Raw genomic sequence first — 55,115 nt, 5'->3', positions numbered from 1 at the left:
GTGGGGCAAAAAATATGCCTGGATTGCCGCGTGGATTTACCTCTGGGCGCTGGTGGTGACGATTACGTCTATCGTTGAATACACCTCGACCTTCGTGGCTTCGCTCTTCCATTACGGCGATACGCCGTTTGCGATGCTGCTGACTTCTGTGGTGCTGCTCACCATCATGATGGGCGTGAACATATCCGGGACGAAAAACCTGGCGAGGGTCGCCCGCTTCGGCTTTTGGTGCGAAATCATCAGCGTGATTGCGCTCGGTATTTACCTGCTGATTTTCCACCGCAATCAGCCATTCTCCGTGGTGTTTGACGCTATGGGTGCGCTGGCGAAAGACGGCAGCTACGGCACGGCGTTTATGTCAGCGTCGCTGATGGGCCTGTTTATGTTCTTCGGCTTTGAAGCCTGCGGCAACGTGGCGGAGGAGGTCAAAAATCCAGGGCGTAAGATCCCGGTGGCGATGATCCTCAGCATTGTCTTCGGGGCGATCTCTGCGGTGATCTCTATCCTGGGTTATCTGCTGTCATCTCCGGATCTGATGAATATCGTGAACGGTAAAATAGCCGATCCGATCCCGGCCATTTTAAATGATGCGCTGGGCGAGAAGGGCGCAACCGTGTTTATCGTGATTGCCATCGTGGCGATGCTCTCCTGCATTCTGTCTCTTCAGGCCGCGCTGAGCCGCCTGATCTTCTCGTTCTCCCGCGACAAAATGCTGCCGGGCAGCGAGTGGATGGCGAAAATCTCGAAGCACAGCGTGCCGGACAACGCGATGCTGATAAGCTGCCTGCTGCCGATGGTGATTTGCGTCTGGGTGTACTTCCAGCCGGATAACCTTGCCCGCATCACCGCGTTCGCCGTGATAGGGATTTATGTCTCCTTCCAGATGGTAATTCTGGCCGCACTGCGCCAGCGGCTCAAAGGCTGGAAGCCTGCGGGAGAATGGACGCTGGGGGCGTGGGGTATGCTGGTGAACGTGTTGGCGCTGGCCTACGGCATTGGCGGCATCTGGCTGCTGGCCCAGCCTGCCGATAGCGCAACCTTTATTGACCGCTGGACGGTGTTGATTGGCCTGGCGTTGGTCATCGGCTCAGGGCTGGTTTATATGTCGATTGCCAGGCCGTTCGGTCACTCTGACGCGCCTGAAAATGACGCCATTGAATACGCCAAACGGCTAAATCTTTCTCGCGAGTATTAATAAAAAGGGCCTTATGGCCCTTTTTTTCTGTATGCTTTTGTCCACATTATTTAAGGGGCTTATGCCCCTTTTTTAATCAGCTCATATAACGTGCAGTATTCCGTGTTATAGACTTCAACCGCCTCGGCGGTATTCAGTAATTCACCGACGCGGTATTTAGGATAAGAAGAGAAAATAATCCTCTTATCTAAATTAGTCAGCACAACTTTGTGGTTATTGAACAGCGGAAGTAATTCTTCCTCAACTTCGCTGACCAGCACATCAATTGCCGCCACGCCGATGAAACGCTGATGAAAATAAACCGGCATTGCCGACGTTAAGGTATAAGACGTATTACAAACGTAGTCGACATAAGGGCCGTGAATATAGGCCTGGCCGTTTTCCTGAGCATCTTTAAACCACTCAAAGGTCCTGAAATCCAGCCGCTGTTGGGTGGCCTGGTCCAGGTCGAGATTCACCTTTTTCACGCCGTCGGCTTTTTTGTACCACCATTCCAGCAACCAGTACTCTTTTTCCTCCGTGCTGCCAGCAATGTGGCTGGCAAAGCCAGAGCCTGAGCAGTAAGGCGTCTCGTTCAGCGTCTCTTTGATCTGTTCCTGAATGGCGCGTTTTACCGCGGGATCCAGCAGCAGCTTATGATCGTCGCCGTGAAACGCCGCCAGCGTGGACTCAACCTGCCCGGCCAGCGCTACGGTTGCCTTAATGGTGGTGGAAATAATGTCGTCAATCTTACGGGTAAAAGGGATGAGGCTTGCAGGTACATTCATGGCGATGCCCGTGTTGTTGTGTCGGTTTTATTTATATTTTAATTTTCTTTCAATGAGATAGAAGGTGAAAGTGTCGATTAGCTGCGTGGCAAGCCGCACCGCCTCCTGCTCGTGATGCGTTTCCAGCGCGGCGATCAATTCGGTATAAACATCAATCACTTCCCGATGAATCGCTTCATCACGGTAAAGAATGGCCACCAGCGAAGCCCACTCGGCCTGCAGCAACAGCTCCTGGTTGGCGAGCCTTGCTGACTGCGAACTGGCGGAAAGAGCCAGCAGGCAGCGCATATCCGCCTGGGTTTTTAGCTCTGGCGTGCTGGCAGATTTCAGCGCTTCAACAAACTCCCGCAGCCGGGTGATATCCGCGCTGGTCATGCGCCTGGAGGCAAGCTTTGCGCTGTGGCTAATTATGGCGCAATGCATTTCGCCGAGGTCTGAAATATAGTCTGAGCTGATGGCCTTAAAAGGGTAAAGCGGGGTCTGAAATTCGCCGCTATTTTCGCAAACAAAGCTGCCGCCATTTCGCCCACGAACGGTGTGGATTAAATTATTCGCCCGCAGTGTATTTAGGGCTTCGCGTATTGTTATGTGGGAAACGCCCATCATTTTGGCAAGGTCGGCCTCATTAGGAAGCTGTTCATTTGCCTCGAGCAAACCAGTAATAATTGCATTTGAAAGCCGCTGCACAATTTGATCGGATCGACTTGCCTGTCCTATAGGTGCGAATATTACTGCGTGAGTAATCATAGTGCTCTCTGATTAAAATTCCCTGAATCAACGGTTATTGATAGCACAGCCCGGGCCTTTAAGAAAGGCATCGACGGACTACCAGAAACGGCGGTTTTCACGTCTTGCACGGCGTTGTCATGTAAAAACATTGTTAAATTGTGGGGTTGATCATGTTGCTATCAAGCGCGGATTGAAAAGTCGCCAATCAAAAGATATTACATAATATTGTTTATGTTTAATTTGAGGAGAAGGCGATGCAAACCCTGAAGCATTTTATCAACGGGCAATATGTGGCGGGCCAGCCAGCCACGCTGTTTGATCTGGTCAGCCCGGTCAACGGCGAGGTTTATGCTCAGTCGCCTGACGGCGGCGCGGAAGAAGTTAATCAGGCTTACGCGGCGGCAAAAGCGGCGTTTGCCGTTTGGAAACATTCCCTGCCGTCCGAGCGGCAGCGCGCCTTGCTCAAGCTTGCCGACGAAATTGAACGTAACGCTGCGCGTATTGTGGAGGTGCAAAGCCAGGAAACGGGTCAGCTGAAACACTTTATCGAGCGCGATGAAATCGCCGCCTCCTGCGACGCTATCCGCTTCTTCGCTGGCGCGGCTCGCTGCCTTGAAGGGAAAGCCTCCGGGGAATATGCGGCCGGGTTTACCTCCACTATTCGCCGTGAGCCGCTGGGGATCGTCGGGCAGGTCACGCCGTGGAACTACCCGTTTATGATGGCGGTGTGGAAAATCGCCCCCGCGCTTGCGGCGGGCAATACCGTGGTGCTTAAGCCGAGCGATACCACGCCCATCAGCACCCTGATACTCGCCGAAATCGCCGCGCCTTTATTCCCGCAGGGCGCATTCAACGTGGTGCTGGGCAAGGCCAATACCGGCTCGCTGGTGGTGTCCAATCCGGAGGCTTCACTGGTATCGATTACCGGCTCCGTTCGCGCCGGGCTGCAGGTTGCCGCCTCCGCTGCCGCCAACCTGACCAAAGCGCACCTTGAATTAGGCGGCAAAGCGCCGGTGGTGGTGTTTGCCGATGCGGACATGAACAAAGCGGTGGAGGTGATTACCGCCGCAGGCTTCTCGAATGCCGGGCAGGACTGCACCGCGGCCACGCGCATTATCGTGGAAGCCTCTGCCTATGACGCCTTCCTCGAAAAGCTGATTCAGAAAACCAAATCCATCACCTTCGGCGAACCGGATGACAGCCAGGCCCTGTACGGCGCGCTGAATAGCCGCAACCAGCTGGAGCAGGTGACGGGCTTTATTGAGCGGCTTCCGGCTCATGCAAAAATCGAAACGGGCGGTAAAAAGGGCGCAGGCCCCGGCTTCTACTTTGAGCCGACGATTATTTCCGGCCTGAAGCAGCGCGACGAGGCCATTCAACACGAGGTCTTTGGCCCGGTGATGACCATCCAGTCTTTCAGCAGCGAAGAAGAGGCGCTCAGCAGAGCCAATGATGTGGAATATGGCCTGGCGGCAAGCGTCTGGACCAGCAGCCACAGCCGGGCGCAGCGCTTCAGCACCCGCCTCGATTTTGGCACCGTGTGGATCAACAACCACATCCCGCTGTGTGCGGAAATGCCCCACGGCGGCTTTAAAAAATCCGGCTACGGCAAAGATCTCTCCTCCTATTCGCTCGACGAATACACCCGTATCAAACACATCATGTGCGATATCACTGAATAAGGATCCCGGCGATGAAAATAGTCAATGCTGCTGCGCTGTCTCTGGTTCTGTTCTCAACGCTGGCGCTGGCGGACAGCTCTCCGCTTTCTGTCGTGAAAAATTATATGGCCGCGTGGAATGCCCACAAAGCCGGGCAGGCGGCGGAATACCTTGCCAGCGACATGGTGTATTACGACGCTGCCGTCGGCACGCCGGTTGAAGGGAAAGAAAAAGCCGAGAAAGAGGTGATTGGCGCGTTTATTAAAGCGGTGCCGGACCTGCACTGGCAGATGACCAGCGAGCCGGTTTACAACAAAGACACTATCGCTTTCCGCTGGACGTTCAGCGGCACCAACAGCGGTGAATGGAGCGGCAGCCCGGCGACGAACAACCCGATCAAGTTTGAAGGCGTGAGCTTCATCAAAGTCAGCCACGGCAAAATCAGCTGGCAGGGCGACTACTACGACTCGAAGAAACTCGACGAAGAGTTGAAGCCGCGCCAATAGCTGACAGCGCGCCGCTGCCGGTCGGCCTGCGGCGTTCAGGCCCCCCGTTACCAGAAATGACACCAGCGTTAACAGGCTTATCGCGTAGCGAAGCGGCAGGGAGTTTGTTATCATTTGGTGAATAATATGTCTAAAAGACTGATAAAAAAGGTTATCTATGTCTATTACCCGACGTGACTTTCTTAACGGGATGGCAATTGCAATTGTCTCTGGTTTAACGCCTCTGGAACTGGTGAGGGCCACCGGCAAAGCGCCCGGCAGCGCCGTTATCAATGCAGATTACTATCCGCCGAGCCTGACAGGCCTGCGCGGCAACCACCCCGGCTCGTTCGAAATGGCACATGCCCTTGGCCGTGAGCACGAAAAATTCGACTTCGGTAAGTTGCCAATAGAAGAAGAGTACGATCTGGTGATTGTCGGCGGCGGGATCAGCGGCCTGGCGGCAGCCTGCTTCTGGCGCGAAAAAATGGGGAAGGAGGCAAAAATCCTTATCCTCGATAACCATGACGACTTCGGCGGGCACGCCAAGCGCAACCAGTTTAACGTCGGCGGCAAAACCCTGCTTGGCTACGGTGGCAGCGAGTCTTTCCAGTCGCCCAACAGCAACTTTAGCCCGGTCGTTCACGGCCTGATGGACTCCCTGGGCGTTAGCATCACGCGCATGAAGAGCAGCTTTGACGCCACCTTTTACCCGAACCAGAACCTGAGCCGCGGCGTGTTCTTCGACAAAAAGAACTTCGGCGAAACCAAAATCGTCAGCGGAGATCCTGGCCGCGCGGTGTCGGACGACATTCCGCCGGACAGGCTGAATGGCCGCAGCATCGAAGCCTTTATCAACGACTTCCCGCTGAGTGAAGCAGACCGCAAGGCGCTGCTGGATCTTCACGTCAACCCCGCCGATTACCTGCAAGGCATGACGGTCGAGCAGAAAACCGAATGGCTGGATAATCACAGCTACCATGAATTCCTCGAGAAGAAAGTCGGCTTAAGCAAAATGGCGCTGATGTACTTCCAGCAGCGCACCAACGACTTCTTTGCCATCGGCATTGAAGGCGTAAGCTGCAGCGACGCACGCGCCTGTGCGCTGCCGGGCATGGAGGCGATGGGTTTACCGCCGCTGGATGGCGAGGCGCTGGCCGACCTTGAAGAGCCTTACACCTATCACTTCCCGGACGGCAACGCCGGGCTGACGCGGCTGATGGTTCGCAAGCTGATCCCTGAAGCGCTGCCGGGCAGCACGATGGAAGATTCCGTCACCGCCAGGCTGCACTATGAGCTGCTGGACAGGCCGGAAAACGGCACCCGCATTCGCCTCAACAGCAGCGTGATTAATGCCGCCAATGCTGATAACGCCGTGGTGGTGAGCTACATCAACAACCAGAGCGGCAAGCTGCACCGCGTGAAGAGCCGCAACGCTATCATGGCGGGCTACAACATGATGATCCCGTATATCGTGCCGGAGACGCCGGAGCAGCAAAAAGAAGATCTGCGCCTCAACGTCAAAGCGCCGCTGGTCTACACCAACGTGGTGGTCAACAACTGGCGTGCTTTCAAAAACACCGGCGTGCATGAATTCTATTCCCCGGCGGCGCCGTACAGCCGCGTGAAGCTCGACTATCCGGTAAGTATGGGCGATTACCATCACCCGCAGACGCCGGATGACCCGATGTGTATTCACATGGTTTACGTCCCGACTTATCCGGGCAGCAACATGTCTCCGCGCGAGCAGTTCCGCCGGGGGCGTGCGTTCCTGCTCGGCTCCACTTTTGAAGCCCATGAGCAGATGATTCGCTCTCAGCTGCAGGAGATGCTGGGCCACACCGGTTTTGACCACGAGCGCGATATCGCGGCGATTACGGTCAACCGCTGGGCGCACGGCTATGCCTATTACGCTAACTCCCTGAGCGATGATATGGAAAAGATGCCCGAGATTATCAACCGTGCCCGCCAGCCGATAGGCCGCATCACGATTGCTAACTCTGACTCCGACTGGAGTGCTTATGCTCATGCGGCGATTGACCAGGCATGGCGTGCGGTAAACGAACTTGTGGCGATGGGGTAACCAAAAAATGAAACGTATTTTAGCGGCTATCTCAATCCTCTTTTCTGCCAGCGGCTATGCTGCCGTTTCCCACGGCGAGTACGTGGCGCGTGCGTCAGACTGTGTCGCCTGCCACACCGTAGACGGCGGCCAGGCGATGGCCGGAGGCAAAAAGTTTTCCACGCCGGTGGGGGATATCTACTCCACCAACATCACGCCGGACAAAACTCACGGTATCGGGGATTACAGCTACGAAGATTTCGAGAAGGCGGTTCGCCAGGGCATTGCCAAAGATGGCCACGCCCTTTACCCGGCGATGCCGTATCCTTCCTACGCCAAAATGACCGATGAGGACGTGAAGGCGCTGTACGACTACTTTATGAAGGACGTCGCCCCGGCGGCGACCGCCAATAAAGAGAACGACATTCCGCTACTGCTGTCTGCCCGCTGGCCTCTGCGCGTGTGGAACGGCCTGTTCGTGGATGACGTAAAATCCGGTGGGGTGGTGGTTGAAGCCCGCGGGGATAACGCCGAGAAAATCAAACGCGGTGCTTATCTGGTACAGGGTCCGGGCCACTGCGGTGCTTGCCATACGCCGCGCGGTATGGCGATGCAGGAAAAGGGCTATGATGATTCCAGCCCGGAATTTCTGAGCGGGGCAATGATCGACGGCTGGTATGCGCCTTCTCTGCGCGGCATGAATATGTCGACGCAGGAAGTGAAAGATCTGCTGAGCAAAGGCAGAAGCCAGCATCACGCCATTGCCGGGCCGATGGGCGAAGTGGTGACTCAAAGCACCCAGTACCTGACGGATGCAGACCTGGAAGCTATCGCGCTGTATATCGCCAACTTCAAGCCGCAAAAACCCGTGGCCATGCCGGTGAATGCTGCCGTGCTTGCTCAGCCGTCCGAGGGTAAAACCCTCTACATGCGCTATTGCTCAACGTGCCACAGCCCGGACGGGAAGGGCACCGACTTTAACGTTCCTTCGCTGGTGGGCAACTCGACGGTGATGGCAAAAGATCCGTCGTCGCTGATCCGCGTGATCGCCGACGGGGCGCATACGCCGCAAACCCAGGGCACAATTCCGTTCATGATGCCGGGCTACAAAGGCGTGTTGTCGGATAAAGAGATGACCGATGTGGTGAACTACGTGCGTGGTTCCTGGGGCAACGGCGCGCCTGCGGCGACCGAAGCTGAGGTGAAGAAAATTACCGGCGAGGGCAAATAGCGCCGTCAGATAAGCCGTAAACAGGGGCCTTTATGGCCCCAGTTTTGCGGCGGATGAAGTTGAATTCTATTTCTTTTCAGGCTGCGTCATGGGGGCGAAAGGTTGCATCACCGCGACCTGCGAGCAGCCCTTCAATCGAGATATCTTCGTTTAGAGCATCCCAGTGAATACCACGGGCGCTTAATTCATAGTCGGCGCGCTGCGCCTGATTTGCATTGAGCAACTTTGGAAACCATTCCAGCGGCACGCCCAACGTGCGTCCATCGCTCAGTTCAACCCACATTTTTTGATCATCAAAGCTCAGGTGTTTAGCTGAAATAGCCATGCCATGCCTCTGTAAATAATTTGCGATGCTGTTTAACGTAACCTTCCAGCTCGGTAATTTGTCTGGAACTGAAACCATCATTACGTGCAAGCGTAACGAAAGGGCGTAACCAGAATTTAGCTTCAGCCTCAGAGCTTCGGACATGAATGTGATCCGGCTCGAGGGGATTTCCTTCATTCGAATAGAAGAAGAAACTATACCCTTTAATTCTTAGTATGACAGGCATAAGTAAGCGCTCCATGCTCAGGCTTCACGTTTTTCAGAATGTGAAAAAATTATCCCTTCCTCAAATGAGTAGAGCAATTATTAGACTGAATGGGCTGTCATAATTGAGCAATGCCTCGGTAAATTCGCTATCATCCGCCTCCACTCTCCAGCCGGGCAGCCTGATGTCTACGATTATTGATACTTTTATTGCCCCGCCTTGCTTTGATGAGATAGACGTTCTTTATCAGGACGAGCATTTGGCGTTAATCAATAAACCCAGCGGGCTGCTGAGCCTTTCGGGAAAAAATCCGCAGAATCTCGACTCGGTACATCACCGGCTGGTGAAAATATTCCCCGGCTGCACGCTGGTGCATCGCCTGGATTTCGGCACGTCCGGGCTGATGGTGATTGCGTTGAATAAGGCGATTAATGCTTTGCTCTGCCTGCAGTTCAGCCAGCGTTCGGTTGCCAAGGTGTATACCGCGCTGCTTTGCGGGCATCTGGAGAATGATGAAGGGATAATAGACGCGGCGATTGCCAAAGATCCGGCGCTGTTTCCGCTGATGTCGATTTGCGCCGTAAGTGGCAAACCTGCTCGTTCACGTTACCGGGTTATCGAGCGGTTTTATCGGGAACTGGAAAGTGGCACCCGGCAGCCGTTAACGAGGGTGCAGCTTGCGCCTGAAACCGGACGCACCCATCAATTACGCATACACGCTCAATATCTGGGGCACCCGATCCTGGGCTGCGATCTGTATGGCGGGCTGGCGTTGCCGGGCACCGAACGAGCGCCACGGCTGATGCTGCATGCCAGCGAACTGCATTTTGTTCACCCCGTCAGCGGTGAGCTGATGGCTGCCCGTTGCGACAGCCCGTTCTGACGGGGAAACGCTTCGCGGCAGAAATTACTCGTTGCCCCACTGGTTCAGGAACTCGGCGATTTCGTCAATACGCTGTTCGGCAAGGCCAGCCTCAACGGCCATTTCGCCCTGCGCTTCCTCGCTGATTTCCTCGTTGTTCATTAGGCGAGTGACCAGCAGCTGGAAATAGCGCGCCACGGCATCACGCTCATCCTCAGCAACCGGCTTTGCCGATTCCGTCGAGTACTCGTCTGCGATGTCGTAATATTTCAGGTCGATTTCGTTGTTCATGGTTATCTCTGGGTTTGTTAGCCTGGCCGCGATAATAGCATTTTTGCCCGGAATTCGGCGCGTTAAGGCGTAACGGAAATACTCGCGGATAAGCCTGCCACTAACTCAACGCCTGCCGGTAGCCTGTCGATACGAATACGTACCGGCACCCGCTGCGCCAGACGCACCCAGCTAAAGGTGGGGTTGACGTCCGGCAGGCCAAGGTCGCCCGTTTCATCATTGCTGTCGCCGATGCCGTGGCCGATGCTTTCGACATGGCCGGGTATCACCGTGTCAAAGCCCATCAGCGCTATCTGCGCGCTGTTCCCCGCGCGAATATGCCGCAGCTTCGTCTCCTCAAAATAACCAACAATCCAGAAGCTTTTTGCATCAATGATGGCGACTTTTGTCACGCCTGCGGTGGCGTAGTCGCCGGGGCTGAGCCTGAGATGCGTCACGTAACCCGCAACCGGTGATTTTACGGTGGCATGAGACAAATTGAGCTGAGCCAGCTCCAGCGCGGCCAGCGCGCCCTGGTAGTTGGCGACGGCCACGTTTGCCGCACTGCGGGTTTGCTGTAAATCTTCCTTAGAAATCACGCTCTGAAGCTGCGTGCGCCGCGCGGCAGAATCCTGACGCATCAGCATTTCGTGACGCTTTACTTCAACCTCAGACTGGGCGCTACTGACGGCGAGCTTCAGCCAGCGCGGATCGATGACATAGAGAATATCGCCGCGGTTCACCCACTGATTGTCTTTCACGACCACGCTGCTGACCGGGCCAGAAACGTCCGGCGCAATTTGCACCACGTCGGCGCGAACGCGGCCATCCCTCGTCCAGGGGATTTGTGATTCATGCTTCCACATCGCAAAAGCGATAATCAGGGCCGCGGCGGTCGCGATGAGCGTCAGCGCGTAGCGGCCTGTCAGAGCAAAAAACGATTTCATACGATATACCTCTGGGCGTTAAGCCCCTGCAGCAGCAGGAATACGGTGAAAATATAAGTGGCGAAATCAATCAGTGGCCGACAGGGAAGTCGGCGGTAAACCCCGCTGAGCATCAGCAGCGAAAGCAGAAAAAGGGTGCAGAGTAACGCGACCAGCGCGATGACCAGCAGGGCGGGGAAATAAACGCCGCCAATATTCACATCACCGATCATCGGCTCGCTCCTTACCTGAGATATTCAACGCACAATGCAAATCTATTAGCCCGTAAATAAGCCGCCGGGTTAGCTCATCCGTCGCCGGAGAATGAGCGTTTATCAGCGAAAAAATATCCGTTTGTATTTTTCGGACGTCCGTTTCTTTGGCCAACAGGTTAAGCACCTCATGAACTTGTGCGGCGGTTTCCCGGTTGAGGTGAGCCAGCAACTGCCGCAGATGCAGCGCGGCTAGGCCCGTGCGCAGGTAGTGCAGCATTTGGTTAAGTATTTGCTCTGCGGACTGTTCGCTTCGCTGTAGGCGCGGCAGCAGCAGGGCCGTTCTGTCGATCATCAGGTTTGTCCAGGACACTTCATCCGGGGTAAAAGTGGCTTTTGCGCTGCGTTTGACATCACGGCGGCACAGTTTAAGCAGGCGATTGATTGCCGCGTCGGCCTGCACGGTTTGCAGCAGGCCCATGCCGAATACGGCAAAGCCGATAGCAATGAATAAAGCGATGGCGGTGTTAAGCGCCACGGCGAAGTCACCCCCGTAGTGGGGCCCCAGCCCGGATAAAATGGGGAGCGTTAGCGTGATGCCCATAGCCATAAACGTCGTCGGAGGCCTGGCCTGCAGCGATCCCGCCAGCAAATAGACAGGTGAGAGCGCGGCGGCCAGCACGCTGAACGTGGTGATTTGCGGCAAAATGGCAAAGCTGTAGAGCAGGCTTATCGCCACGCCATACAGAGAACCAAGAATGTATTTAACGAGATGAGGCGCAGGCGTGTCGAAGCTGCCAAACAACGTGCAGCAGACTCCGATGACCGACACCGCGGTCGCGCCGTCCGGCCAGGCCGAATAAATCCACACCAGGCACCCGGCTAACACCAGAGTGAAAGCACCCAGTGCGGTCTTTGCGGCTGCCGGGCCGTCTCGATGAAACACATAGCCTTTGGCTGGCGGCTCGTCTGCCAGCATCTGAGGTGGCTGTGCGATCGTCTGATACAACCTCTCGCACTGCAGCAGAAGAGTGATGGCTTCATAAAGGTAGGTGGCAAAACTCGCCTGCAGCATGTCCTCTGGCTGAAGCGCTGCTGCAGATAACATTTTCGCTAACGCCGAGCTTTGTTTTTCCAGCGCTTCACCCGTGATTTCAGACTCACCGTTTAGCCAGCTTCGGACGTCATCCTCCAGCCGCAGCAACTGAGTATTCAGCGCGTTTATCATCTGCCGGCGTTCGCTCAGTTCACTGTTCACCACTAACAGGCGAGCAAGCCTATCGTGCAGTTTTTTTCTGGCCTGGCCGACGGGAATAGAAAGAGCAAAATCAAAGGGAACATGGTGGTTGAGGTTCTGCAAAAGCTGAAGCGGCAGGGCCATATGCAGGTGTTTTGAGCCTGAAGATGGCCCATCGACCAGCGAAGCTGCCACGGACTGTCGCGCCAGACGCAGCGTTTCTGAGACTTTGGCGTTAAACAGCCCGGCGATTCGCTTTGGCAAAACATAGCGATGGACGAGGCTCGCACAGAGTATTCCCAGCGAAATTTCCTGCACGCGAGTGATTGCTGTATCGAAAATTGAACCGGGATCGTGCAGGGCAGGGAAGCCTATCAGGCTCGCCGTGTAGCCCGCCAGCACAAAGGCGTAGGCGCGGGGCGTGCGCTCAAGCAGTGAGAAATAAAGGCACAGGGCGATCCAGCCGCTGAGTACTACGCTGCACAGAACAGGCATATTCACAAACGCTGGCACGATCAAAACGGTCGCCGAGGCACCGACCACCGTGCCCGCCAGGCGATAAACCCCTTTGCTCAGCGAGGCACCCACCGTTGTTTGCGAAACGATATAGACGGTGACGATGGCCCAGGAAGGTGTCCCCAGCCCGATAGACAAAGCGAGGTAATACGCCAGCATGGCAGCCGCGAAGCTTTTGGCTGCATAAAGCAGGGCGTTAGCGTCATTCAGCAGACTAGGGGCCACATGCTTTCCCCACAAAGGGGGAAGGTGGCAGGCGTTTATTTTGTTCATGGCGGCCATTATTGCCGCGTTACAGCTATCGCTAAATATCCTATTCTGTCAAAAAATCCCTAAATGTTGCCAATTAGCATGAAGCCACTGCCCGCTACGAGCCTGTACGATCCTGATGCCGCGCAAGGCCCGGCGATAGCGCGCCGCCTCGATTTTGTTGATTACGCAGAGGAGGTGCCGGTTCACGTCCACCGGAAGGGGCAGCTCATTATTGCGCTTTATGGGGCGGTGGTTTGCCGGGCGGAAAATGAGATATGGATAGTGCCGCCCGATTGCGGGGTCTGGATCCCTGCCGGTGTGCCCCACAGCGCCAAGGCGACCTGGAACGCACATCTGGATTATTTGTTCATAGAGCCGGGAGCCGTTGCTCTGCCGGCGAAATGCTGCACTTTAGCGATTTCCCCGCTGATCAAAGCCCTGGTTGGGCGCTTAACCTGCGAGAGCGAGGAATATGCCCCCGACAGCCACGCGGCGCGGCTCGCAAGAGTGACGCTCGATGAATTAGCGACCATGCCGCAGCAGAATTTCAGCCTGCCCGTTTCGGCTAATCCCAAAATACGTGTAATGGCCGACGCGCTGGTTAGCCAGCCTGAGGACCGAAGCACCTTAAAAGCATGGGCAAAACGGCTGGCGCTCAGCGAACGCTCCCTGGCCCGGCTGATGGTGCATGAGACGGGGCTGACTTTTGGGCGCTGGCGGCAACAGCTCCATTTAATTATTGCGCTTAAGGAGCTGGCCAGCGGCGTAGCCGTGCAAAACGTGGCGGCGCAGTTGGGATATGAATCCGTGAATGCCTTTATCACCATGTTCAAAAAGACCATGAACAGCACGCCAGCCCAGTATTTTGCGGAGCGAAAAGCCGGAGATAAATGAGCTGTGTTCGAAGAGTAATGACCCTCAGATAAGCATTTTGCAATACACACAGGAGAAGGGCCGCGTGGCAAGAATGAAAAAAAGGATCGTCGTTGTGGGGGCCGGGATCGTCGGGGTTTCAATCGCATGGCATCTTGCCCGGCTTGAATTTGACGTCACCATTATTGAAAAAAATGAGCCCGCTATGTTGCTCAGGGCATATTGCTCAATTTCTGCTGCATGAAATCGATGAGCGCTCTTGTTTTAGCGGGTAAATAACGGCGGTCTGAATAAAGGGCGAACATTTGCAATGGGGCTGCCGATTGTTCGAACTTCACTTCTATTAATCGCCCATCGCTGATATAGGGTTGGCAGGCTTGTTTCGCCAGAATGGCAAATCCGACACCTGCTATTGCCGCTCGCCCGGCCATCTCCCCGCTGTTAACCCGGTAATGCCCATTAACCTTAATTGTCTCGAATTCCCCCTTGGTATTTACGAACTGCCAGGGAGCACCTTTCAGCGCACTTACCGTTGTAATGCAGGGTAATGCTTCAAATTGCTGAATATGAGTCGGTGTGCCATAACGCTGAATGATGGAGGGGGCGGCAACAATGGTGCAAGGGATAGTTATCAGATGACGGGCTATATAGTCACCGTTATCCATCTGACCACGGGTAATAATCACCGCTAAATCCAGGTCGTCGCGCAGGGATTCGAGGCCTGACAAATTTGTGACACAGCCGATCTCCAATGCCGGGTACAGACAGGCGAAATCGGCAATAATAGACCCCAACAATGCAGGGCCTATTTCATTGGGAATACAGATGCGTAATGGCCCCTTGAGCTGCATTTGCCGTAGCGTTAATTCTGTCTCAGTTTGCTCCAGTGCCTCCAGTAATGGCTTCGCTCGGGTATAGAGCAGGTGCCCCGCTTGGGTGAGCTTCATGTGCCGCGTGCTGCGCTCAATGAGCTGAAGGTTCAGTTTTTCTTCTAGCTGAGAAATACAACGACTCACATTTGAGGCTGGCATCTCAAGGACTTTCGCTGCCCCAACAAAACTTTCTCTTTCAACCACCGCGGTGAACACTTTCAGGGTATTAAAATCAAGAGCCGGACGCATCAATAATCCCATATTTGATAATAATGAATGTCATTTCTACCATATAATATATGCCGTTGATAGCAGTTAAACTCAGGACATCTTATCTCCATAGGTTGCTTGCTATGCCACGGGCCACAAAGACGTTTAGTTATCAATCTCTCATGCGGATAGCCATTGTCATGGCTTTTATCCAGTTCACAAATGCGCTGGAGTATATGGCGTTAACCCCTGTTTTTGCTTTTATGGCCGACGGGTTTTCGGTTCCGGTCTCATTTTCTGGCTATGTGTCGGGTATGTACACGCTGGGAGCTGTCCTCTCAGGAATTGCTGCTTTTTATATGATCGACCGGTTCAATAAAAAACGATTTCTGGTCACGAATATGGTGCTGCTGGGAGCATTCACATTTTTGATCACGCTCACTCGTCATTTTGACACTCTACTCGCACTGCGATTTTGCGCAGGGTTGGTTGGGGGGACGACAATGGGGGTGGGGACAAGTATTTTGATAAATTATGCCCCGGCTAACTTGCGTGGAAAAATGCTGGCAACGGTGATTGCCTCATTTTCGATGGTGAGTATCGTCGGCATGCCAGCGGTATTATTTTTGTGCACGCATTATGGCTGGCACACGGCATTATGGTTAATCAGTGCCCTTTGCCTGCTGTCTTTACCGCTGATAGTCTTTATTATTCCTAAGGATACGGTTTCACCTGGCGCGAAGAGGAAGCTATCTCTTGATTCTCAAACCTTATTTTTTGCCTCTTGCCCTGCAATAGTACAATTTAGCCCAATGCTGATTATTCCCATTCTGGTTCCATTAATGACACAGCATCTGGGAGCACAACAAAATATATTACCCTTATTGTTCTTAAGTGGAGGGGTGGCTGGTTATCTGTCTACAAAAATAACAGGTATTCTTACATCGCGTTTATCTGCAATGACGTTGGCAACAATTTCAACGCTGCTTTTTGTAGCAAGCTTACTTATTCCTGCGACGGGCTATCATAATGCAGTTCTATTTATAACCTTATTTCTTGGGGCCTCCTATAGCCGACTTGTTTCCGCTTCGTCGGTTGTGGTTCAGTATCCTGAGGATGACCAACGAGCCGGCTTTTCTTCACTACAGGCTGCAATGATGTCCTTGATAACAACACTCGCCTTCTTCCTGTCTGCCTTATTGCTTCCTGAGCAGGGCATCACAGTGCAAAATATAAACAGACTATTGGTTGTTAGTGCATTAGCCGCCTCTGTATTTCCTATGGTGGTAATAATCCTTCAAAAGAAACTGGCTGAACGTACTTGTCCAGCCTGACAGCTTCATCATTGACTACCGCTACCCATTAAAGAATTTGGAGTAGCGTTAGTTAGGGCACAACCCGCTGGGTTTTTTTAATGGCCCACACTCGCTAAAGCCATAAACCTGATAACCTTTGCTTTTCATGCAGGCATAAATCTTGTCATTGCGGCGAACAATTTCTTTCAGCGTTTCATTTCCCTGTGCCGCATTTAATCCCCAGTTTTTATCATCAAGATTTTCTTTTCGATCGACACCGCAGCTGTAGAGCGCTTCCTTTCGCTCGCGGATGTTCGTCTGCCCCGTCGCATCCACCTTTTGAAAGAGTTGTATCCAGGGGACGTAGTGATAGTTAGACGAATCCATATCCCCCACCACGCAGCCGGTTAAGCTAAGAACGCCTGCCAGTAAAAATGCGGCTCTAAAGTACATGGTTATCCTTTTGATATTTATTAATTTTATCTGGACTGATGTTTGTTTTGTATTTCTCTGCCCTTAGACATAAATGTGCACACTTTTTCAGCTGAGACATCTGGTGTTCAAAATCCACTCACGCTAGATTACTTTTCTGGCTCTCAAAGGTGGGTGACAAAATGAAAGTATTAAGTATCGTCGGTGCAACGCTGTTGGCAACATCCTTCCATGCCGCAGCATTTGTTTCCAATTCTTCTGTTCACCCTGAGCAGACTGCGAATGTGGGCAATAACGCCGCCAATGGGCATGCGATTCCTTCCGAAGCCAATTACGATATCACTAAAATTATCCCTATCGCCGGGTGTAACTGCGCCTTTTGCACCGCACTGCGCGGCGCAAATTTATAGCCTTACTCCGCTTTTATAGGCCGGTTTTCACAACGATAGCGGGCCTGAACCCGCTCGTTAACCTGTCAGTCATACCAGGGTTGCCGATCGCTGGTGGCAATCTCCATGCTGACAATCAGCTCTTCCGGCACGATGCGCGTCAACGACAGCTCCGGCAGGTCGTTAATGTCGAAGAAGCTGATATCGGTTGATTCGTGGCTGAGGGCAAGGCTGCCGCCGGTTTCTTCACACAGGAAGATGAGCTTGTAGACGTGCCAGGGCAGCGGAGGATGGCCGTGCAGATTGCGGTCCCACACGCCCAATAGTTTAGTCACCTTTACTTCCAGTCCCGTTTCTTCCACTACCTCGCGGCAGACGGCAGCGGACGGGGTATCGCCCACATCGGCCCAGCCGCCGGGTAAGCTCCACTTGCCATCTTCCGCTTCTTTGACCATCAGCAATTTGCCGTCGCGAATAATAAAGGCGCGAACGTCGGTTTTTGGCGTGGCGTACCCGGTCTCAAAGACTGGGTTTAAGGTTTCTGAATCAATGTTAAAACGGGAGCGGAGTAGGTCTTCGGCGATCTGGCGGAGGGTTTCGTAGCGTTCTTTGTCAAACACATCTTTGGCGTACGTCAGCCCGGTTTGGGCGATAGCATTGAGTTTCTGAGCGACGGTGTGGATATCGATATCTTTGCTGGCGTCCGGCATTGTTTTCCCCAGTGTCATGCAGAAAGGAGCATTCAGTCAGCAGACAACCGTAGCAGTAAAATCAATGGATTAAAATGCGTGCAGGGCAGGGTAAACGAGACGGTTTCCGGCTAACACCCTCATTTCTGGTATTATATTGCCGTGAATCTTTACGCTATTCTAAGTCCACTTTCGGAAAATGATGAATAACGGACTTACCATGAAACGGACTGCCTCGCTAGTTCTGGGACTCACGCTCACCGCACCCGCTCTCGCCATAAATATGCCCGAACCCGCGCCAGTTAAAAGCATCGAAGTGGTGCCCGGTACGACCGTACGCTTTGGGCCTGGGATCAATACGGCCTATCGCGTGACGACCATGGCTGGGCTGAGCAGCGAAGTCTGGATGTACACCGACTGCCGGACCGACGATAAAACGCTGCTGTTTATTAATGCGCAGGCGAATAAAAGTTTGCGCGTCTACGCGATGAGCTCCATCAGCCGCTACACGCCGGGCACGGCATTTGAGCCGGATGCGGACAGCCCGTTTATGACCACGCCAGGGCTGGATCTCTGTAAGCAGAATGTGCCGGAAGCGAAGTGGGCCGGTGTCCTTTCCACAATTCAGAACGGTGAAAAGCAGTTTGTTGATGTTTCTCATAGCCAGCGTGAAGGGGTGGTGCTGAAAGCCCGGCTGGCGACAGATTTCGACAAAATCTATCACGAAGAAAAATACGGCGCGCCTTACTCGGTCAAAATCGAGGATGTGGTGTTCAACTGCGAAAAAGCAGAAGGAATGACGGCTCGTACTTTCTCGCTGGATAACCAGGGCATGGTAACGGACACCTCAGCCGGGGAAAACAAAGCTCTCACGCCGGAAGCGACGAGCGTGGCAAAAACGCTTTGTGGCGCCAGCGATCTTTCGAGCTACAAAGGCATAGGCACGCTCGTCCTGCGTGACAAAGAGGTGGCTGACACCACGCCGGCGAAGCCGGATTTAGACAATAACACCCCGGCGGCATTGCAGCGGTTTGCCCTTCCGGGGGAGGTGACAAAGGCTATTGATAAGATATTTATCGATCCACAGCAAAAACCGGCTTTCCGCTCGATAAGTTTTACCCAGGGAAGCCCGGAAGGAGACGGCCTTACGCTTAGGGCAAAAGTCGACGTTCAGCCGGACGGCACGACGCTCACCGTGACGAAGATGAGCATCGGCAATGCCGATTTTTATTCCCAGTATCAGCGCTTGTTTAACATGGTGGATGTGAAAAAGTGGGAAACCATGTCCGAAGCGCCGTGGGTTAGCAAAAATCTGGAGAGCAATTTCACGCTCCCGCTGCAACCGGGCAAAACTTATTCCTCACGCAGCCTGGTTAGCAACAAGGATAAGCCTGATACAGAGGAAACCCTGAGTCAGGTCTGCGTGGCCGGTAAAGAATGGCAAAATGCTGCCGATATTCATCCTAACTTCCCTGGCCGCTATCTGGAGTTAATCTGTAAGCAGGATCTCGGTGACGGTAAAGAAGCCAGCGGTGACTACGCCTATTTTGAAGACCTGCGCATGTTTATTCGCTTTGGTTATCAGGAGAAGGGCGAGGCGAAGCGGTTTATCTATAGTGATGTGAAGATAGTGCGGTAGTTTAGCGCCATTTCCAGCATCTCATAATAGGCACAATCGTTTATATAACAATGCCAGGTTTATTATTTTTTTAAATTACTACTTCGCGCACATTAGCTTTATGGGAATTAAATGAGAACCGCGTCACCCAGGGTACAATACCATTAGGAAAGGAATGACCAATGAAGGCAAAAACGTTATTTATCTTATCAATTTTGGCAGTGTCATTTAATGCCGCTGCATTGACTCAATTCAAACCGGCTGTTTTAAATGCTGCTCTTTTGTTTGATCATAATCCAACTACCGGGAACGTAAAGCATAGTGTTCAGTCGATTAAAGATGAGCAGGGAAAACTTCTGGCGATGACGGAGGTTAAGTACGATCGCAGCGGGTGTTTCACTAATATCAACATGGTTGATATGGTCAATGGTCGAATTTTCCATGTAGTCAATAAAGATGGAGTACTAAGCTCTTTTGAAGGTCAGAGTATTACTGGAAAGGTTAATAAGAGCTGCGAAATAACTGATCTTGAGAATGATCAGGGAAAATATACTCTCACTTATAATGTGCACGGTTTGCTTGAAAAAATGGTGGACAAAGACACGGGCAAAGTTGCAACGCTATATGAGTATCGCAATAGCCAATTCCCTGAGCGTATAAGAGATTTCAATGAACCAAGAGACGATCGCTTTTTTTATCCATCAGGAAGCGCGCAATTCATGGACTCGGAGCTAGTATCAAAAAGTCAATACTTCACAGTCAGGGTGAAGCAAAGCTGTACTTATACCGATGAGGGTAATGCAGACAAATGCTCGATGATATCCTCCGTTAAAGATGATTATCATGGTGCAACACAGTTATGGATGACTAGCCACGAAACAGAATATTTCTGATTCTAATAAAAATGGGCGAACCCATACCAGAACTCAGGCGGTTCAGTAATATCTGGCCGCCTGAACTCAATACATCCTTACCACATCAAATCATCAGGCACCACGAAGTCCGCATACGGATCGTCTTCGTCTTTTGCTTCCTGGGTAAGCTCGCTGCTCAACACAATGAAGCTGGCATCACGCTGTTTAATTTTGTCGGCAACGCCTGCCGGGATGATCGCATATTCCCCTTCAGGATTTTTATCCGACATCAGGCGGGCAATGGCCAGGCGGCCGTTAGTCAGCTGAGCCTGAGTGATTTTATCGACGTAAACTTTTTTGATTAAGTTATTGTCCGTGAAGTTATAGCCGATATCGCCTCTGGAAATAACAATGCGGTTCATTTCAATCAGCTGCTTGATCTGCGCTTTATATTCTTTGGCTAAAGTGGCCTGCTTTTGCTGTTCGCTTAGCTCTTTGTCGCGCTCAACCTGAGCCTGCTTGTTGGCTTCAACGGCTTCTCTTGCCTCGCGGGCCTGAACGCGTGATTTCTTCGCGGTGCGCTGCACTTTGGCCACTTTTTTGCTGCTGACGAGGCCAGCTTTGAGCATCTGCTCTTGTAACGTAAGTTTTGTCATGTTCTTTTCGACGGCTGAGGGATCGTTGGTGGGATTATATCCTTAACCGCTTGAACAGTGCCAGGTAACCTGTCGCAAGGTTAGATGCGGTTAAAAAGCACCAAAAATCGCTTAGGTTGCAATAGAGAGGCGGGTGATTCACCCGCCGAAAGACATTAGTGTTTCTCTTCTGCTACCAGCGATTTGTTAAGGTAGATCTCGAATAGATACTGGGTCAGTACCTGAGTCACCTGAGCCGTGTTCTCAACAAACAGCCCGACATTGAAGGCATCTTCCTGAGTGAGTGGATGCTCTTCAGTTTCGCTCAAGTCAAACACTCTGTTACCCACAAACTCTAAACCAAACAGCAAACCACCAATGTGTTTGCGCAGCCACCAGATTGCCTGCGTAGAGGCGTGGTCGTCTAATGTGGAAGGCGAAACAAGCAGATCGCTAAGGGAGTTAACGGCAGTAACGGTTGTTTGGGATGTGTGATTTTCCATGATAGAAATGTCCTTATTAAAGAGGGATTTTTCCACCATCCATAAGACGCCAACCTAATGGTGGTGAACTGATCGCAGATTGGCGTACCGGTAAAGAACGAAACCCGGCGTCCCGAAGGACTCCACGATCAGCTCACCATTATGAGTTGTGCTGATCCCAACAGAATCTCTGAGGGGCGGTTATTATCGTCTTTTACAATCCGAACGCCAATCCGGAACATCCAATTTTGTGGATGTGAAGCAATTATCCTCCTCCCAAACCACTGGATCAATAACCATGTCTTGTGGGTTTGTTGAATTGCGAGGTACTTCGAGGAAAGTTGAAAAGAGTTATGTTCGTTGCATTTTTCAGCTGATCCCTGTCCTCAATAACTCACTGGTGGCCGGACTGGGAGTGATATTTGTAGAAAAATGGAACTGAAAATTTTTTCTTGGATAGAACCTGCAGGTGGGTTCGGTGTAGTGCGATTTTGGTCCTCCTATAGAAAATATTGGCTAGAAGGCACATGTTTTCTATTGATTATACTCATATAATACTAAGCATCACAGGCTTAGCTTTTAGAGGGTTGGAATGGATATCAATTATGTAGTTTCTAAAATGAAAGATATTAATGATCTTATAAACGCAGGGGCATTTGATTCTGCTTATAAAAATGTGAAAAAAATATTGAAAGCTTTAGATTATTTAAATGCTATCAGTTCAAATAAAATAATAATATTATCTAACCTAGCTGGTAATCTTATTGATATTGGAAGCTTTAGTAATAAAAAAAGTATAGCAGAAGAAGGGTTGAGAATATTTATAAATAACAGGAAGGATATTTTAACTATAACAACAGGTTCTTCATACTATTATAACTTGGCAAATGGTATGAGTGCAGTTCTTGATTTTAACCCTTGTGATGATGCAAATATTGACACTTTCATTAAGCTGAATGAGGTTAAAAATAATTACTGGAAATCATATAAGTTCTCAAGAGAAGAAGGTGATGTTCAACCTCAGTTAATGATTAACTTAGGTAATGTATTAAAAAGACAGTATCGTATATCTGAATCAATGGATTATTATGATCAAGCCATAGCTATTGATGGTTCAATTCCACAGGCGTGGGTCAACCGGTCTGAAGCTTTGGAGCTGCTTAATGACTTATCTACCACATATACATTTAAAATGGTGAGAGAAGTTATTCGGGGTTATGAATGTGCAATAAATACAGGAAAATGTATCCCTTCATGGATTACAACTTATCAAAGCAAAGCAAAATAAAATACAACGAAGAGCTATTGGCAGAGTCATGTATAGACAATATTGATGATGTTGGTACAGATGAACGGCTCACACTTGAGGAGTATGAATCGTTATCACACTATCAGAAATTTTGCATAGATAATAATCTAATGCTGTCTGATCATTCTCTATATTGCAATTGCTACGCGTCATCTAAAGATAATATAGTTATTGCAACTACCGAGAAGGGAGTTTATGGGGACTTTATTGTACCAATGGAAATGGTGTTGAATAGACTCAAAGCAGAGTACTCGCTTGCGAGAAAGATGTTTTTTGAATATAAAATTGATGGTGAGTTTTTTGACGATGATTCCGAGGTTTGTTATTCTGAATTGTATAATGGTGAGATTTTATATGAAAATGTTGAGAAATTAAGAATTTCATTTAGAGCGTGCTTTGGTGTTTTGGATAAAATAGCAGTTGCACTATGTAAACTGTTTGACTTAAAACCAGATAGAGGTCATATCTATTTTCATAACTTCTGGCAGGTTCGTGATGAAAAAAGAAAGAATAAAATAAACAAAATAAATAATAAAGGATTGTTCGGTTTGTTTAGTATTGCAATGGATTTGAATGATAATAATGGTGAACTTGCTTTTTTTAGAGAGTGGAGGAATGATTTAGAACATAAGTTATTAGTAATTCATGAAAAAGGAATGCTTGTGGATTTATATAATTCCTATGATTTCTTTGATGACGTAAAATTCGTTGAAAAAGAAGAGTTTGAGCAACATCTGCTGCAGTTCATGAAAATTGTGAAGTCAGCTATTATTCTTTTTATGTTCACAGTACGTATCGAGGGGAAAAGAAATATCCCTGATGATATTTTGACAATTTCAAAAACCATTGAAAGAAAATTATTATAATTTATTCTCATGTGGTTTCTGATATCGTTGATATTCACATTTTGTATTTTTTGGCTAGGGAAAACGAGTCTATGATGATCTTTAATTACTTGTGGATTTTTCAAAGTGCTGATTGCCTAAATAGATAAACGGAACAGGGTGGATAGTGTTCTTTCATTCGTACTTGAGGAGTTTTCCATAAGGCATTATCTAAATCGAACTCAGCCTATACGTAGCTTCTAGCTACTTCACCGCGAGCATGGGTAAAACCCGGTGGGTAAATTTATTTTACTCGTTTTTTACCCGCTAAAGAGTGTGGTTGTCAACGAACGAAGGCGAGCTATTACGAACAGTTATATTTGGTGAACTCTGTGATTATGGGGTTTTTGCGAACAACAGCGGATGGTGGCGAACTGATAAATGGCGTTCCCTGCAGGAATCGAACCTGCAACTAGCCCTTAGGAGGGGCTCGTTATATCCATTTAACTAAGGGAACGCGGCGGGCGTAGTATACCCGCTTTTCGAGGCAGGTTAAGGGGTTGGTGGTCCGTTTGCCTGAATCATGAACAATTTACCCGTCATGTTTTCCGCTCTTCGCTGAATTTCGGCTCTGTTCTTCCTGTTTTCGCTTAGCCTCGGCCTTCTTCTTGTTGCTCATATCGTTGCGGATCTGCGCGTGGCTGATCAGCGCGAAGATAAACGTTCCGCCGCAGATATTCCCGGCCAGGGTGGGCAGGGCGAACGGCCAGAAGAACTCGCTCCAGTGCAGCGTGCCGTTGAATACGAGATAGAGAATTTCAACCGAGCCAACCACGATGTGGGTTAAATCACCCAGCGCGACCAGCCAGGTCATTAGCACGATAACGAAGATTTTTGCCGAGCCTGCGGCGGGGAACATCCACACCATAGTGGCGATGATCCAGCCGGAGATAATGGCGTTGGCAAACATCTCGCCGGGCGGGTTAGCCATCACCTTCATGCCGATGTCGTCGAAGGCCTGGCGGGTGGCTTCGTCAAATATCGGCATATATTCAAAGGCCAGCGCCGCCAGCGCGGTGCCGACGATATTCCCGAACAGCACAATGCCCCACAGCCGCATCAGCAGCCCGAAGTTGCTCATGGTCGGATGCTGCATTACCGGCAGCACGGCGGTAACGGTGTTTTCGGTAAACAGCTGCTGGCGAGCCATGATGACGATGATAAAGCCGAAGGTGTAGCCGAGATTTTCCAGCAGAAAATTGCCGGGGACGCCGACCAGGTTAACGTGAAAAATGCCTTTCGCCAGCAGCGAGGCGCCCATCGATAAACCCGCCGCCACGGCTGACCAGAGCAGCGCCATGCCGTCGCGCTCCAGCTCTTTTTGCCCGTCCTGGCGAATGTGCTCGTGAATGGCCATCGCGCCGGACGGCAGGCGGTCTTCATCCACCTCGATTTGCTTGCCGCTCGATTTCTCATCGCTGTCGACTTCCAGTTCATCGGTTTTGGCTATTTTGTCGGGCTCTATCTTGTCCATCAGGGTGGTTCCAGGTCAGAAAGCGTTCACTTAAGCGTAGCGGTTTTTATCCCATGTTTTTGCCGAATGGGAATAATCGCCCCGGCTTTGATCTGAGTAAGCGGATTAACCCTAATGGAGTAGTCGAAGGCGCCGGGGGCAACCTGAAGAAAACGAGGCGGTATGATATGCTTAGCGTCACCCGAGACAAGGAGCGCCTCCTGATGCTAGAAGCCCGACAACTGACCTGCCAGCGTGATGAACGCACGCTGTTCAACGCGCTGTCGTTTAGCGTTGAGCCGGGAGAAATGGTGCAGCTGGCGGGCAAAAACGGCGCGGGGAAAACCACGCTGCTGCGCATTCTGGCGGGGCTGGCGCAGGCCGATGAGGGCGAGGTTTCCTGGCAAAACCAGCCTTTGCGCCGCCAGCGCGATAACTTCCACGGCGAGCTGCTGTGGATTGGTCATCAGCCGGGCATCAAAACAGTTCTCACGCCTTTTGAAAATCTCACTTTTTTTCATGCCGATGTGGCTGAAGAGCAGCTGTGGGCCGCGCTTGAGAAAACCGGTCTGCTCGGCTTCGAAGATTTACCCGTCAATCAGCTTTCCGCCGGGCAGCAGCGCCGTGCCGCGCTCGCTCGCCTGTGGCTCTCTACGGCAAAGCTGTGGCTGCTCGATGAGCCGTTTACCGCGCTGGATACCGCCGGTATTGCACGCTTAACTCAGCGCTTGCAGCACCACGCCGAAGCGGGCGGAATGGTTATCCTCACCAGCCATCAGCCGCTGAGTTGTGCAGTTCGCCAGATTCATCTGCAGGAAGCCCATTCATGATAAGGCGCATTTTCTGGCGTGAGCTGCAGGTGGTGTTTCGTCGCGGGGCTGAAATCGCTAACCCGCTGTGGTTCTTCCTGATTGTGATTACGCTTTTCCCGCTCGGCATTGGCCCTGAGCCACAGCTGCTGGCACGTATTGCGCCGGGAATTATCTGGGTTGCGGCCCTGCTGGCTTCGCTGATGGCGATGGACAGGCTGTTCCGGGACGACTTTCAGGACGGTTCGCTGGAACAGCTGATGCTGTTGCCGGTGCCTTTGCCGCTGGTGGTGCTGGCGAAAGTGACCGCTCACTGGGTGGTCACCGGGCTGCCGCTGCTGCTGCTTTCGCCGCTGGCAGCCTTGCTGCTGGGGCTGGATTTTTATGGCTGGCAGGTGATGGCCGGCACGTTACTGCTGGGGACGCCGACGCTGAGCTTCCTCGGCGCGCCCGGCGTGGGGCTGACGGTCGGGCTGAAGCGGGGCGGGGTGCTGCTCAGCCTGCTGGTGCTGCCGTTAACCATCCCGCTATTAATTTTTGCCACCGCCGCGATGGATGCCGCCTCGATGCATCTGCCGGTGGAGGGCTATATGGCAATTCTTGGCGCGCTGCTGGCCGGCAGCGCCACGCTAAGCCCGTTCGCTACGGCGGCGGCGCTGCGGGTCAGCGTTGCGTAACTTTATTTTTTGTTTTGTGAGCAAAACCTATGTGGAAAACGTTACATCAGCTTGCTAAACCGGAGCGGCTGTACCACTTCTGTGGCCGTTTGCTGCCCTGGCTGGCTATCCTCAGCGCGGTGTTGCTGGTGGTTGGCTGCGTCTGGGGCTTTGGTATTGCCCCGGCAGACTATCAGCAGGGGCAAAGCTACCGGATCATGTACCTGCACGTCCCGGCCGCCATGTGGTCGATGGGCATCTACGCCAGCATGGCGATTGCCGCCTTTATTGGCCTGGTGTGGCAGATAAAAACTGCCGATCTGGCGGTGATGGCGATGGCACCCGTCGGCGCGGCGTTTACCTTTATTGCGCTGGTCACCGGCTCCGCCTGGGGCAAGCCGATGTGGGGCACCTGGTGGATTTGGGATGCAAGGCTGACTTCCGAACTGGTGCTGCTGTTCCTCTATGTGGGCGCCATTGCGCTGTATAGCGCGTTTGACGATCGCCGCCTTGCGGGCCGTGCCGCCGGGATTCTGGTGCTGGTCGGCGTGGTGAACCTGCCGATTATTCATTTCTCAGTGGAGTGGTGGAACACGCTGCACCAGGGCTCTACCAATATGCAGCAATCCATCGACCCTTCGATGCGCACGCCGCTGCGCTGGACTATTTTCGGCTTCCTTGCGCTGTTTATCACGCTCACCCTGATGCGCCTGCGCAATCTGCTGCTGTTGCAGGAAAGCCGCCGTCCGTGGGTGTTAGCGCTTGCTAACGGCAAAGGAGCAAAATCATGACGTGGGCGTTCACTGACTGGAGCGAGTTCTTCGCCATGGGCGGCTACGCCTTTTACGTCTGGCTGGCGGTGGCCTTCACGCTGCTGCCGCTGCTTGGGCTGATTTTCCATACCCGCTACCAGCATCGTGCCATTCTGCGGGCGATAGCTCGCCAGCAGGCCAGAGAGCAGCGTATCCGCGTCGCTCGCCAGCGCCAGGAGGAAGTTTAAGTGAATCCGCGTCGTAAAAACCGGCTTTATCTGGCCGGGGCGGTACTGGCGGGGCTTGGGCTGACCATCACGCTCGTGCTTTATGCCCTGCGCAGCAATATCGACCTGTTTTATACCCCCGGCGAAATTATCTACGGCAAAGGCGAAAGCCATTTAATGCCAGAAACCGGGCAGCGCCTGAGGATCGGCGGCATGGTGATGCCGGGCAGCGTGAAGCGAGACAGCCAAAGCCTGAAGGTCAGCTTCAAGCTGTATGACGCGCGCGGCGTGGTGGACGTGACCTACGAGGGCATTCTGCCGGATCTGTTCCGCGAGGGGCAGGGCGTGGTGGCGCAGGGCGTGATGGAAGGTGCCACGCTAATCCACGCTAAAGAGGTGCTGGCGAAGCATGACGAAAACTACACGCCGCCGGAAGTGAAAGCGGCGATGGAGCAGAATCACCAGCAGGCCCCGGAAGTGTATAAGGATAACGCCTCATGATGCCGGAAATCGGTGGTTTTCTGCTAAGCCTGGCGCTCGGCTGGTCCCTGCTGCTAAGCATTTACCCGCTCTGGGGCGTGGCGCGCGGCGATAAGCGGCTGATGGCCTCCGCGCGGCCGTTTAGCTGGGCGCTGTTTATTACCCTTTGCGCGTCATTCCTGATCCTGGTTAACGCCTTTGTGGTGAACGACTTCAGCGTGCTGTATGTCGCCAACAACTCCAATACCGAGCTGCCGGTCTGGTATCGCGTGGCGGCCACCTGGGGCGCGCACGAAGGGTCGTTGATGCTGTGGGTGCTGATGATGAGCGGCTGGACGTTTGCCGTGGCTCTCACCGGGCGCAGCATGCCAAAAGAAGATCACGCCCGCGTGCTGGCGGTCATGGGCATGATTAACTTCGGCTTCCTGCTATTTATTATTTTCACCTCCAACCCGTTTATCCGCACGCTGCCGGACTATCCGCTGGAAGGGCGCGACTTAAACCCGCTGCTGCAGGACATAGGCCTGATTGTGCATCCGCCGCTGCTGTATATGGGTTACGTTGGCTTTTCCGTGGCGTTTGCTTTCTCGATTGCGGCCCTGCTGGGCGGCAGGCTGGACAGCGCCTGGGCGCGCTGGACTCGCCCGTGGACGCTGGCGGCATGGGCCTTTTTAACCGTCGGGATCGTGCTTGGCTCGGCGTGGGCCTATTACGAACTGGGCTGGGGCGGCTGGTGGTTCTGGGACCCGGTAGAAAACGCCTCGTTTATGCCGTGGCTGGCGGGCACCGCGCTGATTCACTCGCTTTCGGTCACCGAAAAGCGCGGCAGCTTTAAGGCCTGGACCGTGCTGCTGGCGATTAGCGCCTTCTCACTTTGCCTGCTGGGCACGTTCCTGGTGCGCTCCGGCGTGCTGGTGTCGGTGCACTCTTTTGCCTCCGACCCGGCGCGCGGCATGTTTATTCTGGCTTTCCTGGTTGTCGTTATCGGCGGCTCGCTGCTGCTGTATGCGGTCAAAGGCAGCAAAGTGCGCTCCCGCGTGAGCAACGATCTCTGGTCGCGCGAGTCTTTCCTGCTCGGCAACAACGTCCTGCTGATTGCCGCCATGCTGGTGGTTCTGCTGGGCACGCTGCTGCCGCTGGTGCATAAGCAGCTTGGGCTGGGCAGCATTTCTATCGGCGAACCGTTCTTTAATACGATGTTTACCGCGCTGATGGCGCCGTTTGCGCTGATGCTCGGCATCGGGCCGCTGGTTCGCTGGCGGCGCGACGAGCCGGGCAAGCTGCGCAAGCATCTGCTGGTGGCTGTGGTCGTGACGCTGGTTCTGTCGCTGCTCTTACCGTGGGTGATGCAGGATCGCGTTGAAGCGATGACGGTGGTCGGCCTGCTGATGGCTATCTGGGTCTTTGTGCTGGCTCTGATGGAGGTTTATCAGCGCGCCACGCACCGCCACGGTTTCTGGGATGGATTACGCAAAATTCCAGCCAGCCACTGGGGCATGGTTTCCGCGCATCTTGGCCTGGCGGTGACGGTGGTCGGCATCGCCTTTAGCCAGAGCTACAGCGTGGAACGCGACGTGCGGATGAAGTCCGGCGACAGCATTGATATTCATCAGTATCACTTTGTGTTCCGCGAAGTGCGGGACATCACCGGCCCTAACTATCGCGGCGGCGTGGGCGTTATCGACGTCACCCGTAACGGCAGGCCGGAAGCCACGCTGCACGCTGAAAAACGTTTTTATAACAGCAACCGGGCGATGATGACCGAGGCGGCCATCGACGGCGGTTTCACCCGTGACCTCTATGCCGCGTTGGGCGAGGAGCTGGACGACGGCAGCTGGGCGGTGCGCCTGTATTACAAACCTTTCGTGCGCTGGATTTGGGCGGGCGGGCTGCTGATGGCGCTCGGCGGGCTCTTCTGCCTGTGCGACCCGCGTTATCGTAGCCGTAAAGTTAAGCCGGAGGCCGCCGCATGAAGCGCCGCTATCTGTTTATTCCGCTGGCGCTGTTTCTGCTGCTGGCCTCGTTGCTGCTCTGGCAGCTGGCGCGTAATGCGCAGGGCGAAGCGCCCACCGATCTGGAGTCGGCGCTGATTGGCAAACCGGTGCCGGTGTTTCGCCTGGAATCGCTCGACGAGCCCGGCAAAGAGTGGGGCCGCGAAGTACTGGCGGACGGCAAACCGCTGCTGCTGAACGTCTGGGCGACCTGGTGCCCAACCTGCCGCGCCGAGCATAAGTTTCTCAACGGGCTGGCCGCGCAGGGCGTGCGCGTAGTGGGCATGAACTATAAAGACGATCGCCACAAAGCGATTAACTGGCTGCGCGATCTCGGGAACCCGTACATGCTAAGCCTTTTTGACGGTAACGGCATGCTGGGGCTGGATCTCGGCGTGTACGGCGCGCCGGAAACTTTCCTGATCGACGGCAAAGGGATCATTCGCTATCGCCATGCGGGCGATCTCAACGATCGCGTCTGGCAGCAGGAGTTAAAACCGCTGTGGGAGAAATACAGCCAGGAGGCGGGATCATGATGCGCGCAGTTTTCTTGCTTATCGGCATGCTGTTCAGCCTTCACGTGGCGGCGGCCATCGATACCTTCACCTTTAAAGATGAAGCGCAGGAGCAGCAGTTCCGCCAGTTGACCGAAGAGCTGCGTTGCCCGAAGTGCCAGAACAACAGCATTGCGGATTCCAACGCGATGATTGCCTCTGACATGAAGCTTAAAGTTTACGAGCTGATGCAGCAGGGCAAAAGCAAGCAGCAGATCGTCGATTATATGGTGGAGCGCTACGGGCATTTCGTCACCTACGAGCCGCCGTTGACGCCTGCGACAGTTATCCTCTGGGCGCTGCCCGCGCTGTTTGTGGTCGGCGGTATCGGCGTCATCGTGCTGCGTAGCCGCAGGCGGCAAAAGATTTCTCTGGCGGAGGATAATTCGACGCAGTCTGGCTCGGTAGCCAGGGGAAAAGTCTCGCTGTGGGTCTTTTTACCTGGGGCGCTGATCCTCGTGGCGGTCAGCGCTGGCAGTTATCTGAAAACCTCGGGACTTGGCCAGGTGCAGGCCTGGCGGCAGGCGACGGCCGAGACGCCGGCGTTGTTAAAACGTGTTCTTGACCCGCAGGCCGCGCCGCTGACTATGGAAGAGATGGCGCGTCTTGGGTTAGGATTACGCACGCGATTGCAGCAACAGCCTGATAATCTTGAAGGCTGGATGATGCTTGGGCGCATCGGCATGGTGCTGAATAACGCCACAACGGCTACACAAGCTTTTGCTCATGCGTATAAACTTGCGCCCGCAAACGGCGAGGCAAAGCTGGGCTATGCTGAAGTATTGACCCGCTCCGCCGACGCGCAGGACAACCAGCTGGGTGGCCTCCTGCTCCGCGAAATGCTAAAAGATGACCACACGAATATTCGCGTGCTCAGCCTGCTGGCGTTCAATGCCTTTGAGCGGCAGAACTACCGTGAGGCGATTGGCGCGTGGGAAATCATGCTGAAAGTTTTACCGGCTAACGACCAGCGCCGCGCCGTCATTGAGCGCAGCATCGATCAGGCGAGGGCCCAAACTGAACCGGGCACCACTGAAAGCGCAGATAAACAATAAGAGGGAGACGCTAATGAATTTCCGCCTGACCGGACTTGCTCTGGCAACAACGGTATTAGTGGGATGTGCCAGTTCCGGCAGCCAGGAGCCTCAGGGACGTTCGGATCCGCTGGAAGGCTTCAACCGTTCAATGTTCAACTTCAACTACAACGTACTGGACCCGTATGTCCTGCGTCCGGTGGCTGTAGCGTGGCGTGACTATGTGCCGGTGCCGGCACGTAACGGCCTGAGCAACTTCACCAGCAACCTCGAAGAGCCGGCCACCATGGTGAACTACTTCGTGCAGGGCGACCCGTACCAGGGGATGGTGCACTTTACGCGCTTCTTCCTGAACACCCTACTCGGGATGGGCGGCCTCATCGACGTGGCCGGTATGGCTAACCCTAAACTGCAGCGCGTCGAGCCTCACCGCTTCGGCAGCACGCTGGGCCATTACGACGTGGGTTACGGCCCTTATGTGATGTTACCGGGCTACGGCAGCTTCACGCTGCGTGAAGACGGCGGTGACTTTGCCGATACACTGTATCCGGTGCTCTCCTGGCTGACCTGGCCGATGTCCATCGGTAAATGGGCAGTCGAAGGCGTCGAAACGCGTGCCCAATTGCTGGATTCCGACGGCCTGCTGCGCCAGTCTTCCGATCCTTATATCACGGTGCGTGAAGCCTACTTCCAGCGTCATGACTTCCTGGCCAACGGTGGCCAGCTTAAGCCAGAAGCGAACCCGAACGCGGCGGCAATTCAGGATGACCTGAAAGATATCGACTCCCAGTAAGCGATACCCGGATGTGAAAAAGCGAACATTTATGTTCGCTTTTTTATTGTCATCATACTGACATAAAATGACACATCTTTACTCGCCAGCATTTTGTGTTGGTATGTTATAAAATAACAATCTAAAAATACTGCGCATTTCCTGCGCATCTCACGTTTAAAACATCATGCCACCTACCCGGTTACCCGAAGCTGAACTGCTGCCTCAGGCGCTGCCCGCTCGCTATTCGCTGGCCGCCGTGCAGGCCCGACTCGCCGCTCGAGCGGTGTTTGCCTTAACCTTCTTGCTGTTTATGATGCTCCTTCTGGCGCTGACGGTCAGTATTCTGGAGCCGACTTCACGCTGGGTCGCTTTGTTATGCAGCAATGCCGCAGCGCTGTTGTTATTGGTTGTTTCGCTGCACGCGACGCAGCGTATTTGCCTGTGGCGAAGCCTTAAATTCTCCCCACCGGTTGAGCCTTCGGCTCAGCATGAAGAAGCGCCAAAGAACCCTCTTTTAAGCTGGCTTACGGGCCTGGTGCCGTTAAATTTTACCCGGGCTGAAGCTTTGTTTAAGGCGGACGGCATCTGGTCCGGGGCGCTTGCCGCGCTGGCGTTCTATATTGCGCTTTCTGGCTGGAATAGCAGCTACGTCCCGCTTCTGGACAATAATAACCGCTGGATTGCCGTGGCCTGCCTGGCGGGGGCCGTCTTTGTTCTGCTGGTGGCCGAACGGCATCTCAGCGCGGTGTCGAAAGAAGCCTCACCGGAAGCCGGGTCGATAGCGCCACTGCTTCGTCTGGTGATGGCGGTACAGTTGCTGAGCTTACCGGGGCTTGTCTGGCCGCAGCTTAACAGTTCACTGGCGATAAACTTACCCGCTGTGCTGGTACTGTTGGTTGCCGCAGAGTTTATGCTGCGCGGGCTGTTTTCTCTGTTCGCGCCACCCGGAGACGGCACGACAGAACCCGGCCTGATTCCCAAAAGCCAGCTGGCCGCTCAGCTAACCTGGCCGCCGCGCCCGCTCGGTTTTTTACAGCAGGAGCTGCACCAGCGCTTTGGCATCGATCTTCGCCAGGTCTGGGCTTTCACCGTCCTGAAGCGCGCGTTTATCCCAATGGTGACCCTGATGCTGATCTGCGGCTGGTTGCTGACCGGGCTGCAGCAAATCTCCGCCACTGAACGTGGGGTGTATGAGCGCTTTGGCCGCTCCGTGGCGGTGCTTGAGCCGGGCTTACACCTGGGACTGCCCTGGCCCTTTGGTCGGGTACAGTTAACCGAAAATGGTCAGGTGCATGAGCTGGCTGCCGGGGAAGATCCGGCTAATCAGCCGCCTGTACTACGCGTCAACGCTGAAGGCCCCGCGCCCGCCAGCGCTGACAGGCTGTGGGACGCCACCCACAACTTCGACAAAGCACAAATCATCGCCAGCCAGAGTGGGGATCAGCAAAGCCTGCAAATTGTTAACAGCGACGTGCGCTTTATGTGGCGTATCGGGCTGAGTGATAAAGCCGCGCTGGCGGCGACCTACCGGGCAGTGAACCTGCCGGAGCTGGTGCGCAGCACCGCAAATCAGGTGCTGGTCCATCAGTTCTCATCTTTAACGCTGGACGATGTCCTGAGCGAGCGGCGTGACGACCTGGCCGGGCAGATTAACCAGGCCGTGCAGCAGCAGCTGGATAGCCTGCACAGCGGTGTGGAAATTCTTTCTACCGTCGTGGAGGCGATTCACCCTCCTGCCGGGGCAGCCGATGCGTTTCACGGCGTGCAGGCCGCGCAGATTGCCGCCCAGTCGCTAATCCTGCGGGAGCAGGGAAGTGCGGCAGAAAAAGCCGCGCTTGCCGCGACCAATGCCGCAGTGCGCGAGAACGCGGCGCAAATTAATGCCACAGAAGCGTTAAGCGAGGCTCAGGCTACGGCGACCCGCTTTGCCGCGCAGAAAAATGCGTACCAGCAGGCCGGGCAGGTCTTTATCGACGAGCTTTGGTTTAAACAGCTGCAACAGGCACTCAGCGGCCGTCCTCTGCTGGTCATTGACCAGCGGATTGGCGCCGGTTCGCCGCCGACGCTCGATCTACGTGATTTCCCTACTTCTACCGATGCGGCGCGGCGTGACGCGCCCGCCAAACCCGCACAGGAGCTTTCCCGGTGAGCCATTCGCACTCTCATGGACATCATGATCATCACCACGGCCACGGTTGTAGCCATGGTCACTCTTCCACCCCGGAGGGCGGTAAAAAAGGAGCCTGGAAGCGTATTATCGCCGCCGTTGGGCTGGTCATTATTCTGCTTGCGGCTGCGAGTCTGGTGCAGGTGAGATCCGGCGAATCGTTGGTGATCACCCGTTTCGGCAAACCCGTTCGGGTGCTGCTGGAGCCGGGACTGGCGTGGCGCTTGCCCGCGCCTTTTGAGACGGCGACGGTGGTGGATCTGCGACTGCGGACGACGTCCAGCGGGCTGCAGGATGTTGGCACGCGCGATGGCCTGCGGATCATCGTTCAGTCCTACGCGGTGTGGGAAGTGGACAGCACGCCTGAACACGTTCAGCGTTTTATGCGGGCGGTGCAAAACCAGCCGGATGAAGCGGCCCGGCAGATTCGTACTTATTTAGGTTCGGCGCTGGAAACTACCGCCAGCGGCTTCACGCTTTCTCAACTGGTGAATACCGACGGCAAACGGGTTCAGTTGGCACAGTTTGAGTCCCATCTTCAGCAGCAAATCAGCCAGCCGCTGTTGCAAAGTTACGGCATCAGGCTGGTACAGATGGGTACCGAACGCCTGACGCTGCCTGCCGTGACGCTCAACGCCACGGTTGATCGTATGCGAGCGGAGCGTGAAACCATTGCGATTGAGCGTACGGCGGAAGGCAAGCGCGCGGCGGCAGAAATTCGCTCGGCTGCTGACCGCGATGCCCGAATCACCGAAGCTCAGGCCTCGGTAAAAGCGGCAGATATTGAAGCCCAGGCGCAGGTGCAAACTGCGTCGATTTACGGCAAAGCCTATGCCAGCGCACCACAGCTTTATAGCCTGCTGCGCCAGATTGATGCCCTCAGTGGCATGGTCAATGCGCAAACCCGGCTGGTGCTGCGTACCGATGCAAAACCGTTCAGCCTGCTGGTTGACGGGCCGAAAATGGATAACGCGGCGGATAAAAAACCATGACCGAACGGCAAAAACTGGAGCCCGGCGGGCCGTGGACGCAGTCGATTCGGCTGGCGTTTATCGCGATCTTTGTGCTGACGCTGTTTGCCGCCGGGGCGTGGCTGTTGTCGAATGTCCGGCAAATTCCGCCGGGCAGCAGGGCTGTGGTGCTGCGTTTCGGCGCGGAGCAACGGGTGGCCGACCCGGGCTTGCTGCTTGCTTGGCCCGCACCAGTTAATGAAGTGGTGATGGTACCGGGGCCGGATCGCGTAATTGAACATCGAGTGACCGCGCTGCTGCGTTCGTCCGAAGCGCAAAGTCTGGATATCAACGGTGGCCCCGGCAATGATGCCATTTCGGGCTCGGGTTTCCTGCTGACCGGCGACGCAGGCGTTGTGCAGCTGGATATTAGCGTATTTTATCGGGTCAGAACGCCGACCTCTTATGTGTTGCAGGGCAAGCATGTCCTGCCGCTGCTGGACCGGTTGGTGGAGCGTGCGGCGGTCGCAGTTTGCGCTTCCCGCGATCTGGATACCATTCTGGTTGCCCGGCCCGAAATGCCCGGCAACGATATGAACGTTGCTCAGCAGCGTGAACAGCTGCGGAGCGATGTGCAGCGAAATATCGAACAAAATTTGCTGCGGCTTCAGCAGTCCGGGAGCGACGCGGGTATCACCCTTGAGCGGGTGACCGTGCAGTCGGCTTTACCTTTGACGACAGTGACGGCTTTCAACGCGGTCTTAACCGCCAGCCAGCAGGCTTCCAAAGCGATTGCGACGGCGCAAAGCGATGCCTCATTGACGCGGCAGAAAGCGGTGCAACAGGCCGATCAGATGCTGCAAACCGCGCAGGCAAAAGCGCAGGAAAGCGTGGCTAAGGCGCAGTCGGACACGGCGACGATTGCCCGTCTGGCCAGCAACCACGACGACCCCGATTTACTGGGACGTATTTATCGCCAGCGAATAGCCGGGATCCTGTCCCAGGCCGGATCGGTGATTACCGTGTCGCCGCAGGATGATGCCCATTTGATCCTGCAGGGTGTAGCGCAAAAAGAGGCGATGAAACCATGACTTCTTCAGTACAAGCCGGTGGGGCGCTGACTCGCCAGGAACAGCGGTATATCACCCGCCAGTTGATGCTGGCGCTGGTGGCTAGCGGGGCGCTGATTCTGGGGCTGCTTTGGCGGTGGCTGGCACCTCAGCAGGTTGCCGTCGGCGATTTACTTTTGGGCGCTGCCTCGGTGGTCGTTGCTGTCCCGGTGCTTCGCCATGCGTTGCATAGCCTGCGCTACCCCAGCCTGCACGGATTAACCGACCAGCTTATTGCGCTGGCATTGCTGGGTGCCTGGGCGACGGGGGATCTTCTGACCGCCGCGCTGCTACCGCTGATCATGATTGTCGGACATATTCTTGAAGAGCGCAGCGTGATTGGCTCACAGGAAGCTATTGAAGCGCTAAGCAAGCTTACGCGAAGCCGGGCGAGGCGCTTAGGTACGGACGGTGAGCTGCAGGATATCGACAACCACGACCTCGAGCCAGGCGATGTGGTTGAGGTGCGTGCCGGGGATCATATTCCCGCCGACGGCCTGGTGCTGGAAGGCAAAGCCAGCCTGGACACGGCCCCCATTACCGGGGAGTCCGTGCCGCAGGAAGTTGAGCCCGGTGCCGAAGTTTTTGGTGGGGCGATAAACCTTGATGGCCTGCTGCGCATCCGGGTCACGCGTACCGGCGAAACCTCAACGCTGGGACGCGTAATCGCCCTGATGCAAAGCGCGGAGCAGGCAAGCCCGCCGATCACTCGCCTGCTCGAACGCCACGCGGCACGCTATCTGTTGCTGGTATTGATGATTGCCGCCAGCACCTGGTTCCTGACGCAGGACGCCCAGGCGATGCTGGCCGTTTTGGTGGCGGCCTGTCCCTGTGCGCTGGTGCTCTCCGCCCCCGCGTCATCTATTGCCGGGCTGACGGTGGCCGCTCGCCACGGTATTTTAATTCGCGGCGCGGCGTTTCTTGAGGAACTGGCGGAGATCAACGCCGTGGTGGTCGACAAGACCGGCACGCTGACCCACGGCAGGCTGCACCTGCAGTCCGTGGCACCTTATGGCGATACCGTTCCCGATTTGCTGCAAACCCTGGCGGCGAGCCTGGGTGCGACCAGCAATCACCCGGTCAGCCGTGCGGTGAGCGAGATCGTTTCGCGGGAAGCCTGGTTGCCCCTCGACAACGTGCGTGAGCATCAGGGATTAGGCGTTTCTGCCTCTACTCCACAGGGAGAAGCGGTGCTTGGCAGGCGTGAGCTGTTGGCTGCCACATTGACCGACTTACCTGAAGCCCCGGAGCATGACGGCCCGATTGTCGGCCTGGCGCTGGATGGCCGTTTTCTTGGCTGGCTGCTGCTGGCCGACAGTCTGCGAAGTGAGGCGGCAACGGCGATGGCCGAGCTGCGCGAGCTTGGGCTAAACCGACAGCTTTTACTGACCGGCGATCGTCAGTCGGTTGCCGATCGGATTGCGCACCAGGTAGGTATCACCGACGTCGTGGCCGGAGCGCTCCCGGCGGATAAGCTGGAGCAAGTGAAGCGGCAAATCGACAGCGGCTACCGGCCTATGGTTATCGGCGATGGCATCAACGATTCACTGGCTTTGAAGGCGGGGGTGGTGGGTGTGGCAATGGGGGCCGGTGGATCCGATATTGCGATGTCCTCGGCGGATATTGTGCTGATTGGCAGCGATCTTCGCCGTCTTGGCACCTGCGTGCGCCTGAGCCGCCGCTGCCGCCGGACTTTGCAGGTCAACGTATTTATCGGGCTCGGCTGGACGCTGGCGATTGTCGCGATGGCGGCTTTTGGCTGGCTTGGCGCTTCTGGCGCAGTTATCGCCGCGCTGCTGCATAACCTTAGTACGCTGCTGGTGCTCGGCAATGCGGGAAGGTTATTGCGGTTTGAAGAGAAGCTGAGCGAGCAGGAATAAAAAAAGCGCCTTCATCAGAAGGCGCTTTACTTTTCGGGGCGGTAACTTAGAACGCGTAGTTGAAGTTCGCGCCGTACAGCCAGGCTTTACCTTCAGATTTGAAGGTGTATGGGCCTTCTTCGATATTGACTTTCTGACCGTGCATGTAGGAAACGCCTACGTCCACAGAAGCGTCCTTATTAAACGCATAGGTGGTACCGGCGCTCAGCCACAGGCGGTCCTGGTCAGGAATGGAGATAGAACGCTTGTTAGCCGGAACCGGGCTGTCATCGAACGCGATACCGGTACGGAACGTCCAGTTGTCGTCCATGTAGTAGGTGGTACCCAGCGCGATGCGGTAAGCATCTTTGAAGCCTTCGTCCTTATAGAACAGCGTCTGGCCGTTGCTGCCTTTCGCTTTCAGCTCCTGGAACTGGCTCCAGCTGGTGTAGGTCAGGCTATAGTGAATGGCCCATTTCGGCGCCACTTTGTTATAGCCGGACAGTTCCCACATTTCTGGCAGATACAGGTTCAGAGAGCCTGGAATGGTCGCGCCGCCCGTGCCTGACGGAATATTGTTTGCCGCTAACAGACCCGCAGCCGCAGGTGGCAGAGCGCTTGAAGGCGGCAGGCTGCTCTTATAGTCGCCGTCGAAGTCAATTTTCACTTCAGAACGGTAGGTGAAGCCGTAGCGGTTATCTTTATCAATTTCATAAAGAATACCGGCGTTCCAGCCGAAGCCCCATTTGTCACCCTTCAGGTGCGCAATCTGGGTATCTGGCGCAATAGAGTTCGCGTAGGCAGCCAGTGCCTGACCCTGAGGCGTTGCTCCAAGAGGGCTTGAGGAAATTTTTCCGGCCATCAGCTGCCCTAAGTCACCGGCATAACGCTCAATCTTCGCCTTGGCGTATACCGCGTTGAAGCCCAGCCCGAAGCTCCAGTTGCTGCTCAGGCGGTAGGCGCCGCTCAGGTTCATGTTCAGGGTCGTCAGGTCGGTGGTACCGCCCATCGAGCCTGCTGCGTAGCTGTCATTATATTCGGTGGCCAGGCCGTAGTTAGAGGTGACGGAAGCACCCCAGCCAAACTGTTCGTTAATCGGCGCAACAAAGTGCAGGTTAGGGACCCATGCGGTTGGCGCGATGTTTTTCGCATTAAGGCTTTTGCCCGTCTGCGACCTGCCGGAGATATCAACGTCCGGGTCAACGAAGATCGCACCAGCGGAGAAAGAAGGGCGATCAAACATCATGATGGTAGCGGGGTTGCGGCTTGCTGAACCCGCATTATCCGCAACTGCACCTTCCCCTGAATACGCTCGGCCAAGGCCAGAGGAAGAGAACTCGTTTAATTGAAAGCCGGCGGCGTACGCCTGAGAGGAGACTATTGCCACTGCAACCGCGAGGGCTGACTTTGTAAACAGGTTTTTCTGGCTCATGACCAAAACCTCATTGATTTATTTTTATGCAAACAATGTTACATACCGTAACAGGAGCGCGAATAGTAGGGACTGATCGGAAACAGAGAAATCAGACCAGTGGCGAGAGTATAGGTCTGACCAGCGAGGATGTTGCAAGTTTGTTTCTAAAGTTTTTCATGTTTGATCTTGAAAACGGGATCTGGTTGGCAAATTCCGGGGGAACTTCCCTCCATATGGGGGATGTTATTTGTTTTAGATCATTTTTAAGTGTGATTTCCGTCACTTGTCGGTTTTGTGAGGATTATCAACTGGAGCAGATGCAACGGCGGGCGTAAAATAGCCACAATTATTTTAACCATTCTCCTTTTTTAGGCCGCATTACAGAGGAAAGCGTGATGAGTAAAAATACCGCCGATGAAACCCCGGTTTGCTGCTGCATTGATGTCGGTTCCATTATCGACAACACAGATTGCATCGCCTCCTACAGCCGTGTATTTACTAGTAAAACTGAGGCTGATGACGTTCTGGCTGCGTTAACGGCCAAGGCCCGTGAAGTTGAATCTGAACCTTGCCAGATTACGCCGCGCTACACCGAAGTCGCCGACGGCGTCCAACTGGATATCGATTTCCAGTTCAGCTGCCAGGCTGAAACGATGATCTTCCAGCTCGGTCTGCGTTAAGTTCCCCGTCTCTAATTCCCCCGTGTACAGCGGGGGAGTTCATTTCGTAGTGTAATAATTCGTGTCGCTTCTCCCATTTTTCTTGCCCGCTAGTTGGCTGGATGTGAATTTTTAGTTAAGACTGTGATCAGGTCAGACCACTTTTTGTCTGTATTCACTTTTTTTAGCAGGGGAGCGTTATGAGTCAGGCACTGCCGTTGATTACCCGCCAGGGCGATCGTATTGCCATTGTCAGTGGTTTACGTACGCCGTTTGCCCGTCAGGCCACGGCTTTCCATGGTATTCCCGCCGTCGATCTCGGCAATATGGTGGTGAGCGAGCTGATGGCCCGCAGTGAAGTGCCGCCCGAAGCTATCGAACAGCTGGTTTTCGGCCAGGTTGTACAGATGCCAGAAGCCCCAAACATTGCCCGCGAAATCGTGCTTGGTACCGGTATGAGCGTGCATACCGACGCCTATAGCGTGAGCCGTGCCTGCGCCACCAGTTTCCAGGCCGTTGCGAACGTGGCCGAAAGCTTGATGGCCGGCACTATTCGCGCCGGGATTGCCGGGGGGGCTGATTCCTCTTCCGTGCTGCCTATTGGCGTCAGTAAAAAGCTGGGCCGTACGCTGGTGGATGTAAACAAAGCGCGCACGCTTGGGCAGCGCCTGAAACTGTTTTCCAAATTACGTCCTCGGGATCTTTTGCCGGTTCCTCCTGCTGTGGCTGAATATTCTACCGGTTTGCGGATGGGCGACACCGCCGAGCAAATGGCGAAGACCCACGGCATCACCCGCGAGCAGCAGGATGCGCTGGCTCATCGTTCCCACGAACGTGCTGCCCAGGCCTGGCAGGAAGGGAAGCTGGCCGATGAAGTCATGACGGCGTTTATTCCTCCGTATCGCCAGCCGTTTGCCGAAGATAACAACGTACGTAAAGGCTCAAGCCTCGCCGATTATGCAAAACTGCGTCCGGCGTTTGACCGCAAGCACGGCACCGTTACCGCGGCGAACAGCACGCCGCTGACGGATGGCGCTGCGGCCGTGATCCTGATGACCGAATCCCGGGCAAAAGAGCTTGGCCTCAAGCCGCTCGGCTTCCTGCGCAGCTACGCGTTTACCGCCATTGATGTCTGGCAGGACATGCTGCTTGGCCCGGCGTGGGCGACGCCGCTGGCGCTTGAACGCGCCGGGATCACGCTGAACGATTTGACCCTGTTTGATATGCATGAAGCGTTTGCCGCGCAGACGTTAGCCAACCTGAAAATGCTTTCCAGTGAAAACTTTGCCCGCAATGTGCTGGGCCGGGCCCACGCCACCGGCGAAGTCGATGACGCAAAATTTAACGTGCTGGGCGGGTCGATTGCCTACGGGCACCCGTTTGCGGCGACGGGCGCCAGGATGATTACCCAAACGCTGCATGAGCTGCGTCGTCGCGGCGGCGGTTTTGGTCTTGTCACCGCGTGTGCGGCCGGTGGACTTGGGGCGGCAATGGTTCTGGAGGTGGAGTGATGGAACAAAAAGGCGCATTCGATTTACACATCCGGCTGGATAACGTCGCCGTTGTGACCATCGACGTTCCAGGCGAAAAAATGAATACCCTGAAGGCCGAGTTTGGCGCACAGGTACACAGCATTATTAAAAAACTGCGCGATAACCCGAGTGTGCAGGGGCTGGTGTTTATCTCCGGCAAACCGGACAACTTTATCGCCGGGGCCGACATCAATATGATCGCCGGCTGCAAAACGGCTGAAGAAGCGCGAGAGCTGGCGCGACAGGGGCAGCAAATCATGGCGGAAATCGCTGCGCTGCCGATCCCGGTGGTGGCTGCGATTCACGGTGCCTGCCTGGGCGGCGGTCTGGAAATGGCGCTTGCCTGTCATGCCCGGATTTGCTCCGACTCACCTAAAACGCTGCTTGGCCTGCCGGAGGTGCAGCTGGGCCTGCTGCCGGGGTCTGGTGGCACTCAGCGTTTGCCTCGGCTGATAGGGGTCAGCAACGCGCTGGACATGATTTTAACCGGCAAGCAGTTGCGTCCGCGTCAGGCCTTAAAGCTGGGCCTGGTGGATGACGTGGTGCCCGAATCTATTTTGCTTGAGGCTGCCGTTGCGCTGGCGCTTAAAGGGCGAAAACCTTCGCGTGAGCTGCCGGTAAAGGAACGCGTGCTTGCCGGGCCGCTCGGGCGCTCTTTGTTGTTCAGGCTGGTCAGCAAGAAGACGGAAGAAAAGACGCAGGGGAATTACCCGGCAACGGGCCGGATTATCGAGGTTATCCGTACCGGGCTGGAGCAGGGGAGTAAAAGCGGCTATGAGGCCGAGGCAAAAGCGTTCGGTGAGCTGGCAATGTCCCCTCAATCTGCTGCCTTGCGCGGTCTGTTCTTCGCCAGCACGGAGCTGAAAAAAGAGTACGGCGGCGAAGCGAAGCCCGGCAAGCTGAATTCGGTCGGTGTGCTGGGGGGCGGGTTGATGGGCGGCGGGATTGCCTATGTGACGGCCACCAAAGGCAAGCTTCCGGTGCGTATTAAAGACATCAATAACGAAGGCATTAACCACGCGCTGAAATACAGCTGGGATTTGCTGGATAAGAAAGTTCGCCGTCGTCATATGAAGCCTGCCGAGCGCCAGCGCGAGCTGGCACGCATCTCCGGTGGAACCGATTACCACGGCTTTAGCCAGCGAGATATTGTGGTAGAAGCCGTGTTTGAAGATTTGGCGCTGAAGCAAAAAATGGTAGCCGAAGTGGAGCAGCATGCCGCGCCGCACACCGTTTTTGCCTCGAATACTTCTTCACTGCCGATTGCCGACATCGCCGCTCAGGCCGCTCGTCCGCAGCAGGTTATTGGCCTGCATTTCTTCAGCCCTGTGGACAAAATGCCGCTGGTAGAAGTGATTCCTCACTCGGGCACTAGCGCGGAAACGATTTCCACGACCGTTCAGCTGGCGAAAAAACAGGGTAAAACGCCGATTGTGGTGGGAGACAGCGCCGGATTTTACGTCAACCGCATTCTTGCGCCTTACGTTAATGAAGCGCTGCGCTGCCTCACGGAAGGTGAGCCGATCGAACGTATCGACGACGCGCTGGTGAAGTTCGGTTTCCCGGTTGGGCCAGTACAATTGCTGGATGAGGTTGGGATAGACGTCGGCACCAAGATTATCCCAATTCTGCAGCAGGCCTTTGGCGATCGCTTCGCCGCGCCTGATAGCGTCGATGCAATCTTGAAGGACGATCGCAAAGGAAGAAAAAATGGTCGCGGTTTCTATCTTTATCCGGCAAAAGGGCGTAAAAGCAAGAAACAGCCTGATACAGCGATTTACACGCTGTTAGGCGTGACGCCGAACGGGCGTCAGACCCCGGATCAGATAGCTGAGCGCTGCGTCATGATGATGCTCAACGAGGCGGCTCGTTGCCTTGATGAAGGCGTGGTCAGAAGCGCGCGTGATGGCGATATTGGTGGCGTTTTCGGCATTGGTTTTCCGCCGTTTTTAGGCGGGCCGTTCAGGTATATGGACAGCCTGGGAGCCGCCGATGTGGTGGCCAAATTGCAGCGTTTAGCAGGCCAGTACGGGGAGCGTTTCAAGCCCTGTGAAAGGCTGATTATTATGGCTGAACAACAGCTTAGTTTCTGGCCTGCGCCCAGGGCGCAATCGGTGACCGAGCTTGACGAAGCGCTGAGCTAAAACCTGTAAATGTACGCCGCAAGGTCATTTTGTAAACAGATATTGACTATACTTGCAGCATTGAGGTAAAAGACAGCGTTTCATTCGATGTACGGATAAGGCACAATGCCCGGCTGCCGTGAACCCCACTTTTTCAGCGTGTGGGTTCAGGCGTTCCTGGTTAACAAAAGCGGTGCAATATGCAAGTTTTTATCATGCGTCACGGCGACGCAGCACTCGATGCTGCCAGCGACTCGGTTCGTCCCTTAACCCAATGTGGGTGTGATGAGTCCCGTCTGATGGCGACCTGGTTAACGGGTCAAGTGGCAAGTATCGAACGTGTTCTGGTGAGCCCTTACCTGCGAGCTGAACAGACCCTGGACGTGGTGCGGGAAGCGCTGAACCTCCCGGAAAAAGAAGACATCCTGCCAGAGCTGCGGCCCTGCGGTGATGTGGGCCTGGTGGGGGATTACCTGCTGGCGCTGGCGAACGAAGGCGTTGAATCCGCGCTGGTGGTTTCCCACCTGCCGCTGGTTGGTTACCTGGTTTCCGAGCTTTGCCCGGAAGAGGCTCCGCCGATGTTCACCACTTCAGCAATTGCCAACGTCACGCTGGATCCGGAATCGGGTAAAGGCGTATTTAACTGGCAGATGAGCCCCTGCAACTTCAAGGTGGCGAAGGCTATCTGATTGCTGTGAGCATGAAAAAAAGAGTCGCGAAAGCGGCTCTTTTTGCTTTTTAAGTGTTAAGGATTTCCCCTCACCCCAAAGGGGCGAGGGGATTGTCCGGCGTTGTTTTTTTCCAATGGGGCAGGGTGAGGGGAATCTTCCACGACGAACTTACGGCAGCTCCGGCGGCTGCCACTCTTCAATTTCTATTAACACCAGCAGTGCGGCATCGCCGCCGTACTCTTTCGGTGCCTGGTGAAACGCGACGATATGCGGATGCTGTGCCAGCCACAGCGGCGTTTGCTGCTTAAGGACGTGTTTACCGTGGCCGTGCATCACGCAGGCGCAGAAAACATGCTCGCGACGGCAGGCGGCAATCAGCGCGCCTAATTCCTGTTTTGCCTGTAGCTGGGTAAGTCCGTGTAAATCAAGAAACAGCTCCGGGGAATAATCACCGCGACGCAGTTTTTTCAGCTCAAAATGGCTCACGCCTTCTCGCACATAGCGCATTGGCCCTTCGGTCGCCAGGCGCGGCTGGAATTCATCGGAAAAATAGTGGCTGGCATCGGCCTGCTCCTGCAGCAGACGTTTTACCGGGACTTCCGTTATCTTTTTACGCACCGGGCGGTGAACAATCGTGTCCTGAGCCAGTTTTTTGGTGCCGCTCATCAGGCCGCGAAAAAGCGCCTCGTCTTCGGAACTGAGCGGTGATTTCTTTTTCATGTTTATCTCATCTCGCATTCGCTTTGCCGCCAGTTTACCCGCTTTCCCCGCCGGCAATAAAGAAAACGCAAATTTCACCGCCTCCCGGCGTCGATGGGTGCTGATTTGTCGCCTCCTTCATGGCAAACTAGCCGATTATTATTGAACTAGCGTGAGTCGCCTGCGGAGGGCACGTGGATAAAATTTTCGTCGATGAGGCAGTAAACGAGCTGCATACCATTCAGGACATGCTGCGCTGGTCGGTCAGCCGCTTTAGCGCCGCCAACATCTGGTATGGGCACGGCACCGACAATCCATGGGATGAAGCCGTTCAGCTGGTTCTGCCTAGCCTGTACCTGCCGCTGGATATTCCTGAAGACATGCGCACCGCCCGTCTGACGCCAAGCGAGCGCCACCGTATCGTTGAGCGCGTGATTCGCCGCGTAAACGAGCGTATTCCGGTTGCTTATCTGACCAATAAAGCCTGGTTCTGCGGCCATGAGTTCTATGTAGACGAACGCGTGCTGGTGCCGCGTTCGCCGATTGGTGAACTGATTAACAACCGCTTTGCCGGGATGATTGACCACGAGCCGCAGCATATTCTGGATATGTGCACCGGCAGCGGCTGTATCGGCATCGCCTGCGCCTATGAATTCCCGAATGCGGAAGTGGATATCGTTGATATTTCCCCTGACGCTATCGCCGTGGCCGAGCAGAACATTTCCGAGCACGGCATGGACCACAACGTCACGCCGATTCGTTCTGACCTTTTCCGCGACCTGCCTAAAGTGCAGTACGACGTGATTGTCACAAACCCGCCGTACGTTGATGAAGAAGATATGGCCGACCTGCCGGGTGAATATCACTTCGAACCAGAGCTGGGCCTGGCGGCCGGAAGCGATGGCCTGAAGCTGGCTCGCCGCATCCTGGCCTGCGCGCCGGACTACCTGGCCGACGGCGGGATCCTGATTTGTGAAGTAGGGAACAGCATGGTGCATCTGATGGATCAATACCCTGAGGTGCCGTTCACCTGGCTTGAGTTCGACAACGGCGGCGACGGCGTATTTATGCTGACCAAAGCGCAGCTGATCGAAGCTCGCGAGCACTTCAGCATCTACAAAGATTAATTGCCGAACGTAAACGAGTCTTCGGACTCGTTTTACTTCCCGCGCACAACACAACAACGACAACGGTGATTAAGTAAGGAGCCGTGATGGCTGGTAACAGTATTGGACAGGTTTTTCGCGTAACGACATTTGGTGAATCCCACGGCATCGCGCTAGGCTGCATTGTTGACGGCGTGCCGCCGGGCATCCCGCTGACCGAAGCCGACCTGCAGCACGATCTCGATCGCCGCCGCCCTGGCACCTCGCGTTACACCACCCAGCGCCGTGAGCCTGACCAGGTAAAAATTCTCTCCGGCGTGTTTGAAGGCGTGACGACCGGCACGAGCATCGGCCTGCTGATTGAAAACACCGATCAGCGTTCCCAGGATTACAGCGCCATCAAAGACGTGTTCCGTCCAGGGCACGCGGATTACACCTACGAACAAAAATATGGCCTGCGCGACTATCGCGGTGGCGGCCGTTCTTCTGCGCGTGAAACCGCTATGCGCGTTGCAGCGGGCGCGATTGCAAAGAAATATCTTGAGCAGAAATTCGGCATTAAAATTCGCGGTTGTCTGACGCAGATGGGCGATATTCCGCTGGAAATGAAAGACTGGGATCAGGTTGAGCAGAACCCGTTCTTCTGCCCGGACCCGGATAAAATCGAGGCGCTGGACGAGCTGATGCGCGGCCTGAAAAAAGAGGGCGACTCTATCGGCGCGAAAGTTACCGTCGTCGCTGACAACGTGCCTCCTGGCCTCGGCGAGCCGGTCTTTGACCGCCTGGATGCGGACATTGCCCACGCGCTGATGAGCATCAACGCGGTGAAAGGCGTAGAAATTGGCGAAGGCTTCGGCGTGGTGAACCTGCGCGGTAGCCAGAACCGGGACGAAATCACTAAACAGGGTTTCCAGAGCAACCATGCGGGCGGCATTCTGGGCGGCATCAGCAGCGGCCAGCAGATTGTGGCAAACATGGCCCTGAAGCCGACGTCCAGCATTACCGTGCCGGGCAAAACGATTAATCGCGAAGGCGAAGAAGTAGAAATGATCACCCGTGGTCGTCACGATCCGTGCGTGGGGATCCGCGCCGTGCCGATCGCTGAAGCCATGCTGGCCATCGTGCTGATGGATCATCTGTTGCGCCAGCGCGCCCAGAACGCTGACGTTTCTTCCCCGCTGCCTCGCTGGTAAGACGATGAAAAAACTCCTGATCGGGATGCTGGCGCTGGCTGCCAGCGCTCAGGCTCTAGCGGCCACGCCGTGGCAAAAAATCGGCCATCCGATTGCCGGTAGCGCGCAGTCTATCGGCGCGTTTTCCAACGGCTGTATCGTGGGGGCTAACGCGTTGCCGCTTGAGGACGCCCGCTATCAGGTGATGCGCCCGGATCAGCGTCGCTATTTTGGTCACCCCGATCTGGTGATGTTTATTCAGCGTCTGAGTAATCAGGTCAATCAGCTTGGCCTCGGCACGGTATTAATTGGTGACATGGGTATGGCGGCAGGCGGACGTTTTAGCTCCGGCCACGCCAGCCACCAGACCGGGCTTGATGTCGATATTTTCCTGCAACTGCCAAAAGCTCGCTGGACGTCGGCGCAATTACTGCGCCCGCAGGCGTTGGACTTAGTCGCCGCGGACGGCAAGCGCGTGGTGCCGTCACTGTGGAAGCCGGAAATCGACAGCCTGATTAAGCTCGCGGCCAAAGATAATGACGTCACGCGTATCTTCGTGAACCCGGCCATCAAGCAGCGGCTTTGTGAAGATGCCGGGGCTGACCGGGACTGGCTGCGTAAGGTGCGCCCGTGGTTTGCCCACCGCGCCCATATGCACGTGCGCTTGCGCTGCCCGGCTAACAGCCTTGAGTGTGAAGATCAGCCTCTGCCTCCGCCAGGAGACGGCTGCGGTGCCGAGCTGCAAAGCTGGTTCGCGCCGCCTGCGCCGGGCAGTACGCCGCCGAAAAAGACAACGCCACCGCCGCTACCGGCCTCCTGTCAGGCATTACTGGATGAGCACGTTCTCTAAATGGAATGGTTTATGGTTTCCCCGCTGCTGCTGGTGGCGCTGTTTTTTGTCGCCATGCTTGCCGGGTTTATTGATGCGCTTGCCGGCGGCGGAGGGTTGCTGACGGTCCCGGCCTTGCTGGCTGCGGGGATGTCCCCGGCGCAGGCGCTGGCGACCAACAAGCTTCAGGCCTGCGGCGGGTCGGTTTCAGCCTCGCTCTATTTCATTCGCCGTAAAGTGGTCAGCCTTGCCGATCAGAAACTCAATATTCTGATGACTTTTATCGGCTCCACCTGCGGTGCGCTGCTGGTGCAGCACGTGAAGTCCGATATTTTGCGTCAGATCCTGCCGCTGCTGATTATCGGTATCGGGCTTTATTTTCTGCTGATGCCAAAGCTTGGCGAAGAAGATCGCCAGCGCCGCCTGTATGGCCTGCCGTTTGCGTTAGTGGCCGGCGGCTGTGTGGGGTTTTATGACGGCTTCTTTGGCCCCGGTGCCGGGTCGTTTTACGCACTCGCTTTTGTGACGCTTTGTGGTTTCAATCTCGCCAAATCTACCGCCCACGCTAAAGTGCTTAACGCCACGTCAAACCTCGGTGGGCTGCTGCTGTTTATTATCGGCGGCAAAGTGATTTGGGGTACCGGCTTCGTGATGATGGCCGGGCAATTTTTAGGGGCGAGAGTGGGGTCGCGTCTCGTATTGAGCAAAGGGCAGCAGCTGATTCGCCCGATGATCGTCGTGGTTTCGGCGGTGATGAGCACCAAGCTGCTGTATGACAGCCACGGACCGGAAATCCTCCATTGGTTAGGGATAGCCTGAAATGAATGACGTAACAATGAGCAAACAGCACCATTATCAGGAGCTGATCGACGTGTTCGATAGCTGCTTCCTGGCAGAGTTTAATACCCGCCTGATCAAGGGCGATGATGAACCCATTTATCTGCCTGCGGACGACGAACTGCCGTATAACCGCATCGTCTTTGCGCACGGCTACTACGCCAGCGGGATGCATGAAATTTCTCACTGGTGCGTGGCCGGTAAAGAACGCCGCAAGCTGGTGGACTTCGGCTATTGGTACTGCCCGGACGGGCGAGACGCGGAAACCCAGGGCAAATTTGAAGATGTGGAGGTGAAGCCGCAGGCGCTGGAGTGGATGCTCAGCACCGCCGCGGGCTTCCCGTTTAACGTCAGCTGCGACAACCTGAGCGGCGATTTTGAGCCCGACCGCATTGCGTTTCAGCGCCGGGTTCATGCTCAGGTTATGACTTATCTGAAAGAAGGGATCCCAGAGCGTCCGGCACGTCTGATTGACGCGCTAAGGGCGTATTATGGTACTCCTGCGCTGGATGCCGGGCAGTTTGCCTGGCCAGAAGACCTAAACTAAAAATCACCTGTATGAAGAGGATGTATGATGATCGCGGAATTTGAGTCACGTATTTTGGCGTTGATTGATGAGATGGTGGAGCACGCCAGTGACGACGACCTGTTTGCCAGCGGTTATCTGCGTGGGCACCTGACTCTGGCGGTAGCCGAACTGGAAAACGGCGAAAACCATACGCCAGACGCGCTGCATGTGGTGGTGAGCGATAGCCTGCAAAAGGCGATTCAGGCCGGTGAGCTGTCGCCGCGCGATCAGGCGCTGGTGCTGGGGATGTGGGATACGCTTTTCGAGAAGGCGAAATTTTAAGACCGACTCTCACCCTAACCCTCTCCCTAAGCGGGAGAGGGCATAAAAGCGTCACAGAAGCGCTGATTAGGGGATAATCATTTTACCGCTTTGCCTTTCAATAACTTCCTCACCCAAAGCCGGTTAGGGTTCAGCGCCGCGAGCGTGACGGCATCCAGCGGAATAGGTTCTTCACTCATCTGCGCCGCCAGAATCTCCGAGGCCAGCGGCGCGCTGCACAGCCCGCGCGAGCCCAGTGCTCCCAGCATATAAAGATTGCCGTACACCGGAGACGGTGCCGCATTTTCACGATCCTCAGCAAGCCCGGCATATTGCTCCAGCGTGGCTTCAAAATCCGGAACGCTGCCTACCATCGGCAAATGGTCGCGTGAAGCACAGCGCACGCCGCAGCGGGCTTCGTTGGCTGTAACGTCCACTTCTTTTGCCCATTCGGCGTTCGGCAGGCAGTCGAGCAGCCGCTGGCGATTATGCTGCTGATCCTCTTCGTTCCAGGCCATTTCATCCCGGCCACGGTGATAGCTGGCGCCAATACAATGCTGCTGGTTCTGCGGGTTGACCGGCGTCAGATAGCCGTCATAACACAGTACCTGGCGGAGCTGGCTTAAACCTGGCGTGGTTGGAATATGGCTGACCTGGCCGCCCACGGAATACACCGGCAGGTTTTGCGTTTGTGTAAACCGGCTGATTTGATGGCCGTTGGCCAGCACCACCGAGCTGTGTTGAACCGCTTCCTGCTGAGCAAACTCTATCTTCCAGCCGCCATTTTCAGCCGTTAAATCGATAACTCTGTGCCCGTAATGAATATTCAACCCTTGCTGTTCGGCTAGCGCAAGCGCGCCGGCGGTAAGCTGGGCCGGGTAGAGCCAGCCGCCCAGCGGATAGCTAATGCCACCGCACTGTGTTGCCACCCCGCAGGTTTCCGCCATGGTTTCAGCATCCACGGCCTTCGCCAGTAAGTCTGGCAGACCCAGGCCGAGCATCTGTTCGATTTTATGGGCGCTTTTTTCATCCCAGGCGAGCTGGGTTACGCCACACCAGTCATGGTCAAACGCTACCGGAAGAGCGTCATACAGGCGTCGTGCAAAGGTGAATGCAGCCGGGAAAAAGGTGGTTAACGCCGCATCATGTGCGGTAAGCAGCGGGTAAAGTGCTCCCTGGCGGTTGCCGGAAGCTCCCTGCGCCGGTGCCTCGTCTTCACAATACAGCGTCACCTGCCAGCCCCGGCGAAGTAGTGCAAGGGCGAGCAGCGCGCTGGCAATACCGCCGCCGATAATGGCGGTTTCGCGTTCGGGCGTGCCGGGACGGGCGTACCACGGTGCGCGAGCTGGGGTTTCAATCGGTTCTTGCAACGACCCGACGAGCATCTCGCGTTTACGGCCAAACCCTTTACTGCGCGTCACGGTGAAGCCTGCTTCAATCAGGCCGCGGCGCACAAAGCCTGCGGAGGTAAAGGTCGCCAGCGTGCCGCTAGGGCGGGCCATGCGAACCATGGCCTGGAAGAGCTGGGGCGTCCACATATCCGGGTTTTTGGCGGGCGCGAAGCCATCCAGGAACCAGGCATCGACCTGCTGATTAAGGGTGTCATCTAACTGAGATATCAGCTCGTTAATATCGCCAAACCACAGGTCCAGCGTGATGCGGCCGTTGTCCAGCAGCAGGCGGTGGCAGCCGGGAATCGGCAGCGGCCATTGTTGCTGAAGCTCGGTAGCGAAACGACTTAGCTCTGGCCAGTGCTGATGGGCGAGCGTCAGATCGGCGGCGGTCAGCGGGAATTTTTCAAAACTGATAAAATGCAGCCGTTTTAAGCAGGCATCCTCACGTTTCACACAAAATTCATCGAACGCCTGCCATAAAGTCAAAAAGTTAAGGCCGGTGCCAAATCCACTTTCTGCCACGACAAACAGCGGTCTTTCGTGGGTTGCAAAGCGTTCAGGGAGATGGTTTCCGCCGAGGAATACGTAACGCGTCTCTTCCAGTCCGTTATCGTTAGAGAAGTAAACGTCGTCAAAATCTCGGGATACAGGTGTACCTTCTTCGTTAAAACCGAGGTTGGCGGATTGTATAGGGGAATGTTTCACGTAAGTTGCTCGTCTGACAGGCAGTGGCTCGATCATAACGGTGTGAGCGGAGCGGCGCAAATTTCCGCACAATTTGGCTGATCGGACTTGTTCGGCTTACAACTGTACGCTATTGTGCGACACGAAATCCTACATAGTGCAGTGAACGAGGTATTTGAATGAAACGTGCAGTGATTACTGGCCTGGGCATTGTTTCCAGCATTGGTAATAACCAGCAGGAAGTCCTGGCATCTCTGCGAGAAGGACGCTCCGGGATCACTTTCTCGGAAGAGTTTAAAGACGCGGGAATGCGCAGCCACATCTGGGGGAACGTCAAGCTGGATACCACCGGTTTGATCGACCGTAAAGTGGTTCGTTTCATGAACGATGCCTCTATCTATGCCTATCTTTCCATGCGTGAAGCGATTGCGGATGCTGGCCTGAGCGAAGAGGTTTACCAGAACAACCCACACGTTGGTCTGATTGCCGGTTCCGGCGGCTCTTCTAAAGCGCAGGTCTTTGGTGCTGACGCCATGCGTAGCCCTCGTGGTCTGAAAGCCGTGGGTCCTTACGTGGTGACTAAAGCAATGGGCTCCGCGGTTTCCGCTTGCCTGGCAACGCCATTCAAAATTCACGGTGTGAACTACTCCATCAGCTCCGCCTGTGCGACTTCTGCCCACTGCATCGGTAACGCAGTAGAGCAGATTCAGCTGGGTAAACAAGACATCGTCTTTGCCGGCGGCGGCGAAGAACTGGGCTGGGAAATGGCCTGTGAGTTCGATGCGATGGGCGCACTGTCCACCAAGTACAACGAAACTCCAGATAAAGCTTCCCGTACCTATGACGCACACCGTGACGGCTTCGTCATCGCTGGCGGCGGCGGTATGGTTGTGGTTGAAGAACTGGAGCACGCTCTGGCTCGTGGCGCGCACATCTATGCTGAGATCGTTGGCTACGGCGCAACGTCCGATGGCGCAGACATGGTTGCCCCATCCGGCGAAGGCGCGGTGCGCTGCATGAAGATGGCGATGCACGGCGTTGATACGCCAATCGACTACCTGAACTCCCACGGGACTTCTACTCCGGTAGGCGACGTGAAAGAGCTGGGTGCGATTCGTGAAGTGTTCGCTGACCATAGCCCGGCCATTTCTGCGACCAAAGCCATGACCGGTCACTCTTTGGGTGCCGCGGGCGTGCAGGAAGCCATCTATTCTCTGCTGATGCTGGAGCACGGCTTCATCGCGCCAAGCATTAACGTCGAAGAGCTGGACGAGCAGGCTGCTGGCCTGAACATCGTTACCAAACCTACCGATGCGACGCTGACCACCGTGATGTCCAACAGCTTCGGCTTCGGCGGCACTAACGCCACGCTGGTGATGCGTAAGCTTAAGGCTTAATCGCCAGAAATATTTCAGAATGGGGTGCCTGCGGGCGCCCTATTTTTTTGTCTATTCCACTGCATTGACAGCCGGTTAGCCGGCAGGCACTATGCATTCCCCTCCATTATCATTTTGATAATGCGTAAGCGTTTAACGTTAACCAACGCACCCTATAATCTGAACACTCAGAGGAAAGGGCGCGGGTTGAGTTGCGCCTTGCTCTGAATTTATGGAGTAAGCAGTATGTCTGCGGTACCTGAGACCACCCTTAAAACGTCGAAGTCGGCGAATACATCGCTATTCAGAATTACCTTTGCGGTATTTCTTACCTACATGACGGTTGGCCTGCCGCTGCCCGTTATCCCGCTTTTTGTGCACCAGCAGCTTGGCTACGGCAACATGATGGTTGGCGTGGCGGTGGGCATTCAGTTTCTTGCCACAGTATTAACTCGAGGCTATGCCGGACGGCTGGCTGACCAGATGGGTGCTAAACGCTCTGTCCTGCAGGGGATGTTTGCCTGTGGGCTGGCGGGCGTAGCCTACTTGCTCGCCGCGCTGCTGCCGGTAGAGCCTGCGGTGAAGTTTGGTTTGTTGATTGTTGGCAGGCTGATTCTTGGCTTTGGTGAAAGCCAGCTGCTGACCGGTAACCTGACCTGGGGGCTGGGGCTGGTTGGCCCGGGCCGTTCTGGCAAGGTGATGTCCTGGAATGGGATGGCGATTTACGGCGCGCTGGCCGCCGGGGCGCCGCTTGGTCTGATGCTTAACAGTCAGTGGGGGTTCGTGGCGCTGGGCGTGACCACTATTGCTCTGCCGCTGATTGGGCTGTTATTTAACGGCACCGTGAAACCTGTTCCGGCTCATAAAGGCGAACGTCCTTCGCTATTTGCGGTTGTCGGGCTTATCTGGCAGCCGGGACTTGGGCTGGCGCTTCAGGGCGTCGGTTTCGCCGTTATTGGCACCTTTGTTTCGCTCTATTTTGCCGCAAACGGCTGGGCCCATGCGGGCTTCACCTTAACCGCTTTCGGCGGTGCGTTTGTGCTGGTGCGCGTGCTGTTTGGCTGGATGCCTGACCGCTACGGCGGCGTGCGCGTGGCGCTGTTCTCCCTGGCCGTTGAAACGGTGGGCTTGCTGCTTCTGTGGCATGCGCCGGGCGCGTGGACCGCGTTGCTGGGGGCGGCGCTTACCGGCTGCGGCTGCTCGCTGATTTTCCCTGCATTAGGTGTGGAAGTGGTTAAGCGCGTTCCACCTCAGGTTCGCGGCACCGCCCTGGGCGGCTATGCGGCGTTCCAGGATATTTCGTACGGTATCACCGGGCCGCTGACGGGCATTCTGGCGACTTCCATGGGCTATTCGTCGGTGTTTATGGCGGGGGCGATTTCTGCCGTGTTGGGGATTGCCGTGACGCTGGTGGCATTCAGGAAGTAGGTTTGTTTGGCCTTATTATCGGAGTGATGCTTTGTTATCACAAATACCGGTGATTATGCAGGGGTGGTG

The 55,115-nt window shown here is 55.0% G+C and carries 56 protein-coding genes and 1 tRNA gene (1 of these 57 running past the window's edge); 39 read left to right on the top strand and 18 right to left on the bottom strand.

What is annotated here, in order from left to right:
- Positions 1-1,195, top strand: the 3' portion of a protein-coding gene (locus CNE01S_RS17855) for an APC family permease (protein ID WP_061277594.1). It extends 287 nt beyond the left edge of the window; 1,195 of the gene's 1,482 nt are visible here — the last part of the coding sequence; the start codon falls outside the window, past its left edge; it ends in the stop codon at positions 1,193-1,195.
- A 59-nt stretch (positions 1,196-1,254) separates the two neighbouring features.
- Here CNE01S_RS17855 and CNE01S_RS17850 read toward each other — a convergent pair whose 3' ends face one another.
- Complete coding sequence (locus CNE01S_RS17850) at positions 1,255-1,962, bottom strand: cache domain-containing protein (protein ID WP_061277593.1); 708 nt, start codon at positions 1,960-1,962, stop codon at positions 1,255-1,257.
- A 27-nt stretch (positions 1,963-1,989) separates the two neighbouring features.
- A complete protein-coding gene (locus CNE01S_RS17845; RefSeq protein ID WP_061277592.1) occupies positions 1,990-2,709 on the bottom strand; it encodes a FadR/GntR family transcriptional regulator in 720 nt (239 codons plus the stop codon).
- 236 nt (positions 2,710-2,945) lie between these two features.
- Here CNE01S_RS17845 and CNE01S_RS17840 point away from each other — a divergent pair, with 236 nt between their 5' ends.
- The 4 genes from CNE01S_RS17840 (at position 2,946) to CNE01S_RS17825 (ending at position 8,130) form a co-directional block, all read left to right on the top strand.
- Positions 2,946-4,373, top strand: a complete 1,428-nt coding sequence (locus CNE01S_RS17840) for a gamma-aminobutyraldehyde dehydrogenase (RefSeq protein WP_061277591.1) — start codon at positions 2,946-2,948, stop codon at positions 4,371-4,373.
- 11 nt (positions 4,374-4,384) lie between these two features.
- Positions 4,385-4,858: an ester cyclase gene (locus CNE01S_RS17835; RefSeq protein ID WP_061277590.1), complete on the top strand. Its 474-nt coding sequence runs from the start codon at positions 4,385-4,387 to the stop codon at positions 4,856-4,858.
- 157 nt (positions 4,859-5,015) lie between these two features.
- Positions 5,016-6,920 (top strand): NAD(P)-binding protein, encoded by a 1,905-nt coding sequence (locus CNE01S_RS17830; RefSeq protein WP_061277589.1) that lies wholly within the window; start codon positions 5,016-5,018, stop codon positions 6,918-6,920.
- Positions 6,921-6,927: 7 nt separating this feature from the next.
- Complete coding sequence (locus CNE01S_RS17825; protein WP_061277588.1) at positions 6,928-8,130, top strand: cytochrome c; 1,203 nt, start codon at positions 6,928-6,930, stop codon at positions 8,128-8,130.
- 76 nt (positions 8,131-8,206) lie between these two features.
- Here the strand turns inward: CNE01S_RS17825 and CNE01S_RS17820 are convergent, their stop codons facing one another.
- Positions 8,207-8,455: a DUF2442 domain-containing protein gene (locus CNE01S_RS17820; RefSeq protein ID WP_061277608.1), complete on the bottom strand. Its 249-nt coding sequence runs from the start codon at positions 8,453-8,455 to the stop codon at positions 8,207-8,209.
- Entirely contained in the window at positions 8,439-8,681 is a 243-nt protein-coding gene (locus CNE01S_RS24630) for a DUF4160 domain-containing protein (RefSeq protein ID WP_072279174.1), read from the bottom strand. The genes CNE01S_RS17820 and CNE01S_RS24630 overlap by 17 nt, the downstream gene beginning before the upstream one ends.
- Positions 8,682-8,844: 163 nt before the next feature.
- Here CNE01S_RS24630 and CNE01S_RS17815 point away from each other — a divergent pair, with 163 nt between their 5' ends.
- Positions 8,845-9,543 carry an RluA family pseudouridine synthase gene (locus tag CNE01S_RS17815; RefSeq protein WP_061277587.1) on the top strand — a complete coding sequence of 233 codons (699 nt, stop codon included), beginning with the start codon at positions 8,845-8,847 and terminating at the stop codon, positions 9,541-9,543.
- Positions 9,544-9,567: 24 nt separating this feature from the next.
- Here the strand turns inward: CNE01S_RS17815 and CNE01S_RS17810 are convergent, their stop codons facing one another.
- The 4 genes from CNE01S_RS17810 to CNE01S_RS17795 form a co-directional block, all read right to left on the bottom strand.
- Positions 9,568-9,813 (bottom strand): DUF2543 family protein, encoded by a 246-nt coding sequence (locus tag CNE01S_RS17810; protein WP_061277586.1) that lies wholly within the window; start codon positions 9,811-9,813, stop codon positions 9,568-9,570.
- Positions 9,814-9,875: 62 nt separating this feature from the next.
- Positions 9,876-10,739 (bottom strand): efflux RND transporter periplasmic adaptor subunit, encoded by an 864-nt coding sequence (locus CNE01S_RS17805; RefSeq protein ID WP_061277585.1) that lies wholly within the window; start codon positions 10,737-10,739, stop codon positions 9,876-9,878.
- Positions 10,736-10,951 carry a DUF1656 domain-containing protein gene (locus CNE01S_RS17800; RefSeq protein WP_061277584.1) on the bottom strand — a complete coding sequence of 72 codons (216 nt, stop codon included), beginning with the start codon at positions 10,949-10,951 and terminating at the stop codon, positions 10,736-10,738. The genes CNE01S_RS17805 and CNE01S_RS17800 overlap by 4 nt, the downstream gene beginning before the upstream one ends.
- Positions 10,941-12,956: an FUSC family protein gene (locus tag CNE01S_RS17795; protein ID WP_096754177.1), complete on the bottom strand. Its 2,016-nt coding sequence runs from the start codon at positions 12,954-12,956 to the stop codon at positions 10,941-10,943. Before CNE01S_RS17795 ends, CNE01S_RS17800 begins: the two co-directional genes overlap by 11 nt.
- Positions 12,957-13,034: 78 nt before the next feature.
- Between CNE01S_RS17795 and CNE01S_RS17790 the strand changes: the two genes are divergently transcribed.
- Positions 13,035-13,829 (top strand): AraC family transcriptional regulator, encoded by a 795-nt coding sequence (locus tag CNE01S_RS17790; RefSeq protein WP_061277582.1) that lies wholly within the window; start codon positions 13,035-13,037, stop codon positions 13,827-13,829.
- Positions 13,801-14,052, top strand: coding sequence for an FAD-dependent oxidoreductase (locus CNE01S_RS26005; RefSeq protein WP_369406090.1), 252 nt, complete (start codon positions 13,801-13,803; stop codon positions 14,050-14,052). Before CNE01S_RS17790 ends, CNE01S_RS26005 begins: the two co-directional genes overlap by 29 nt.
- Here the strand turns inward: CNE01S_RS26005 and CNE01S_RS17785 are convergent.
- Positions 14,021-14,929, bottom strand: a complete 909-nt coding sequence (locus tag CNE01S_RS17785) for a LysR family transcriptional regulator (RefSeq protein WP_061277581.1) — start codon at positions 14,927-14,929, stop codon at positions 14,021-14,023. The genes CNE01S_RS26005 and CNE01S_RS17785 overlap by 32 nt on opposite strands.
- 104 nt (positions 14,930-15,033) lie before the next feature.
- Between CNE01S_RS17785 and CNE01S_RS17780 the strand changes: the two genes are divergently transcribed.
- A complete protein-coding gene (locus CNE01S_RS17780) occupies positions 15,034-16,224 on the top strand; it encodes an MFS transporter (protein WP_061277580.1) in 1,191 nt (396 codons plus the stop codon).
- 48 nt (positions 16,225-16,272) lie between these two features.
- On the opposite strand, the gene CNE01S_RS17775 is transcribed toward CNE01S_RS17780, so the two are convergent.
- The gene (locus CNE01S_RS17775; RefSeq protein ID WP_245874388.1) at positions 16,273-16,572 is read right to left on the bottom strand and encodes a hypothetical protein; all 300 of its coding nucleotides are present in this window, start codon (positions 16,570-16,572) and stop codon (positions 16,273-16,275) included.
- Between the two features lie 227 nt (positions 16,573-16,799).
- Here CNE01S_RS17775 and CNE01S_RS17770 point away from each other — a divergent pair, with 227 nt between their 5' ends.
- Positions 16,800-17,027: a hypothetical protein gene (locus CNE01S_RS17770; RefSeq protein ID WP_061277578.1), complete on the top strand. Its 228-nt coding sequence runs from the start codon at positions 16,800-16,802 to the stop codon at positions 17,025-17,027.
- A gap of 65 nt (positions 17,028-17,092) precedes the next feature.
- Here the strand turns inward: CNE01S_RS17770 and CNE01S_RS17765 are convergent, their stop codons facing one another.
- Positions 17,093-17,716, bottom strand: coding sequence for an NUDIX hydrolase (locus CNE01S_RS17765; protein WP_082763243.1), 624 nt, complete (start codon positions 17,714-17,716; stop codon positions 17,093-17,095).
- 199 nt (positions 17,717-17,915) lie between these two features.
- Here CNE01S_RS17765 and CNE01S_RS17760 point away from each other — a divergent pair, with 199 nt between their 5' ends.
- On the top strand, positions 17,916-19,334 hold the full coding sequence (locus tag CNE01S_RS17760) for a hypothetical protein (protein WP_072279173.1): 1,419 nt from the start codon (positions 17,916-17,918) through the stop codon (positions 19,332-19,334).
- A 161-nt stretch (positions 19,335-19,495) separates the two neighbouring features.
- Positions 19,496-20,206 (top strand): YnfC family lipoprotein, encoded by a 711-nt coding sequence (locus CNE01S_RS17755; protein WP_061277575.1) that lies wholly within the window; start codon positions 19,496-19,498, stop codon positions 20,204-20,206.
- 77 nt (positions 20,207-20,283) lie between these two features.
- Here CNE01S_RS17755 and CNE01S_RS17750 read toward each other — a convergent pair whose 3' ends face one another.
- Together CNE01S_RS17750 and CNE01S_RS17745 are read right to left on the bottom strand one after the other, a co-directional pair.
- Positions 20,284-20,823, bottom strand: coding sequence for a DUF2058 domain-containing protein (locus CNE01S_RS17750; RefSeq protein ID WP_038480556.1), 540 nt, complete (start codon positions 20,821-20,823; stop codon positions 20,284-20,286).
- Positions 20,824-20,978: 155 nt separating this feature from the next.
- Positions 20,979-21,305: a hypothetical protein gene (locus CNE01S_RS17745; protein ID WP_061277574.1), complete on the bottom strand. Its 327-nt coding sequence runs from the start codon at positions 21,303-21,305 to the stop codon at positions 20,979-20,981.
- A gap of 571 nt (positions 21,306-21,876) precedes the next feature.
- Here CNE01S_RS17745 and CNE01S_RS25815 point away from each other — a divergent pair.
- Together CNE01S_RS25815 and CNE01S_RS25810 are read left to right on the top strand one after the other, a co-directional pair.
- The gene (locus CNE01S_RS25815; protein WP_245874390.1) at positions 21,877-22,572 is read left to right on the top strand and encodes a tetratricopeptide repeat protein; all 696 of its coding nucleotides are present in this window, start codon (positions 21,877-21,879) and stop codon (positions 22,570-22,572) included.
- Positions 22,539-23,459, top strand: coding sequence for an LA2681 family HEPN domain-containing protein (locus CNE01S_RS25810; protein WP_245874392.1), 921 nt, complete (start codon positions 22,539-22,541; stop codon positions 23,457-23,459). The genes CNE01S_RS25815 and CNE01S_RS25810 overlap by 34 nt, the downstream gene beginning before the upstream one ends.
- 400 nt (positions 23,460-23,859) lie before the next feature.
- Here the strand turns inward: CNE01S_RS25810 and CNE01S_RS17735 are convergent.
- Both CNE01S_RS17735 and CNE01S_RS17730 read right to left on the bottom strand, forming a co-directional pair.
- Positions 23,860-23,934: transfer RNA gene (locus CNE01S_RS17735), tRNA-Arg, on the bottom strand.
- Positions 23,935-24,009: 75 nt separating this feature from the next.
- A complete protein-coding gene (locus tag CNE01S_RS17730) occupies positions 24,010-24,942 on the bottom strand; it encodes a formate/nitrite transporter family protein (RefSeq protein WP_169799418.1) in 933 nt (310 codons plus the stop codon).
- Between the two features lie 212 nt (positions 24,943-25,154).
- Between CNE01S_RS17730 and ccmA the strand changes: the two genes are divergently transcribed.
- The 13 genes from ccmA to CNE01S_RS17665 all read left to right on the top strand — a co-directional run bounded on the left by ccmA (position 25,155) and on the right by CNE01S_RS17665 (position 38,314).
- Complete coding sequence (gene ccmA, locus CNE01S_RS17725) at positions 25,155-25,760, top strand: cytochrome c biogenesis heme-transporting ATPase CcmA (protein ID WP_061277572.1); 606 nt, start codon at positions 25,155-25,157, stop codon at positions 25,758-25,760.
- The gene (gene ccmB / locus CNE01S_RS17720; protein ID WP_061277571.1) at positions 25,757-26,416 is read left to right on the top strand and encodes a heme exporter protein CcmB; all 660 of its coding nucleotides are present in this window, start codon (positions 25,757-25,759) and stop codon (positions 26,414-26,416) included. Before ccmA ends, ccmB begins: the two co-directional genes overlap by 4 nt.
- A 29-nt stretch (positions 26,417-26,445) precedes the next feature.
- Positions 26,446-27,186 carry a heme ABC transporter permease gene (locus CNE01S_RS17715; protein WP_039295647.1) on the top strand — a complete coding sequence of 247 codons (741 nt, stop codon included), beginning with the start codon at positions 26,446-26,448 and terminating at the stop codon, positions 27,184-27,186.
- Positions 27,183-27,395 carry a heme exporter protein CcmD gene (gene ccmD / locus CNE01S_RS17710; RefSeq protein ID WP_061277570.1) on the top strand — a complete coding sequence of 71 codons (213 nt, stop codon included), beginning with the start codon at positions 27,183-27,185 and terminating at the stop codon, positions 27,393-27,395. The genes CNE01S_RS17715 and ccmD overlap by 4 nt, the downstream gene beginning before the upstream one ends.
- Positions 27,396-27,875, top strand: coding sequence for a cytochrome c maturation protein CcmE (ccmE, locus tag CNE01S_RS17705; protein ID WP_061277569.1), 480 nt, complete (start codon positions 27,396-27,398; stop codon positions 27,873-27,875).
- A complete protein-coding gene (locus tag CNE01S_RS17700; protein WP_061277568.1) occupies positions 27,872-29,827 on the top strand; it encodes a heme lyase CcmF/NrfE family subunit in 1,956 nt (651 codons plus the stop codon). Before ccmE ends, CNE01S_RS17700 begins: the two co-directional genes overlap by 4 nt.
- Entirely contained in the window at positions 29,824-30,381 is a 558-nt protein-coding gene (locus CNE01S_RS17695; protein ID WP_039305211.1) for a DsbE family thiol:disulfide interchange protein, read from the top strand. The genes CNE01S_RS17700 and CNE01S_RS17695 overlap by 4 nt, the downstream gene beginning before the upstream one ends.
- 26 nt (positions 30,382-30,407) lie before the next feature.
- The gene (locus CNE01S_RS17690; RefSeq protein ID WP_281258574.1) at positions 30,408-31,454 is read left to right on the top strand and encodes a cytochrome c-type biogenesis protein CcmH; all 1,047 of its coding nucleotides are present in this window, start codon (positions 30,408-30,410) and stop codon (positions 31,452-31,454) included.
- Between the two features lie 13 nt (positions 31,455-31,467).
- A complete protein-coding gene (mlaA, locus tag CNE01S_RS17685) occupies positions 31,468-32,226 on the top strand; it encodes a phospholipid-binding lipoprotein MlaA (protein WP_061277567.1) in 759 nt (252 codons plus the stop codon).
- A gap of 166 nt (positions 32,227-32,392) precedes the next feature.
- Positions 32,393-34,357 (top strand): protease modulator HflK, encoded by a 1,965-nt coding sequence (gene hflK, locus CNE01S_RS17680; protein ID WP_061277566.1) that lies wholly within the window; start codon positions 32,393-32,395, stop codon positions 34,355-34,357.
- Positions 34,354-35,367 (top strand): protease modulator HflC, encoded by a 1,014-nt coding sequence (hflC, locus tag CNE01S_RS17675; RefSeq protein WP_061277565.1) that lies wholly within the window; start codon positions 34,354-34,356, stop codon positions 35,365-35,367. Before hflK (CNE01S_RS17680) ends, hflC begins: the two co-directional genes overlap by 4 nt.
- Positions 35,364-36,416, top strand: coding sequence for a protease modulator HflK (gene hflK / locus CNE01S_RS17670; RefSeq protein ID WP_061277564.1), 1,053 nt, complete (start codon positions 35,364-35,366; stop codon positions 36,414-36,416). The genes hflC and hflK (CNE01S_RS17670) overlap by 4 nt, the downstream gene beginning before the upstream one ends.
- A complete protein-coding gene (locus tag CNE01S_RS17665; RefSeq protein ID WP_061277563.1) occupies positions 36,413-38,314 on the top strand; it encodes a heavy metal translocating P-type ATPase in 1,902 nt (633 codons plus the stop codon). Before hflK (CNE01S_RS17670) ends, CNE01S_RS17665 begins: the two co-directional genes overlap by 4 nt.
- A gap of 46 nt (positions 38,315-38,360) precedes the next feature.
- Here the strand turns inward: CNE01S_RS17665 and fadL are convergent, their stop codons facing one another.
- A complete protein-coding gene (gene fadL, locus CNE01S_RS17660; RefSeq protein ID WP_061277562.1) occupies positions 38,361-39,725 on the bottom strand; it encodes a long-chain fatty acid transporter FadL in 1,365 nt (454 codons plus the stop codon).
- Positions 39,726-40,102: 377 nt separating this feature from the next.
- On the opposite strand from fadL, the gene CNE01S_RS17655 reads away from it, so the two are divergent.
- The 4 genes from CNE01S_RS17655 (at position 40,103) to sixA (ending at position 44,710) form a co-directional block, all read left to right on the top strand.
- Positions 40,103-40,387, top strand: a complete 285-nt coding sequence (locus tag CNE01S_RS17655) for a YfcZ/YiiS family protein (protein ID WP_061277561.1) — start codon at positions 40,103-40,105, stop codon at positions 40,385-40,387.
- A 179-nt stretch (positions 40,388-40,566) separates the two neighbouring features.
- Positions 40,567-41,877, top strand: coding sequence for an acetyl-CoA C-acyltransferase FadI (gene fadI / locus CNE01S_RS17650; RefSeq protein WP_061277560.1), 1,311 nt, complete (start codon positions 40,567-40,569; stop codon positions 41,875-41,877).
- Positions 41,877-44,042 carry a fatty acid oxidation complex subunit alpha FadJ gene (fadJ, locus tag CNE01S_RS17645; protein WP_061277559.1) on the top strand — a complete coding sequence of 722 codons (2,166 nt, stop codon included), beginning with the start codon at positions 41,877-41,879 and terminating at the stop codon, positions 44,040-44,042. Before fadI ends, fadJ begins: the two co-directional genes overlap by 1 nt.
- 179 nt (positions 44,043-44,221) lie before the next feature.
- Complete coding sequence (sixA, locus tag CNE01S_RS17640) at positions 44,222-44,710, top strand: phosphohistidine phosphatase SixA (protein ID WP_061277558.1); 489 nt, start codon at positions 44,222-44,224, stop codon at positions 44,708-44,710.
- A 150-nt stretch (positions 44,711-44,860) separates the two neighbouring features.
- On the opposite strand, the gene smrB is transcribed toward sixA, so the two are convergent.
- Positions 44,861-45,412, bottom strand: a complete 552-nt coding sequence (smrB, locus tag CNE01S_RS17635; protein WP_038480719.1) for an endonuclease SmrB — start codon at positions 45,410-45,412, stop codon at positions 44,861-44,863.
- Between the two features lie 173 nt (positions 45,413-45,585).
- On the opposite strand from smrB, the gene prmB reads away from it, so the two are divergent.
- The 6 genes from prmB to CNE01S_RS17605 all read left to right on the top strand — a co-directional run bounded on the left by prmB (position 45,586) and on the right by CNE01S_RS17605 (position 50,185).
- Complete coding sequence (gene prmB, locus CNE01S_RS17630) at positions 45,586-46,518, top strand: 50S ribosomal protein L3 N(5)-glutamine methyltransferase (protein ID WP_038480721.1); 933 nt, start codon at positions 45,586-45,588, stop codon at positions 46,516-46,518.
- Positions 46,519-46,604: 86 nt separating this feature from the next.
- The gene (aroC, locus tag CNE01S_RS17625; protein WP_061277557.1) at positions 46,605-47,690 is read left to right on the top strand and encodes a chorismate synthase; all 1,086 of its coding nucleotides are present in this window, start codon (positions 46,605-46,607) and stop codon (positions 47,688-47,690) included.
- Between the two features lie 4 nt (positions 47,691-47,694).
- Complete coding sequence (gene mepA / locus CNE01S_RS17620; protein WP_061277556.1) at positions 47,695-48,519, top strand: penicillin-insensitive murein endopeptidase; 825 nt, start codon at positions 47,695-47,697, stop codon at positions 48,517-48,519.
- Complete coding sequence (locus CNE01S_RS17615) at positions 48,520-49,317, top strand: sulfite exporter TauE/SafE family protein (protein ID WP_061277555.1); 798 nt, start codon at positions 48,520-48,522, stop codon at positions 49,315-49,317.
- Positions 49,318-49,333: 16 nt separating this feature from the next.
- Positions 49,334-49,882 carry an elongation factor P hydroxylase gene (locus CNE01S_RS17610; protein ID WP_061277606.1) on the top strand — a complete coding sequence of 183 codons (549 nt, stop codon included), beginning with the start codon at positions 49,334-49,336 and terminating at the stop codon, positions 49,880-49,882.
- A gap of 27 nt (positions 49,883-49,909) precedes the next feature.
- Positions 49,910-50,185, top strand: coding sequence for a YfcL family protein (locus tag CNE01S_RS17605; protein ID WP_045781866.1), 276 nt, complete (start codon positions 49,910-49,912; stop codon positions 50,183-50,185).
- A gap of 77 nt (positions 50,186-50,262) precedes the next feature.
- On the opposite strand, the gene mnmC is transcribed toward CNE01S_RS17605, so the two are convergent.
- Positions 50,263-52,263 carry a bifunctional tRNA (5-methylaminomethyl-2-thiouridine)(34)-methyltransferase MnmC2/FAD-dependent 5-carboxymethylaminomethyl-2-thiouridine(34) oxidoreductase MnmC1 gene (gene mnmC, locus CNE01S_RS17600; protein ID WP_061277605.1) on the bottom strand — a complete coding sequence of 667 codons (2,001 nt, stop codon included), beginning with the start codon at positions 52,261-52,263 and terminating at the stop codon, positions 50,263-50,265.
- 158 nt (positions 52,264-52,421) lie between these two features.
- Between mnmC and fabB the strand changes: the two genes are divergently transcribed.
- Positions 52,422-53,639, top strand: coding sequence for a beta-ketoacyl-ACP synthase I (gene fabB, locus CNE01S_RS17595; protein ID WP_061277554.1), 1,218 nt, complete (start codon positions 52,422-52,424; stop codon positions 53,637-53,639).
- Between the two features lie 225 nt (positions 53,640-53,864).
- Positions 53,865-55,046: an MFS transporter gene (locus CNE01S_RS17590; RefSeq protein WP_061277553.1), complete on the top strand. Its 1,182-nt coding sequence runs from the start codon at positions 53,865-53,867 to the stop codon at positions 55,044-55,046.
- The last annotated feature ends 69 nt before the right edge of the window (positions 55,047-55,115 follow it).

The sequence above is a fragment of the Cedecea neteri NBRC 105707 = ATCC 33855 genome, from assembly GCF_001571265.1.
Lineage (GTDB): Bacteria > Pseudomonadota > Gammaproteobacteria > Enterobacterales > Enterobacteriaceae > Cedecea > Cedecea neteri.
Note: the sequence above shows the minus strand (reverse complement) of the source record. Positions and strands in the feature narration are given on the sequence as shown.

Excerpts from the sequence above, each read along its gene's own strand:
- fadJ (WP_061277559.1), top strand. The coding sequence starts at position 41,877 with ATGGAACAAAAAGGCGCATTCGATTTACACATCCGGCTGGATAACGTC.
- aroC (WP_061277557.1), top strand. The coding sequence starts at position 46,605 with ATGGCTGGTAACAGTATTGGACAGGTTTTTCGCGTAACGACATTTGGT.
- CNE01S_RS17835 (WP_061277590.1), top strand. The coding sequence starts at position 4,385 with ATGAAAATAGTCAATGCTGCTGCGCTGTCTCTGGTTCTGTTCTCAACG.
- CNE01S_RS17745 (WP_061277574.1), bottom strand. The coding sequence starts at position 21,305 with ATGGAAAATCACACATCCCAAACAACCGTTACTGCCGTTAACTCCCTT.
- CNE01S_RS17610 (WP_061277606.1), top strand. The coding sequence starts at position 49,334 with ATGAGCAAACAGCACCATTATCAGGAGCTGATCGACGTGTTCGATAGC.
- CNE01S_RS17770 (WP_061277578.1), top strand. The coding sequence starts at position 16,800 with ATGAAAGTATTAAGTATCGTCGGTGCAACGCTGTTGGCAACATCCTTC.
- CNE01S_RS17760 (WP_072279173.1), top strand. The coding sequence starts at position 17,916 with ATGAAACGGACTGCCTCGCTAGTTCTGGGACTCACGCTCACCGCACCC.
- sixA (WP_061277558.1), top strand. The coding sequence starts at position 44,222 with ATGCAAGTTTTTATCATGCGTCACGGCGACGCAGCACTCGATGCTGCC.
- CNE01S_RS17755 (WP_061277575.1), top strand. The coding sequence starts at position 19,496 with ATGAAGGCAAAAACGTTATTTATCTTATCAATTTTGGCAGTGTCATTT.
- fadI (WP_061277560.1), top strand. The coding sequence starts at position 40,567 with ATGAGTCAGGCACTGCCGTTGATTACCCGCCAGGGCGATCGTATTGCC.
- CNE01S_RS17590 (WP_061277553.1), top strand. The coding sequence starts at position 53,865 with ATGTCTGCGGTACCTGAGACCACCCTTAAAACGTCGAAGTCGGCGAAT.
- CNE01S_RS17785 (WP_061277581.1), bottom strand. The coding sequence starts at position 14,929 with ATGCGTCCGGCTCTTGATTTTAATACCCTGAAAGTGTTCACCGCGGTG.
- mepA (WP_061277556.1), top strand. The coding sequence starts at position 47,695 with ATGAAAAAACTCCTGATCGGGATGCTGGCGCTGGCTGCCAGCGCTCAG.
- CNE01S_RS17790 (WP_061277582.1), top strand. The coding sequence starts at position 13,035 with ATGAAGCCACTGCCCGCTACGAGCCTGTACGATCCTGATGCCGCGCAA.
- CNE01S_RS17820 (WP_061277608.1), bottom strand. The coding sequence starts at position 8,455 with ATGGCTATTTCAGCTAAACACCTGAGCTTTGATGATCAAAAAATGTGG.
- hflK (WP_061277564.1), top strand. The coding sequence starts at position 35,364 with ATGACCGAACGGCAAAAACTGGAGCCCGGCGGGCCGTGGACGCAGTCG.
- CNE01S_RS17615 (WP_061277555.1), top strand. The coding sequence starts at position 48,520 with ATGGAATGGTTTATGGTTTCCCCGCTGCTGCTGGTGGCGCTGTTTTTT.
- CNE01S_RS25815 (WP_245874390.1), top strand. The coding sequence starts at position 21,877 with ATGGATATCAATTATGTAGTTTCTAAAATGAAAGATATTAATGATCTT.
- CNE01S_RS24630 (WP_072279174.1), bottom strand. The coding sequence starts at position 8,681 with ATGCCTGTCATACTAAGAATTAAAGGGTATAGTTTCTTCTTCTATTCG.
- CNE01S_RS17805 (WP_061277585.1), bottom strand. The coding sequence starts at position 10,739 with ATGAAATCGTTTTTTGCTCTGACAGGCCGCTACGCGCTGACGCTCATC.
- CNE01S_RS17800 (WP_061277584.1), bottom strand. The coding sequence starts at position 10,951 with ATGATCGGTGATGTGAATATTGGCGGCGTTTATTTCCCCGCCCTGCTG.
- CNE01S_RS17850 (WP_061277593.1), bottom strand. The coding sequence starts at position 1,962 with ATGAATGTACCTGCAAGCCTCATCCCTTTTACCCGTAAGATTGACGAC.
- ccmB (WP_061277571.1), top strand. The coding sequence starts at position 25,757 with ATGATAAGGCGCATTTTCTGGCGTGAGCTGCAGGTGGTGTTTCGTCGC.
- CNE01S_RS17605 (WP_045781866.1), top strand. The coding sequence starts at position 49,910 with ATGATCGCGGAATTTGAGTCACGTATTTTGGCGTTGATTGATGAGATG.
- ccmD (WP_061277570.1), top strand. The coding sequence starts at position 27,183 with ATGACGTGGGCGTTCACTGACTGGAGCGAGTTCTTCGCCATGGGCGGC.
- CNE01S_RS17775 (WP_245874388.1), bottom strand. The coding sequence starts at position 16,572 with ATGGATTCGTCTAACTATCACTACGTCCCCTGGATACAACTCTTTCAA.
- CNE01S_RS17700 (WP_061277568.1), top strand. The coding sequence starts at position 27,872 with ATGATGCCGGAAATCGGTGGTTTTCTGCTAAGCCTGGCGCTCGGCTGG.
- CNE01S_RS17795 (WP_096754177.1), bottom strand. The coding sequence starts at position 12,956 with ATGAACAAAATAAACGCCTGCCACCTTCCCCCTTTGTGGGGAAAGCAT.
- CNE01S_RS17765 (WP_082763243.1), bottom strand. The coding sequence starts at position 17,716 with ATGCCGGACGCCAGCAAAGATATCGATATCCACACCGTCGCTCAGAAA.
- CNE01S_RS17845 (WP_061277592.1), bottom strand. The coding sequence starts at position 2,709 with ATGATTACTCACGCAGTAATATTCGCACCTATAGGACAGGCAAGTCGA.
- CNE01S_RS17715 (WP_039295647.1), top strand. The coding sequence starts at position 26,446 with ATGTGGAAAACGTTACATCAGCTTGCTAAACCGGAGCGGCTGTACCAC.
- CNE01S_RS17695 (WP_039305211.1), top strand. The coding sequence starts at position 29,824 with ATGAAGCGCCGCTATCTGTTTATTCCGCTGGCGCTGTTTCTGCTGCTG.
- hflK (WP_061277566.1), top strand. The coding sequence starts at position 32,393 with ATGCCACCTACCCGGTTACCCGAAGCTGAACTGCTGCCTCAGGCGCTG.
- CNE01S_RS17815 (WP_061277587.1), top strand. The coding sequence starts at position 8,845 with ATGTCTACGATTATTGATACTTTTATTGCCCCGCCTTGCTTTGATGAG.
- fadL (WP_061277562.1), bottom strand. The coding sequence starts at position 39,725 with ATGAGCCAGAAAAACCTGTTTACAAAGTCAGCCCTCGCGGTTGCAGTG.
- mlaA (WP_061277567.1), top strand. The coding sequence starts at position 31,468 with ATGAATTTCCGCCTGACCGGACTTGCTCTGGCAACAACGGTATTAGTG.
- CNE01S_RS17810 (WP_061277586.1), bottom strand. The coding sequence starts at position 9,813 with ATGAACAACGAAATCGACCTGAAATATTACGACATCGCAGACGAGTAC.
- CNE01S_RS17780 (WP_061277580.1), top strand. The coding sequence starts at position 15,034 with ATGCCACGGGCCACAAAGACGTTTAGTTATCAATCTCTCATGCGGATA.
- CNE01S_RS17840 (WP_061277591.1), top strand. The coding sequence starts at position 2,946 with ATGCAAACCCTGAAGCATTTTATCAACGGGCAATATGTGGCGGGCCAG.
- CNE01S_RS17690 (WP_281258574.1), top strand. The coding sequence starts at position 30,408 with ATGCTGTTCAGCCTTCACGTGGCGGCGGCCATCGATACCTTCACCTTT.
- CNE01S_RS25810 (WP_245874392.1), top strand. The coding sequence starts at position 22,539 with ATGGATTACAACTTATCAAAGCAAAGCAAAATAAAATACAACGAAGAG.
- CNE01S_RS17655 (WP_061277561.1), top strand. The coding sequence starts at position 40,103 with ATGAGTAAAAATACCGCCGATGAAACCCCGGTTTGCTGCTGCATTGAT.
- fabB (WP_061277554.1), top strand. The coding sequence starts at position 52,422 with ATGAAACGTGCAGTGATTACTGGCCTGGGCATTGTTTCCAGCATTGGT.
- CNE01S_RS17750 (WP_038480556.1), bottom strand. The coding sequence starts at position 20,823 with ATGACAAAACTTACGTTACAAGAGCAGATGCTCAAAGCTGGCCTCGTC.
- CNE01S_RS17825 (WP_061277588.1), top strand. The coding sequence starts at position 6,928 with ATGAAACGTATTTTAGCGGCTATCTCAATCCTCTTTTCTGCCAGCGGC.
- CNE01S_RS17830 (WP_061277589.1), top strand. The coding sequence starts at position 5,016 with ATGTCTATTACCCGACGTGACTTTCTTAACGGGATGGCAATTGCAATT.
- smrB (WP_038480719.1), bottom strand. The coding sequence starts at position 45,412 with ATGAAAAAGAAATCACCGCTCAGTTCCGAAGACGAGGCGCTTTTTCGC.
- ccmA (WP_061277572.1), top strand. The coding sequence starts at position 25,155 with ATGCTAGAAGCCCGACAACTGACCTGCCAGCGTGATGAACGCACGCTG.
- CNE01S_RS17665 (WP_061277563.1), top strand. The coding sequence starts at position 36,413 with ATGACTTCTTCAGTACAAGCCGGTGGGGCGCTGACTCGCCAGGAACAG.